The sequence below is a fragment of the Agrobacterium vitis genome (genome assembly GCF_013337045.2).
Classification (GTDB): Bacteria; Pseudomonadota; Alphaproteobacteria; order Rhizobiales; family Rhizobiaceae; genus Allorhizobium; species Allorhizobium vitis_B.
Genome location: NZ_CP118259.1, coordinates 3,055,001 through 3,112,671 on the forward strand (window position 1 = coordinate 3,055,001; position 57,671 = coordinate 3,112,671).

At 58.3% G+C, this 57,671-nt stretch carries 49 protein-coding genes, 1 tRNA gene and 3 pseudogenes (2 of these 53 running past the window's edge); 25 read left to right on the top strand and 28 right to left on the bottom strand.

The window, feature by feature from the left end; translation table 11 throughout:
* Positions 1-1,878 carry the 3' portion of a M23 family metallopeptidase gene (locus G6L01_RS14510; RefSeq protein ID WP_070164408.1) on the top strand. The gene continues 69 nt to the left of window position 1, outside the view, so 1,878 of the gene's 1,947 nt are visible here — the last part of the coding sequence; the start codon falls outside the window, past its left edge; the stop codon is at positions 1,876-1,878.
* A 69-nt stretch (positions 1,879-1,947) separates the two neighbouring features.
* On the opposite strand, the gene clpB is transcribed toward G6L01_RS14510, so the two are convergent.
* From clpB to G6L01_RS14540, 6 genes are all read right to left on the bottom strand, one after another.
* Positions 1,948-4,554, bottom strand: coding sequence for an ATP-dependent chaperone ClpB (clpB, locus tag G6L01_RS14515; RefSeq protein WP_070164407.1), 2,607 nt, complete (start codon positions 4,552-4,554; stop codon positions 1,948-1,950).
* 330 nt (positions 4,555-4,884) lie between these two features.
* The gene (locus G6L01_RS14520; RefSeq protein WP_070164406.1) at positions 4,885-5,763 is read right to left on the bottom strand and encodes a DUF4167 domain-containing protein; all 879 of its coding nucleotides are present in this window, start codon (positions 5,761-5,763) and stop codon (positions 4,885-4,887) included.
* 426 nt (positions 5,764-6,189) lie between these two features.
* On the bottom strand, positions 6,190-7,071 hold the full coding sequence (prmC, locus tag G6L01_RS14525; protein WP_070164405.1) for a peptide chain release factor N(5)-glutamine methyltransferase: 882 nt from the start codon (positions 7,069-7,071) through the stop codon (positions 6,190-6,192).
* Positions 7,068-8,147 (bottom strand): peptide chain release factor 1, encoded by a 1,080-nt coding sequence (prfA, locus tag G6L01_RS14530; protein ID WP_071206137.1) that lies wholly within the window; start codon positions 8,145-8,147, stop codon positions 7,068-7,070. Before prfA ends, prmC begins: the two co-directional genes overlap by 4 nt.
* Positions 8,148-8,174: 27 nt before the next feature.
* Positions 8,175-10,439 carry a phosphoenolpyruvate--protein phosphotransferase gene (gene ptsP, locus G6L01_RS14535; protein ID WP_071206136.1) on the bottom strand — a complete coding sequence of 755 codons (2,265 nt, stop codon included), beginning with the start codon at positions 10,437-10,439 and terminating at the stop codon, positions 8,175-8,177.
* Positions 10,440-10,524: 85 nt separating this feature from the next.
* Positions 10,525-11,799, bottom strand: coding sequence for an aspartate kinase (locus G6L01_RS14540; protein WP_070153119.1), 1,275 nt, complete (start codon positions 11,797-11,799; stop codon positions 10,525-10,527).
* A 506-nt stretch (positions 11,800-12,305) separates the two neighbouring features.
* Between G6L01_RS14540 and mprF the strand changes: the two genes are divergently transcribed.
* Together mprF and G6L01_RS14550 are read left to right on the top strand one after the other, a co-directional pair.
* The gene (gene mprF, locus G6L01_RS14545; protein WP_070164402.1) at positions 12,306-14,918 is read left to right on the top strand and encodes a bifunctional lysylphosphatidylglycerol flippase/synthetase MprF; all 2,613 of its coding nucleotides are present in this window, start codon (positions 12,306-12,308) and stop codon (positions 14,916-14,918) included.
* A complete protein-coding gene (locus G6L01_RS14550; protein ID WP_070164401.1) occupies positions 14,915-16,342 on the top strand; it encodes a virulence factor family protein in 1,428 nt (475 codons plus the stop codon). The genes mprF and G6L01_RS14550 overlap by 4 nt, the downstream gene beginning before the upstream one ends.
* A 226-nt stretch (positions 16,343-16,568) precedes the next feature.
* On the opposite strand, the gene G6L01_RS14555 is transcribed toward G6L01_RS14550, so the two are convergent.
* Entirely contained in the window at positions 16,569-17,438 is an 870-nt protein-coding gene (locus tag G6L01_RS14555) for an SH3 domain-containing protein (RefSeq protein ID WP_070164400.1), read from the bottom strand.
* A 384-nt stretch (positions 17,439-17,822) separates the two neighbouring features.
* On the opposite strand from G6L01_RS14555, the gene ubiG reads away from it, so the two are divergent.
* Positions 17,823-18,581 (top strand): bifunctional 2-polyprenyl-6-hydroxyphenol methylase/3-demethylubiquinol 3-O-methyltransferase UbiG, encoded by a 759-nt coding sequence (ubiG, locus tag G6L01_RS14560; protein WP_041697121.1) that lies wholly within the window; start codon positions 17,823-17,825, stop codon positions 18,579-18,581.
* A gap of 21 nt (positions 18,582-18,602) precedes the next feature.
* Here ubiG and G6L01_RS14565 read toward each other — a convergent pair whose 3' ends face one another.
* From G6L01_RS14565 to G6L01_RS14585, 5 genes are read right to left on the bottom strand one after another with little or no spacing between them, the layout of a single operon-like run.
* The gene (locus G6L01_RS14565) at positions 18,603-19,184 is read right to left on the bottom strand and encodes a DUF3291 domain-containing protein (RefSeq protein ID WP_070164399.1); all 582 of its coding nucleotides are present in this window, start codon (positions 19,182-19,184) and stop codon (positions 18,603-18,605) included.
* Between the two features lie 2 nt (positions 19,185-19,186).
* Complete coding sequence (locus G6L01_RS14570; RefSeq protein WP_070164398.1) at positions 19,187-19,615, bottom strand: DUF1178 family protein; 429 nt, start codon at positions 19,613-19,615, stop codon at positions 19,187-19,189.
* Positions 19,612-20,469, bottom strand: a complete 858-nt coding sequence (locus G6L01_RS14575; protein WP_070164397.1) for a carbon-nitrogen hydrolase family protein — start codon at positions 20,467-20,469, stop codon at positions 19,612-19,614. The genes G6L01_RS14570 and G6L01_RS14575 overlap by 4 nt, the downstream gene beginning before the upstream one ends.
* A 9-nt stretch (positions 20,470-20,478) precedes the next feature.
* A complete protein-coding gene (gene grxC / locus G6L01_RS14580; protein ID WP_070164396.1) occupies positions 20,479-20,733 on the bottom strand; it encodes a glutaredoxin 3 in 255 nt (84 codons plus the stop codon).
* Positions 20,734-20,784: 51 nt separating this feature from the next.
* Entirely contained in the window at positions 20,785-21,546 is a 762-nt protein-coding gene (locus tag G6L01_RS14585; protein WP_070164395.1) for a ComF family protein, read from the bottom strand.
* Between the two features lie 311 nt (positions 21,547-21,857).
* On the opposite strand from G6L01_RS14585, the gene G6L01_RS14590 reads away from it, so the two are divergent.
* Complete coding sequence (locus G6L01_RS14590) at positions 21,858-22,727, top strand: methyltransferase domain-containing protein (RefSeq protein ID WP_070164394.1); 870 nt, start codon at positions 21,858-21,860, stop codon at positions 22,725-22,727.
* Between the two features lie 56 nt (positions 22,728-22,783).
* Here G6L01_RS14590 and G6L01_RS14595 read toward each other — a convergent pair whose 3' ends face one another.
* The 6 genes from G6L01_RS14595 to G6L01_RS14620 all read right to left on the bottom strand — a co-directional run bounded on the left by G6L01_RS14595 (position 22,784) and on the right by G6L01_RS14620 (position 27,360).
* Positions 22,784-22,972 (bottom strand): Flp family type IVb pilin, encoded by a 189-nt coding sequence (locus G6L01_RS14595; protein WP_070164393.1) that lies wholly within the window; start codon positions 22,970-22,972, stop codon positions 22,784-22,786.
* Positions 22,973-23,102: 130 nt separating this feature from the next.
* Positions 23,103-23,423: a hypothetical protein gene (locus G6L01_RS14600; RefSeq protein WP_070164437.1), complete on the bottom strand. Its 321-nt coding sequence runs from the start codon at positions 23,421-23,423 to the stop codon at positions 23,103-23,105.
* Between the two features lie 510 nt (positions 23,424-23,933).
* Positions 23,934-24,356: an 8-oxo-dGTP diphosphatase MutT gene (mutT, locus tag G6L01_RS14605; protein ID WP_070164392.1), complete on the bottom strand. Its 423-nt coding sequence runs from the start codon at positions 24,354-24,356 to the stop codon at positions 23,934-23,936.
* Complete coding sequence (locus G6L01_RS14610; RefSeq protein ID WP_070164391.1) at positions 24,353-25,156, bottom strand: GNAT family N-acetyltransferase; 804 nt, start codon at positions 25,154-25,156, stop codon at positions 24,353-24,355. The genes mutT and G6L01_RS14610 overlap by 4 nt, the downstream gene beginning before the upstream one ends.
* Positions 25,156-26,397: a bifunctional glutamate N-acetyltransferase/amino-acid acetyltransferase ArgJ gene (argJ, locus tag G6L01_RS14615; RefSeq protein ID WP_174089276.1), complete on the bottom strand. Its 1,242-nt coding sequence runs from the start codon at positions 26,395-26,397 to the stop codon at positions 25,156-25,158. Before argJ ends, G6L01_RS14610 begins: the two co-directional genes overlap by 1 nt.
* 87 nt (positions 26,398-26,484) lie before the next feature.
* On the bottom strand, positions 26,485-27,360 hold the full coding sequence (locus G6L01_RS14620) for a peptidylprolyl isomerase (protein ID WP_070164389.1): 876 nt from the start codon (positions 27,358-27,360) through the stop codon (positions 26,485-26,487).
* 262 nt (positions 27,361-27,622) lie between these two features.
* On the opposite strand from G6L01_RS14620, the gene secA reads away from it, so the two are divergent.
* The 3 genes from secA to G6L01_RS14635 all read left to right on the top strand — a co-directional run bounded on the left by secA (position 27,623) and on the right by G6L01_RS14635 (position 33,193).
* The gene (gene secA / locus G6L01_RS14625; protein ID WP_070164436.1) at positions 27,623-30,322 is read left to right on the top strand and encodes a preprotein translocase subunit SecA; all 2,700 of its coding nucleotides are present in this window, start codon (positions 27,623-27,625) and stop codon (positions 30,320-30,322) included.
* 154 nt (positions 30,323-30,476) lie between these two features.
* The gene (locus tag G6L01_RS14630) at positions 30,477-31,889 is read left to right on the top strand and encodes a lipopolysaccharide biosynthesis protein (protein WP_070164388.1); all 1,413 of its coding nucleotides are present in this window, start codon (positions 30,477-30,479) and stop codon (positions 31,887-31,889) included.
* A 20-nt stretch (positions 31,890-31,909) separates the two neighbouring features.
* Positions 31,910-33,193 (top strand): GNAT family N-acetyltransferase, encoded by a 1,284-nt coding sequence (locus tag G6L01_RS14635; RefSeq protein WP_070164387.1) that lies wholly within the window; start codon positions 31,910-31,912, stop codon positions 33,191-33,193.
* Positions 33,194-33,206: 13 nt separating this feature from the next.
* On the opposite strand, the gene G6L01_RS14640 is transcribed toward G6L01_RS14635, so the two are convergent.
* On the bottom strand, positions 33,207-34,862 hold the full coding sequence (locus G6L01_RS14640; protein ID WP_070164386.1) for an AMP-binding protein: 1,656 nt from the start codon (positions 34,860-34,862) through the stop codon (positions 33,207-33,209).
* 588 nt (positions 34,863-35,450) lie between these two features.
* Between G6L01_RS14640 and G6L01_RS14645 the strand changes: the two genes are divergently transcribed.
* From G6L01_RS14645 to G6L01_RS28120, 3 genes and pseudogenes are all read left to right on the top strand, one after another.
* The gene (locus G6L01_RS14645; RefSeq protein WP_081344021.1) at positions 35,451-35,669 is read left to right on the top strand and encodes a hypothetical protein; all 219 of its coding nucleotides are present in this window, start codon (positions 35,451-35,453) and stop codon (positions 35,667-35,669) included.
* A gap of 253 nt (positions 35,670-35,922) precedes the next feature.
* Positions 35,923-36,831 (top strand): sensor domain-containing diguanylate cyclase, encoded by a 909-nt coding sequence (locus G6L01_RS14650; protein ID WP_081344020.1) that lies wholly within the window; start codon positions 35,923-35,925, stop codon positions 36,829-36,831.
* 301 nt (positions 36,832-37,132) lie between these two features.
* Positions 37,133-37,321 (top strand): annotated as a pseudogene (locus G6L01_RS28120) (hypothetical protein); the annotation flags it as partial.
* A 255-nt stretch (positions 37,322-37,576) separates the two neighbouring features.
* Here the strand turns inward: G6L01_RS28120 and G6L01_RS14660 are convergent.
* The gene (locus tag G6L01_RS14660; RefSeq protein WP_174096411.1) at positions 37,577-38,455 is read right to left on the bottom strand and encodes a class I SAM-dependent methyltransferase; all 879 of its coding nucleotides are present in this window, start codon (positions 38,453-38,455) and stop codon (positions 37,577-37,579) included.
* A gap of 364 nt (positions 38,456-38,819) precedes the next feature.
* Here G6L01_RS14660 and G6L01_RS14665 point away from each other — a divergent pair.
* Positions 38,820-38,969, top strand: a pseudogene (locus G6L01_RS14665) (glycoside hydrolase family 19 protein); the annotation flags it as partial.
* Between the two features lie 38 nt (positions 38,970-39,007).
* A pseudogene (locus G6L01_RS14670) lies at positions 39,008-39,133 on the top strand (IS481 family transposase); the annotation flags it as partial.
* Between the two features lie 172 nt (positions 39,134-39,305).
* Here the strand turns inward: G6L01_RS14670 and G6L01_RS14675 are convergent.
* Both G6L01_RS14675 and G6L01_RS14680 read right to left on the bottom strand, forming a co-directional pair.
* Entirely contained in the window at positions 39,306-40,673 is a 1,368-nt protein-coding gene (locus tag G6L01_RS14675) for an enoyl ACP reductase FabMG family protein (protein WP_070164382.1), read from the bottom strand.
* A gap of 558 nt (positions 40,674-41,231) precedes the next feature.
* Positions 41,232-41,316, bottom strand: a tRNA-Leu gene (locus G6L01_RS14680).
* 238 nt (positions 41,317-41,554) lie between these two features.
* On the opposite strand from G6L01_RS14680, the gene G6L01_RS14685 reads away from it, so the two are divergent.
* Positions 41,555-42,145, top strand: a complete 591-nt coding sequence (locus G6L01_RS14685) for a YqaA family protein (protein ID WP_070164381.1) — start codon at positions 41,555-41,557, stop codon at positions 42,143-42,145.
* Positions 42,146-42,168: 23 nt separating this feature from the next.
* A complete protein-coding gene (locus G6L01_RS14690) occupies positions 42,169-42,681 on the top strand; it encodes a disulfide bond formation protein B (RefSeq protein ID WP_070164380.1) in 513 nt (170 codons plus the stop codon).
* Here G6L01_RS14690 and G6L01_RS14695 read toward each other — a convergent pair.
* The gene (locus tag G6L01_RS14695) at positions 42,678-43,235 is read right to left on the bottom strand and encodes an HNH endonuclease (RefSeq protein ID WP_015917300.1); all 558 of its coding nucleotides are present in this window, start codon (positions 43,233-43,235) and stop codon (positions 42,678-42,680) included. The genes G6L01_RS14690 and G6L01_RS14695 overlap by 4 nt on opposite strands.
* Before the next feature lie 98 nt (positions 43,236-43,333).
* Complete coding sequence (locus tag G6L01_RS14700) at positions 43,334-43,987, bottom strand: DNA-3-methyladenine glycosylase family protein (RefSeq protein ID WP_081344019.1); 654 nt, start codon at positions 43,985-43,987, stop codon at positions 43,334-43,336.
* A 38-nt stretch (positions 43,988-44,025) separates the two neighbouring features.
* Between G6L01_RS14700 and gluQRS the strand changes: the two genes are divergently transcribed.
* Positions 44,026-44,928 carry a tRNA glutamyl-Q(34) synthetase GluQRS gene (gene gluQRS / locus G6L01_RS14705; RefSeq protein ID WP_070164379.1) on the top strand — a complete coding sequence of 301 codons (903 nt, stop codon included), beginning with the start codon at positions 44,026-44,028 and terminating at the stop codon, positions 44,926-44,928.
* Here gluQRS and G6L01_RS14710 read toward each other — a convergent pair.
* Positions 44,887-45,783: a YihY/virulence factor BrkB family protein gene (locus tag G6L01_RS14710; protein ID WP_070164378.1), complete on the bottom strand. Its 897-nt coding sequence runs from the start codon at positions 45,781-45,783 to the stop codon at positions 44,887-44,889. The two genes, gluQRS and G6L01_RS14710, sit on opposite strands and share 42 nt — an antisense overlap.
* 109 nt (positions 45,784-45,892) lie before the next feature.
* On the opposite strand from G6L01_RS14710, the gene G6L01_RS14715 reads away from it, so the two are divergent.
* From G6L01_RS14715 to G6L01_RS14735, 5 genes are all read left to right on the top strand, one after another.
* Positions 45,893-46,726 (top strand): SDR family oxidoreductase, encoded by an 834-nt coding sequence (locus tag G6L01_RS14715; protein ID WP_070164377.1) that lies wholly within the window; start codon positions 45,893-45,895, stop codon positions 46,724-46,726.
* A 36-nt stretch (positions 46,727-46,762) separates the two neighbouring features.
* Positions 46,763-46,960 (top strand): twin transmembrane helix small protein, encoded by a 198-nt coding sequence (locus G6L01_RS14720; protein WP_070164376.1) that lies wholly within the window; start codon positions 46,763-46,765, stop codon positions 46,958-46,960.
* 131 nt (positions 46,961-47,091) lie between these two features.
* Positions 47,092-47,670, top strand: coding sequence for a cob(I)yrinic acid a,c-diamide adenosyltransferase (locus G6L01_RS14725; RefSeq protein WP_070164375.1), 579 nt, complete (start codon positions 47,092-47,094; stop codon positions 47,668-47,670).
* A gap of 401 nt (positions 47,671-48,071) precedes the next feature.
* On the top strand, positions 48,072-48,821 hold the full coding sequence (locus tag G6L01_RS14730; RefSeq protein ID WP_070164374.1) for an electron transfer flavoprotein subunit beta/FixA family protein: 750 nt from the start codon (positions 48,072-48,074) through the stop codon (positions 48,819-48,821).
* Positions 48,822-48,845: 24 nt separating this feature from the next.
* A complete protein-coding gene (locus tag G6L01_RS14735) occupies positions 48,846-49,775 on the top strand; it encodes an electron transfer flavoprotein subunit alpha/FixB family protein (RefSeq protein WP_070164373.1) in 930 nt (309 codons plus the stop codon).
* Positions 49,776-49,867: 92 nt separating this feature from the next.
* Here the strand turns inward: G6L01_RS14735 and G6L01_RS14740 are convergent, their stop codons facing one another.
* Positions 49,868-52,315 carry a methyl-accepting chemotaxis protein gene (locus tag G6L01_RS14740; RefSeq protein ID WP_070164372.1) on the bottom strand — a complete coding sequence of 816 codons (2,448 nt, stop codon included), beginning with the start codon at positions 52,313-52,315 and terminating at the stop codon, positions 49,868-49,870.
* Between the two features lie 461 nt (positions 52,316-52,776).
* On the opposite strand from G6L01_RS14740, the gene G6L01_RS14745 reads away from it, so the two are divergent.
* Positions 52,777-53,649 (top strand): 3-hydroxybutyryl-CoA dehydrogenase, encoded by an 873-nt coding sequence (locus G6L01_RS14745; protein WP_070164371.1) that lies wholly within the window; start codon positions 52,777-52,779, stop codon positions 53,647-53,649.
* 11 nt (positions 53,650-53,660) lie between these two features.
* On the opposite strand, the gene G6L01_RS14750 is transcribed toward G6L01_RS14745, so the two are convergent.
* Together G6L01_RS14750 and tlpA are read right to left on the bottom strand one after the other, a co-directional pair.
* Positions 53,661-54,281 (bottom strand): glutathione S-transferase family protein, encoded by a 621-nt coding sequence (locus tag G6L01_RS14750; RefSeq protein WP_070164370.1) that lies wholly within the window; start codon positions 54,279-54,281, stop codon positions 53,661-53,663.
* Between the two features lie 30 nt (positions 54,282-54,311).
* Positions 54,312-54,974 (bottom strand): thiol:disulfide interchange protein TlpA, encoded by a 663-nt coding sequence (gene tlpA / locus G6L01_RS14755; protein WP_070164369.1) that lies wholly within the window; start codon positions 54,972-54,974, stop codon positions 54,312-54,314.
* A gap of 24 nt (positions 54,975-54,998) precedes the next feature.
* Between tlpA and argH the strand changes: the two genes are divergently transcribed.
* From argH to lysA, 3 genes are all read left to right on the top strand, one after another.
* A complete protein-coding gene (gene argH, locus G6L01_RS14760; protein ID WP_070164368.1) occupies positions 54,999-56,402 on the top strand; it encodes an argininosuccinate lyase in 1,404 nt (467 codons plus the stop codon).
* Positions 56,403-56,496: 94 nt separating this feature from the next.
* Positions 56,497-56,688 carry an LPS translocon maturation chaperone LptM gene (gene lptM / locus G6L01_RS14765; protein ID WP_081344018.1) on the top strand — a complete coding sequence of 64 codons (192 nt, stop codon included), beginning with the start codon at positions 56,497-56,499 and terminating at the stop codon, positions 56,686-56,688.
* Positions 56,689-56,698: 10 nt separating this feature from the next.
* Positions 56,699-57,671 carry the 5' portion of a diaminopimelate decarboxylase gene (gene lysA, locus G6L01_RS14770; protein WP_070164366.1) on the top strand. 299 nt of this gene lie beyond the right edge of the window, so the window shows 973 of its 1,272 coding nt (coding positions 1-973); the start codon lies at positions 56,699-56,701; the stop codon falls past the right edge of the window.

Consider the following 57,671-nt stretch of genomic DNA (forward strand, 5'->3'; position numbering starts at 1 on the left):
GCGCCTGATCGTCGGGAAATTTCACTACGCTGGCTGACAGGCACATTTCTCACCGGCATCACCTCGTCAGTCCTGATGGGCGTGGCACTTTTTGCGGCACTGGATGGTCGCCAGCAATTGGCGATACCGGCTGAGGCCTTTGCGCTCGCTGATCTCAAGCAACACAACGATAGTGCCGATGGCGTGCGCCGCGGCGGTCGGTTGATCAATACCGTCATCTCGGCCAAGACGGCGAGCCGGTCTGTACTGGATGTGTCAACCGTGATCCGCAACGGCGACAAGGATGTAGTGCGCCGCCAACCCTTCACTCATTTGAAAATGCTGGTGTCGACCAGTCTTTCCACTCAGGAAAACTATCCGCCTTTTGATCCCTTGAGTATTTTTGCCGGTGACGAACAGACGGTAACCCCGCGCACCGGGACGATCTACGGTTCGAATGTCGATTCCGAGATAAGTCTGAAGACAATTGCCTTTCCGGTAAACGGCACACCTTTCAAGGCGGCGCCTGGCATGACTTCGGATGAGGTTGAGGAAAATGTGCGATCCAACGGATCCGTATTGACGGAAGGAACGCAACAGGTTTCCGGGCTCTATTACATAGACCCAGAGCGCTTTGCCGATCCGGATGCCGATCTCGACATAAATCCCGGCCTTTCGGCCCGGGTCGTTGAGCAAAATCTAAGCGTCTCGACACCGGACCCTGTCACGCCGGATACCGACGAATATGCCGACGATATTATTCCGGTTCGCCGCGAGCAGACCATCATTGCGGCCTTGACCGGTGCGGGCTACCCCGAAGCCAAAGCCAGGGCGATTTCCGACAGCCTCAGTGAAAAATTGGGAAGCCCGTCGTTGCAATCCGGCGATGTTCTGCGCCTTGGCATTATTCAGCGCGGGGAACAGGCCCGTGTGGTCCGGTTCAGCGCTTACCGCGGCGGCAAGCACCTTGTGACGATGGCGGTTGATGACCAGAGCCATCTCGTTGAAGGGTCTGAGCCGCCCATGCTGGATGCCATTGCAACGGCTTTTGACGAGAACAGCCCTCCGGTCATGGCAAACCGTGACCTGCCCAGTATTTATGATGGGATTTACCGTTCCTCCCTTTCCTATGGGCTCAGCAAGGAGCTGACAGGGCAAATGGTTCGGCTGCTGGCCAGCAGCGTGGATTTGCAGGCGCCGCTGAGGCCGACCGACGGGTTGGAGGTTTTCTATTCTGCTGCGGATGAAAGCGGCAAGGCAGCGGCAGATTCAGAACTGCTTTTCTTGCGGGCGCGTTTTGGCGACACGACAACATCACTCTACCGCTTTCAGGACCCATCGGACAATTCCGTCGATTATTTTGATGAAAACGGCAAGACCAATCGCCAGTTCCTGCTGCGCAATCCGGTTCCGAACGGTGTGTTCCGCTCGGGCTTCGGCATGCGCCGACATCCCATCCTTGGTTATTCGCGCATGCATACCGGCGTCGATTGGGGTGCCCCATCCGGTTCGCCGATTATCGCTGCTGGCAGCGGAACGGTTGAAAAAGCCGGCTGGGATTCCGGCGGCTATGGCAATCAGACGATCATTCGCCATCCGAACGGCTATGAAAGCTCCTATAACCACCAAAGCGCCATCGCCAAGGGCGTCGTTGCCGGGGCAAAGATCCGCCAGGGTCAGGTGATCGGCTGGGTGGGGACGACCGGTGAGTCCACCGGCCCGCATCTGCACTACGAAATCATCGTCAATGGCACCAAGGTCGATCCAATGAAGGTCCGCCTGCCAGACGGCAAGTCGCTGAACGGCGGCACATTGGCAAAATTCGAGCAGGAGCGGCAGCGCATCGACGATCTCTTGAGCAGTGCCGAGAAAAATCGGCAACTTGCTGCCAACAATTGATATTCCGTAGAAATGGCGGCCCTAAAGCCGCCATCACTAAGGTTCGAATAATTTTGCTACTGGACGGTCTTAGGCGGCGACCTGATCCATCGGCTTGACCGGCTCGATCAGCAGCCGGTCCGAACCGGCGGTGATTTTCACCTCACTACCGTCAAGCACTTCGCCTGACAGGATCTGCTCGGCGAGCGGGTCCTGCAAGTATTTCTGGATCACCCGCTTCAATGGCCTTGCCCCATAAACCGGGTCGTAGCCCTTATTGGCCATCCAATCACGCGCATCTCCACCAAGATCGACGGTGATCTTGCGTTCAGCCAACAGAGTCAGAAGCCGCTGCATCTGGATCTCAACGATCGCGCCCATTTCACTGCGCCGCAGGCGATGGAACAGGATGATCTCATCGACTCGGTTGAGAAATTCGGGACGGAAAGAGGCCCGGACGACGCCCATCACCTGATCGCGAACACTATCGACATCCTCGTTCTCACCAAGGGCTGTCAGGTATTCGGCCCCGAGATTGGATGTCATGATGATGATCGTGTTCTTGAAATCCACCGTGCGGCCTTGGCCATCGGTCAGGCGACCGTCATCCAGAACCTGCAAGAGCACGTTGAAGACATCGGGATGCGCCTTTTCGATCTCATCGAACAGCACGACCTGATAGGGCTTACGCCGCACCGATTCCGTCAGAGCGCCACCTTCCTCATAGCCGACATAGCCCGGAGGCGCGCCAATCAGCCGAGATACCGAGTGTTTCTCCATATATTCCGACATGTCGAGGCGAACCATCGCCGTTTCATCATCGAACAGGAACCGAGCCAGGGACTTGGTCAGTTCTGTTTTGCCGACGCCAGTCGGGCCGAGGAAGATAAAGGAGCCAATCGGCCGATTGGGGTCTTGAAGTCCGGCCCGCGAGCGGCGCACGGCCCGCGATACGGCCTGCACCGCATCGCCCTGCCCGACCACCGATTTCGCCAGTTCGTCTTCCATTCTGAGCAGCTTTTCCCGTTCGCCCTGCAACATCCGGTCCACCGGGATGCCGGTCCAACGCGAAACGATATGAGCGATATTGTCAGGTGTCACCACTTCCTGCACCATGCTGGCCGCGCCAGAGGCATCCTTTGCCTCGGCATCGGTCAACTGCTTTTCGAGGCCTGGAATAACACCATAGGCCAGCTCGCCAGCGCGCTGGAATTCGCCCTTGCGCTGGGCGATGGCCAGGTCGTTGCGTGCTTCATCCAGCTGACGCTTGAGATCGGCGGCAAGACCGAGCTTCTGTTTTTCCGACTGCCAGCGGGCCGTCAGCGCATCGGCCTCTTCTTCCAGCGAGGCCAATTCGCTTTCCAGCCGCTTCAAACGGTCGGCGGACGCGATATCGGTTTCCTTCTTCAGGGCTTCCCGCTCGATCTTCAACTGAATGATACGGCGGTCCAACTCATCCAGCTCTTCCGGCTTGGAATCCACCTGCATGCGCAGGCGCGAAGCAGCTTCGTCCATCAGGTCGATGGCTTTGTCCGGCAGGAAACGGTCGGTGATGTAACGGTTCGACAAGGTCGCAGCGGCGACGATGGCCGAATCGGCAATCCGCACCTTGTGATGCTGCTCATATTTTTCCTTGAGGCCGCGCAGGATGGAAATCGTGTCTTCCACCGTCGGCTCATCCACCATCACCGGTTGGAAACGCCGTGCAAGCGCTGGGTCTTTTTCCACGTGCTTGCGATATTCGTCCAACGTCGTTGCGCCAACGCAATGCAATTCGCCACGCGCCAGTGCGGGTTTCAGCAAGTTGGACGCATCCATGGCGCCATCGCTCTTGCCCGCGCCGACCAGCGTGTGCATTTCGTCGATAAACAGGATGATCTCGCCGTTATCGGCCTGAACTTCGTTCAAAACCGCCTTCAAGCGTTCCTCAAATTCGCCGCGATATTTGGCCCCGGCAATCAGCGAGCCCATATCCAGCGCCATCAATTTCTTGTCTTTCAGACTTTCCGGCACATCGCCATTGACGATCCGAATAGCCAGGCCTTCGGCAATCGCCGTCTTGCCAACGCCGGGCTCACCGATCAGAACCGGATTGTTCTTGGTGCGGCGTGACAGGACTTGCATCGTGCGGCGAATTTCGTCATCGCGACCGATCACCGGATCAAGCCGACCTTCTCGCGCCTCTGCTGTCAGGTCACGGGCATATTTCTTCAACGCGTCGAAGCCCTGTTCGGCATTGGCGGTGTCAGCGGTGCGTCCCTTGCGGACATCATTGATCACCTGGTTCAACGCCGCAGCCGTAACCCCGCCCTTTTTCAGGCTGGCGGATGTGGATGCCGAGGTTTCGACCGAGAGCGCAAGCAACAGCCGCTCGACGGTAACGAAACTGTCGCCCGCCTTCTTGGCTGCGTCTTCTGCGGTGGAAAACACCCGGGCCAGGGGCTGGGCAAGATAGACCTGACCATTGCCACCAGACACTTTCGGCAGCTTGGCAAGTGCCGCATCATTGGCGATCCTGACTTCCTTTGGATCGCCGCCGGCGCGGCTGATCAGCGAGGAGGCCATGCCCTGCTCATCATCCAGAAGCACTTTCAACACATGTTCAGGGGTAAATTGCTGGTGGCCTTCCGACAGCGCATGCGTCTGGGCAGACTGCAAAAAGCCGCGCACCCGTTCGGAATATTTTTCAACGTTCATTTTCGCTCTCCAGTCTCCAGGCCGCCCGTCAAGGCACGGCATGGTTTTTGAGGATCAGGCCCCCATTCGGCAGGCCCGGTGATTGAATCCAATCCATTAAAGGGATTCTGTTCAATTCGTCAAAGCTGATATGGGGAGGCGATTTTGCCCTTTAAAGAGCAGCTTGCGACAAAAAATCAGCCGCTCTTGATGAAGCGCAAACGACCGAAAACAAGCCACCCAAAAATAAAAAAGCCCCCGCTCCAGAAAAGGAGAAGGGGCTAATTTTGGTCACCGGTCATTCCAGAGTCAGTCTGGCCGGAGTCTGTCTGGTTCAATCACCGATGGATATTATTCCGAAACGATATCGGCAAGAGCCGGAGCATCGCCATTATTGGCCTTGTCACGACCCTTGGCCGGTGGCTTGCCTTCGGTACTGGCTTCACCATTCGCTTCGGCCGCAATCTCTTCAGCGGTGCGGCGCGGACGGCGCGGACGAGCAGCGGGCGTGCGGCGGCGGGTTTGGGGCCGATCCGACTTCGCGCTGGCCTGCTGTGCGCTTTCCTCAGCGGCAAATTCAGCTTCGACCGGGGTCTGCTCGATCACCGGCTGCGGTCCGCTTCCGGCAATGTCCAGCTCAGGCTGCGGCTGGGCAATCGGCTGTGGTCGGCGGTCCTGATGAGTACGCTCGCGGCGATCCGGGCGCTCAGTGCGATCCGGACGCTCGGCCCGTTCTGGACGGTCCTGGCGTTCGGTGCGCTCTGGACGGTCCTGTCTTTCGGCGCGCTCCGGTTGAACCCGTTCCTGCTGGATGCGGGGTTGCTGAACCGGTATTTCAGGCTGCGGCTGGTAGCCACGGTCCAGACCGTTATCGCCCTCGTCGCCATCCATATCGGAACCGTCGCGGTCATTATAATCGCGGTCGTCGCGATGGACCCGCTCCTGCATCTGCGCCTGGGCGGCGGCAATGATGCGGTTATAATGCTCGGCATGCTGCAAATAGTTCTCGGCCATGACCCGGTCGCCTGAACTATGCGAATCGCGCGCCAGCGCCATATATTTTTCAGCGATATGCTGCGCCGTACCGCGGATCTTCACGTCAGGACCCGAACTGTCATAGGTGCGGGTCAGCGGGTTGGAGCCCTTGCGGTTGAAATTGTTGCCGTTGTTATTATTGCTGCCGCCACTGCTACGCCCCCGACTGCGCTTGTTTTGCTGTCCTGGCCTCATCGATTACTCACCTGATTTCTGTCTTGCTGATATGAGGGCGACGCGGCCCGTTCGCTCAATCGAACCGGGGCTCCACGCGCTGCGGGGCATACTGCGCCAATGCAACATACGGCCGCTGGTGACTATCACAGCTCCTTGCATTCTATAAAATGCGTGAGGGTCGACTGTAACACGTTAACATTCTGCATAATTTTCGCCCTTAACCCGACCTCGGCTTAAGGAATCAAGCAGTAAATTATTTGATCCACGCACCAGGATCATTCGCGCCGCTACCGTCTCCTTAAGGAGACATGTTTGCGGTCGACCCAGAGCCAAACGAATCCTTGTTCATTCCCCGCTGCCCGGTGCGTGTCTGCAACCTATCCCGCTTCCTTTCGAAAACCAAGCCCTTTCTTTGCATTGCAGAAAGTTCCTTGGTGAATACCACTATAGTTGCGGTCCGGTCTGAGCAAACAACAGAATCCGATCATTATCGCCGTGATCCTTTGCGCTTTCCACAAGAACGAAGCTATTGTTTGCGAAAAGTTGCGTCACCGCCATCGCTTGATCATAACCGATTTCCACCCCAACCAGACCACCCGGCTTCAGAAAATCGGCGGCACCAGCGGCAATTGCCCGGTAAGCATCCAGTCCATCGGCGCCACCGTCAAGTGCTACGGCAGGATCGTAAAGCCGAACGTCAGGGGCCAGATCTTTAATCACATCGCTGACAATATAGGGCGGATTCGACAGAATGATGTCAAAACGGCCTGACAAAGCCTCGTACCAATGGCTTTGCAGCGTCTCGAACCGGTCTGCAAGGTTATTGGCTGCGGCGTTCTGCCGCGCCGTTACCAGCGCTTCGGCGGAAATATCAGTCGCCAATGCCGTAGCTGCCGGACATTCCTGCAAAAGCGCCAATGCAATCGCACCGGTGCCCGCCCCCATATCCAACAGGCGGACGCTGCCATTCTTCGCCACCATGGCATGAAGATGCGGCAAAACACGCTCGATCAGGATTTCCGTATCGGGTCGCGGTTCCAATGTTGCTGGCGACAGGGCCAGTTCCAGACCGTAAAAGGCCCGGCGGCCCAAAATCCGGTGGACAGGCTCAAACATCAGCCGCCGCGCGATTGCGGCCTCGATCAGGCTCGTCTCATCGGCGCTCAATACCCGGCTGTCCTGCACGATAAGATCGGTCGCCGTCAGTCCAAGAAGACCGGCAATCAAGGTCCGCGCATCGCTTGGCGCATCGGCGATAGCCGCTTGCGCAAACCGGAGACGGGCGGCAGTGATCGCCTGCTTTAGCGTCACCGGTGCGCCTGTCATGCCTGTTCGCCGAGCTGTGCCAATTGTCCAGCCTGATAATCGGCGATCAGGGCATCGACCACTTCATCGATTTCACCGATCATCATCCGGTCGAGCTTATAGAGGGTCAGGTTGATCCGGTGGTCGGTCACCCGGCCCTGCGGAAAATTATAGGTCCGTATACGCTCGGAGCGATCACCGGAACCGACCTGGCTCTTGCGATCCGCCGACCGTTCGCTGTCGGCCCGCTGGCGCTCCATGTCGAACAGGCGCGAACGCAGCACCTGCATGGCCTTCGCCCGGTTCTGGTGCTGGGATTTTTCCGAGCTGGTCACCACCAGGCCGGTCGGCAGATGGGTAATGCGCACAGCAGAGTCCGTAGTGTTGACGTGCTGGCCACCTGCCCCGGAAGAACGCATCGTGTCGATGCGAATGTCTTCCGCCCGCACCTCGATATCGATCTCTTCCGCCTCGGGCAAAACCGCAACGGTCGCAGCCGAGGTATGGATACGTCCTTGCGTTTCCGTATCAGGAACGCGCTGAACGCGATGAACACCGGATTCGAATTTCAGCTTGGAAAACACCCCGCGTCCGGTCACAGTGGCGATGATTTCCTTAAAGCCGCCGGCATCACCTTCGCTGGAAGACAGGACCTCGACTTTCCAGCCCTTGCCCGCCGCAAAGCGCTCATACATTCGAAACAGGTCACCGGCAAACAGCGCGGCTTCGGACCCACCCGTACCGGCACGGATTTCCAGGATCGCACTTTTCTCGTCGGCGGCATCCTTGGGCAGAAGCTGGATCTGGATTTCCTTTTCCAGTCCTTCGAGCCGCGCCTCGACATCCGGCAGTTCCATTTCCGCCAGATCGCGCATCTCGCGGTCGGTGGCCTTGTCGGCCAGCAGCGCCTTCAGATCAGCAACTTCCTTTTCCGCCAGTCCCAGTTCCCGGATGGCTTTGACGACCGGCTGCAATTCCGAATATTCCGAGGCAAGCTTGACATAGACATCGGCAGCAGGCCCGGCGGACATGCGCGCCTCGATTTCGCCAAACCGGCGCTCAAGCTCGCGCATTTTATCGACAGGAAGCTTCGCCACCCTTTACCTCTTGTTTTTCTTCAGAAATCAGACCGGAACGCCGTTCTGTTCGGCAAACCGTGTCAGGAAAGCCCGGATCGGCTCGCTTGGCCTGTTGTCGTCCAGCAACGCATTCAGCTCGGCGGAAAGCCTGCCGATATCCAATTGCAACAGCATGGCCTTGATCGGACCGATGGCCGTCGGCGACATCGACACCGAGCGGAAGCCGATAGCAAACAGCGCCATGGATGACAACGGCTTTCCCGCCATCTCGCCGCACAGCGTCACCGGCGTATCATGCCGGTCGGCAGCGCGGACAATATCGCGCAGGATGCGCAGGAAAGGGCGACCGAGATTATCAAACCGGTCGGACACTCGGGCATTGCCCCGGTCCACCGCCATAGAAAACTGGAACAGGTCATTGGAGCCAACCGAGACGAAATCCACTTCCTGCATCAACTCGTCAAGTTGCCACATCAGGGCTGGAACCTCCAGCATCACACCAAACTGCAGCCGCTTTGGCAGGCCATGGCCGAATTTGGAAATATGCTGCACTTCCTTTTGCAGCAATTCGCGCGCGGCGCGGATTTCCGACACTTCCGTGACCATCGGCAGCATCATCTTCAGTTCACCACCAGCAGCGGCCTTCAGCAGCGCCCGCATCTGGGTGCGCAACAGGCCGGGCCGGTCCAGCGACAGCCGGATGGCGCGCCAGCCGAGAGCCGGGTTTTCTTCTTCATGGCTGCGGAAATAGGGCAGCACCTTGTCACCGCCAATATCGAGTGTGCGGAACGTCACCGGACTGCCCTTGGCCTGCTTCAGCACATTGCGATAAAGCGCTTCCTGCTCATCGGCCTTGGGCATGGTCGAGGCGATCATGAACTGCAGTTCGGTGCGAAACAGGCCAATGCCCTCGGCCCCCGATTCGGCCAATTGCGGCAGATCGACCATCAATCCGGCATTCATCTGCAATTTGATTCGCTGACCGTCCTTGCTGAGTGGCTCGACATCGCGCAGCGCCCTGAACTGTTCCTGACGGCGGGCGCGCAGCTTGACCTTTTCCTCATAGGCCGTTTGCAGATCGACCATCGGGCGCACATGCACCTTGCCGTCATCGCCGTCGATAATAACGGCATCACCGTTTTCAGCCAGCGCCACGGCACCGGCTGCCTGTCCGACCACGGCAATGCCCATGGCGCGGGCGACGATCACCACATGGCTGGTGACGGCGCCGTCTTCGAGCACCAGACCGCGAATGTTCTGGCGCGGATAATCAAGCAGCTCCGCCGCGCCCATGGCACGAGCGAAAATCACCGCATCGACAGGGAAGCTTTCAGCACTGCTGCCGGAAAATCCGGTCAGCTGCCGCAGCAACCGGTTGGCCAGATCGTCAAAATCATGCATGCGCTCGCGCATATAGGGATCGGTCAGGCGCATCATCCGCGCCTTGGTATCGCTCTGGACCTTTTCGACGGCGGCTTCCGCCGTCAGGCCGTTGCGGATCGCCTCTTCCATACGCCGCACCCAGCCCTGGTCATGGGCAAACATCCGGTAGGTTTCCAGCACCTCACGATGCTCGCCTTCCATCGCCACTTCGCGGCGCGACAGCATGTCATCAATGGAGATGCGCAGGGAGCCAAGCGATTCGGCCATCCGCTTCAGCTCGGTATCCGTATCCTCGTTCAACAGATTGGTGACCACGATGCGTGGCTCGTGCAGCACGACATGGCCAAGGCCGATGCCCTCGCTATAGCTGTCGCCATCAATGGTCACGGCCCGGGTCAGGTCCAGTTCAAGGCCAGGCCGGGTAATCTTCTTCAAATCGCCAGTGGCAATCATTTCAGCCAGCACCATGGCCGTGGTTTCAAGCGCTTCAAGCTCGTCTTCCCGATAATTCCGTTGCGCCTTGTTCTGGACGACAAGAACGCCAAGACTGCGGCCAGCCCGCAAAATCGGCACGCCGAGGAAGGAATGATAAATTTCCTCACCGGTTTCAGGCAGATAGCGGAAAGCGGGATGCGCCTGCGCATCGGAAAGATTGAGCGGTTGGGCGGATGCCGCGATGGTGCCGACCAGACCTTGCCCCATTTTCAACTGGGCCAGATGCACCGCGTCGGGATTGAGACCTTCGGTCGCATAGAGCTCCAGCACGCCATCGGAGCGCAGCACATAAACAGAGCAGACTTCGGCAACCATATTGCTCGCGATCTGGCGAGTGATACGGTCAAGACGCTCCTGAGGCTCAAGGGGCTCCGCCATCAATTCGCGAAGCCGCTTGAGGAGGACGCGCGGACCTGCGGAAAGGTCTCTCATCGCGTGCATGCTCCCGATAATGACAATCCAGGCGCGAAATGCGCCCGGAGGTAGTGATCAAGGGTGGCAAATTCCCACCCGTTGATCAAGCCTTATCGAGACCGTAGCAGGAATGCAAAGTGCGAACAGCCAATTCGGCGTAAGGACCGTCGATCAGGATGGAAATCTTGATCTCGGAGGTGGTGATCGCCTTGATATTGATGCCTTTATCGGCAAGTGCACGGAAAGCGGTCGCCGCCACGCCTGCGTGGCTGCGCATGCCGATGCCGATCACCGAGACCTTGACCAGGCCCTTTTCGCTCTGCACCACGTCGAAGCCGATTTTTTCCTGGTTGTCGGAGAGCACTTGCAGCGCTTTGTCCACATCACCAGACGGGACGGTAAAGGTCATATCGGTCTTGGAACCGTCCTCGGAAATATTCTGGACGATCATATCGACATTGATATGCGATTCGGACAGCGGTCCAAAAATCGCCGCCGAAACACCGGGACGGTCGGCTAGCCGACGCAGGGATATCTGGGCTTCGTCCTTGGCATAGGCAATGCCGGTCACAACTTCCTGTTCCACGATCTCTTCCTCATCGCAAATCAACGTTCCGGGCGGGTTCAGCACGTCACCCATGCCCGGAGCATCGGGATCTTCAAAGCTCGAGCGCACAAAGGTGCGCACCTTGTGTACCATGGCCAGCTCGACGGAGCGCACCTGGAGCACCTTGGCGCCAAGCGAAGCCATTTCCAGCATTTCCTCAAACGCCACCTTTTTCAGGCGGCGCGCCTTGGGTTCGATGCGCGGATCGGTGGTATAGACACCGTCGACATCGGTATAGATATCGCAACGGTCGGCCTTGACGGCTGCCGCGATTGCCACCGCCGAGGTATCGGATCCGCCGCGGCCAAGTGTGGCGATGCGATTGTCCGGGCCGATGCCCTGGAAACCTGCCACCACGGCGACCTGGCCCTCGCCCATGCGGCGGATGATATCGGAACCGTCGATGTCCTGGATGCGGGCCGCGCCATGGGCATTGTCGGTCTTGATGGCAATCTGCCAGCCCTGCCAGGAGCGGGCATTGATACCGAGCGATTGCAGGGCGATGGCCAGCAGACCGGATGTGACCTGTTCACCGGAGGCCACGATAGCGTCATATTCACGCGCATCATAGAAAGGCGAAGCAGCACCGGCGACCTTTGGCATGGTCTGGACCCAGTCCACCAATTCGTTGGTCTTGCCGGACATGGCCGAAACCACCACGGCAACTTCGTGGCCGGCATCCACTTCACGTTTCACATGCCGCGCCACGTTGTGAATGCGTTCAAGATTGGCGACGGATGTACCGCCGAATTTCATCACAATGCGCGCCATGGCCCGACCGTCTCGACCTCAAACCTGTGCCGGACATATCCGGCTGAAACCAATCTCTGCATTTCACAATGCGGCTGGCGGGCTTTTAGACAATTCGGGGCCAAGGTGCAACGGCAAGTTCACCGCAATGAGGCGGCATCGGTGCCGCTCTCTATGCAAACGCTTTTGTCATGAATTTGGGATACCCCATTCAGCGATAATTCAGTAGAGAACGGCAGCATGTCCGATACCAATAATACCAAGGCTAGAAGATGCTAACGCATCCTCGCCTTAAGCGAGTTTCGAATATCTCAAATGCGTCAAAGGCTTGAGATATTCGAAAAAGGAATACCAACTGCCATTTTTAATGGCAGTTGGTATAAGATTTACCGCATATTTCCTTAAACCTGTCAGGGTTTCAGGGGAAATTCATGCGGCGGATGCCAACTGGGCATAGGCGCTACATATAAAGTGCTGCCGCGAACCGGTCGCGGCAGTCAAAAGCAGTCAATGAAAGGGACGATCGCATGGCAGCCGAAATACAATCCGAGAACCAGGAAAGCGCGGAGTCGCCGACCAGGTCCGGATGGCGCGCAGCCCTTGCCGATTATGGCAGGGCGATTGCCGCCGTGTTCACGCTGGTCATTTTCGCCGCCGTGGCGCTGGCGATCTACCGGCTGACGGAAGAAGTCAGCTATGACGACGTCGTCTCGGCCATGGCCACTACCGGCTATGATCAGATCCTCTTGGCGGTGGTGTTTACCGCGCTCAGCTTCCTGTCGCTGTGTCTCTACGACTGGAACGCCATGGAATTCATCGGTCGCAAGCGCCCGATGGCGGAAGTGGCGCTGACCGCCTTCAGTGCCTATGCGGTTGGCAATGCGGCGGGCTTCGGCATGCTGTCAGGTGGCGCGATCCGCTACCGGGCCTATTCGCGGGCAGGCCTTGCCCCGGATGAAATCGGTCGTGTCATCGCCTTCGTCACCCTGTCCTTCAGCCTGGGACTTGCCGCTGTCACCGCGCTATCGCTTATTCCGATGTCGTCGGAAATCGCGCCGCTGCTGAATATCAACCCGCTCTGGCTGCGCGGCCTGGCGATTGCTATCGTCCTCGGCTTTGCCGTGCTGATCGTCATCGGCCAGCGCCGCAGCCTGACCTTTGCTGGCGTGACGCTGCGGATGGCCGATACCCCGACCCTGTCGCGGCAGTTTCTGGTCACCGTGGCTGATCTGGCCTTTTCCGCCTCGGTCGTCTATGCGCTTTTGCCGGAACAGGCCGCCATTTCCTGGCCGGCCTTTTTTGCGATCTATTCCATTGCCATCGGGATCGGCGTGCTCAGCCACGTTCCTGCCGGTATCGGCGTGTTTGAAACCGTCATCATCGCCGCCCTTGGCCCGACCACCAATATCGACGCGGTGCTTGCCTCGCTGGTGGTCTACCGCCTGATCTATTATGTTTTGCCGCTGATTCTCGCCATCGTATTGGTGACGATCACCGAGCTGCGCCATTATTCCAAAACCCCGGCGCTGGCTGGGGTCGGGCGCACGGCGGCCCGAATATCACCGGCACTTCTCGGCGCGCTGACCTTCATTCTCGGAGTCATGCTGATTTTCTCCAGCGTTACGCCGACGCCGGAAAGCAATCTGGAATTCCTGCAAAACATCGTGCCGCTGCCCGTGGTGGAAGGCGCGCATTTCTTCACCAGCTTGCTTGGGCTGTTTCTGGTCATCGCGGCGCGCGGCCTTGCCCAGCGGCTGGACGGCGCGTGGTGGGCGGCCATGGTCGGAGCCTCAACCGCCCTGGTCCTGTCGCTGCTGAAAGCCTTTGCGGTGCTGGAAGCCTCGGCGCTGGCCATCCTGGTGATCGGCCTGTTCGCCAGCAAGCGGCTGTTCATTCGCCCCGCCTCGCTGTTTCGCCAGGTGCTGACCTCGTCCTGGCTGACCGCCATCGCCCTGATCTGCATTTTTGCCTGCTTCATCCTGTTCTTCGTCTATCGCGATGTCGATTACACCCGTTCGCTCTGGTGGGAATTCGAGTTTTCGGAAGAAGCACCGCGTTCCCTGCGCGCCATGCTGGGCCTGACGATCTTCTCATCGGCGCTGGCGGTCTTCAGCCTGTTGCGCCCCGCAGCGCCTGCCGTGACGCCGTCAAGCCCGGAAGATATCGACAAGGCTGTCACCATTCTCAGCAAGTCGGATGTGGCCGATAGCAATCTGGTGCGCACCGGCGACAAGGCCGTGATGTTTTCACCGGATGGCCTCGCTTTCCTGATGTATGGCAAGCAGGGCCGATCGTGGATCGCCTTTCTCGATCCGGTCGGGCCGAAAAAGTCCCGCGACGAACTGGTTTGGCAATTTGTCGAATCGGCTCGTCTGGCTGGCTGCCGGGCCGTCTTCTACCAGGCCTCGCCCGTGCTGCTCCCAGCGATTGCCGATGCCGGCATGCAGGCCTTCAAACTGGGAGAACTGGCGGTCGTCGATCTCTCTCGCTTCGACCTGAAGGGCGGGAAATGGGCAAATCTGCGCCAGAGCGCAGCCAAGGCCGAACGTGACGGGCTGAGTTATGACATCATCGCCCTCGCAGACGTACCTGGAATTCTCGAGGATCTGCGCGCTGTATCGGATGGCTGGCTTGCCCAGCACCGCGCCAAGGAAAAGGGCTTTTCCCTCGGTGCATTCACCGATGACTATATCCTGAGCCAGCCGGTGATCGTACTGCGTTTCGAAGGCCGGATCGTGGCTTTTGCCAATATTCTGGTGACGGAAACCAAGGCCGAGTCCTCCATCGACCTGATGCGCTTTTCGCCGGAGGCGCCGAAGGGATCGATGGACTATCTGTTCGTCAGCCTGCTGACCCATCTGCGCAGCGAAGGTTACGGACATTTCAACCTTGGTATGGCGCCCCTATCGGGCCTGTCGAGACGCGATGTGGCCCCGGTCTGGGATCGCATTGCCAACACATTCTATGAGCATGGTGAGCGCTTCTATAATTTCAAGGGGCTTCGGGCTTTCAAGACAAAGTTTCATCCCGAATGGCAACCCCGCTATCTCGCCGTGTCAGGCGGCCTCAGTCCGGTCATCGCGCTCCTGGACGCAACTCTCCTGATCGGTGGCGGTCTGAAAGGCGTGGTAAAGAAATGAAATCGTCAACTTCTCGTCTCACCAAGGGCGGTCTGGCCCGCAATTGTCTGGCCGCCGCCGTTCTGGCATGGGCATCGTCCACGGCTGTTTTCGTGCAACCAGCCCTGGCCGAGGACCCAAAATACGAAACAGGCACGATACCTGATCCGGTTATCGCCATGCCGGACGACAAGCCGAAATCCATCGTTTTCCTGTTGTCCGACAAGGACGGCTGGAGCGACAAGATGAAGGCCGAGGCTGAAAGATTGCGCAGCAATGGCTCGATAGTCGTCGGCATCGATACGCCGCGCTATCTGCAATCCCTGCAAGCCGATCTGAAGTCCTCCGATGAGGACGATTGTATCTATACCGTGTCCGACATCGAGGATCTGTCCCATCAGATCCAGCGGCATGTCGGCGGTGCCGATTACCTGCCGCCACTGGTGGCTGGCATCGGTGAAGGCGGTACGCTGGCGCTGGCGATCCTGGCCCAGACACCCAACGCGACCATCGGCGAAACGCTGGCTGTCGATCCCGGCGACGTCATTCCCCTGCCCGAGCAGTTCTGTACTCCGGCGGTGAAGACCGAAAAGAATGGCGGCATCGTCTATGGATTGACCGACGGCGCGCTTCCCGATCCGGCAAGCGTCCGGTTTTCGCCCTCTGCCGATCCTGCCGGGCGTGCCCATGTGGCCGATCTCCTGAAGGACCATTCCGACATCGACGTCGCCGACAGCCAAAAGCCTGCCGCCCAGACCCTGTCGGATGGCATTGACGTGATGATTGCAGCCACCGCCAAGGAAGCCGAACCGCTCGGCTTGCCGCTGACATTGATGGAGGTGGACAAGCCCGCCTTCGATACGATGGCGATCATCTATTCCGGCGATGGCGGCTGGCGAGATATCGACAGCGAAATAGCCTCTTATTTCCAGAGTGAAGGCCTGCCCGTCGTCGGCGTCGATTCGCTGCGCTATTTCTGGTCGGAGCGCAAACCGCAGGAAACAGCGGACGATCTCGCCCGCATCATCACCGCCTTTACCAAACGCTGGAAAGTCAAGCATGTGATGCTGGTCGGCTTCTCCTTCGGCGCGGACATTAGCCCACCGGTCTATAATCTCCTGCCAGACAATATCCGCCAGAAAATCAACCAGGTATCGCTACTGTCCATGTCGCAGGCATCTGATTTCGAGATTTCCGTAACCGGTTGGCTGGGTGCGAAAAGCAGCGGCGCTGGCGGCGACCCGACCAAGGAAGTCGCCAAAATGCCGGCAGGCCTTGTGCAATGCCTGTATGGTGCCGACGACGAGGAAGACGATGGTTGCCACAAGCTCGACCCCAAGAAGGTCGATGTCGTCAAGCTGGAGGGCGGTCACCATTTCGATGGCGACTATGAAGCGCTTGCCAAACTGCTTCTGGATCGGCTGAAAACCCGCAAGCTGGATTGATAGATCGGGATTTCGCTCACACCCTGCTCGATCTTTGCGCAGCAGGTACAAGCTTTAAATTACAGCGTCGTGCGTTTTATAAAACGCACGACGCTGTAACACTTTAAATCTGCTGCATAATTTTCTCCTTAAATCGATTCCGATTTAAGGAATTATGCAGTAAACGCATGAAAAAGGGCCGCATAAAGCGGCCCTTTTCAATGTCTGTATCCCGTGTCCGTGCCAATTACCTTGGCGGGCAATTCGGCGTGTTGGGCGCGCAGGCTGCACCCGGTGGTGGCGGCGGAGGCGGAGGCGGGGCAGCCTGACCCGGCGGTGGCGGAGGAGGCGGTGGCGGACGGTTTCCATCCGGAGCGTTGCGGTCTGGCCGATCAGGACGCTGGCCTTGTGGCGGCTGCATCTGGTCACGACGCTGATCGCCTGGACGCATATCACCGGGGCGCATATTATCTGGACCCCTGTTGTCAGGACGCCGGTCGTCTGGTCGCCTGTCATCTGGCCGACGATCATCCGGGCGAGGCCTCTGCCGGTCATCGCGCATCATCCGGTCACGGTCGCCGTCCATTCTCGGATCTTGCATCCTCGGATCAGGTCCACGGCGGCGATCCATGTCCGGTGCGCCGGGAGGCGGGGGACCATCGCCACCCATGAAACGCGGCGGCGGACCATCGCGGCGCCAGACCGGCGGCGGTGGCGGAGCACGGCGCCAGCGATCCCGCTCGCGATAGAAATCGCGGCCGCGATAATAGCGGTCCCAATAATTATCGACCTGGAAGGTCACGGTCGGAATGCCGAGCGGCTGGTAATAATCCGGATCAACATAGACACGGCGGTTGGAATATTGGGTCTGCAAATAGCTGCCGGAAATCCAGCCGCGATAGCCCGCATAACCGACATCGCACCAATTGGCCGAAGACAGGCAGCCAAAGATCCGCACGGAATTGCCGGCTGGAACGACCAGAACAGGGGGATATTGTGTGCTGGGCCCGGCCCGCAGGTTAACATTCGCCGTCGCAAATGCCTGCGCCGCCTCAGCGGCAGCCGGCAAGGCAACTGCCATCAGCCCTACAAAGGCCGACAGGTAAAGTGGTTTCATCGATCTGATCTCCTTGGCCGTCCCTGACCTTGGCTTATACTGCCAATTGGAATGAGGTTCATGCGGCATGGAAACGCCATCAGGAGCAATTTGTTCCCCCCAGCGCCCCACCCGCATTTGACCCGCTTATGTCAAGCAATGTCCTCCGGCTTTTTTGAGGCGGCATGTGTTAAAGCGACCGGCATGTTCTGGAGCGACAAGGTGTCGCTCACTCTTGACTTTAAGCCTGGATCGTCCGACCTCACACATGAGACGGCGAAGTGGCTGCGCCTCAAGGATGGCGCGACCGCGTAAAACGCGATAGTGAACCTTGAGATATCTGCCCGGATCAACAAGGCCCCGGATTAACAAAGCTATGGAATGCAGCCCAGTCAGGAGAACCCGATGAGCGAGACCGCCAAGAGCACCATCGATCAGGCCGAGGTCGACCGCTTTTCTGCCATGGCTGCCGAATGGTGGGACCCGACCGGCAAATTCAAGCCGCTGCACAAGATCAATCCGGTGCGTCTTGCCTATATCCGCGACAAGGCCTGCGAGAACTATCAGCGCGATCCACGCTCCAATCAGCCGCTATCGGGCCTGCGGGTTCTCGATATCGGCTGTGGCGGCGGCTTGCTGTCGGAACCCATTGCCCGCATGGGCGCCGATGTGCTGGGCGCTGATGCCTCCGCCAAGAATATCGGCATTGCCCAGACCCATGCCGCCCAGACCGGCGTAAGCGTGGATTACCGGGCCGTCACCGCCGAGGCCCTGGCCGCTGCTGGCGAAAGCTTCGATATCGTCCTGAATATGGAAGTTGTCGAGCATGTGGCCGATGTCGAGTATTTCATCTCCACCTGCGCCTCCATGGTGCGCCCCGGCGGAATCATGCTGATTTCCACCATCAACCGCACCCTGAAGGCTGCGGCTCTCGCCATCGGCGCCTGCGAATACGTTCTGCGCTGGCTGCCGCGGGGCACCCATCAATATGAAAAACTGGTGCGCCCGGAAGAGTTGGAAAAGCCAATCCTCGGCGCAGGCATGAATGTGTCCGAGACTGTCGGCGTATTCTTCAACCCGTTCCAGAATCAGTGGAATCTGTCTACCGACACCGATGTCAATTACATGATGCTGACCCGCAGGCCGACGTCCACCCCAGAGTGAACCATCTCAGACCGGCCCATCTCATACCGGCATTGAGACGAGACGTTCCAGCAAGTCCTGCTGACGAGAGCAATTGTCGCTGGCAAGCTGCTTTATCCGCGCTCGATCAAGGTGATAGGGCGTACCATCCTCAGCGAAAGCCTGCTTGAACGTGAAACCGAAGGGCGTCGGGCCGTGATCGGCGAGATGCTCGAGCCTTACCACCCCCTCCGACCATTGCGGCCTGCTGCCTGCAGGCACCCACCACAGCACCAAAGATGGCCAGGTCTGCTTCACATTCCAGTGGCGAGCGTGTTTCAGGGCGTCGGCATGGACCCCATTATAGGTGAAGGCCATCAGCGTCTCCGGGTCTTGCCAGAGCGAAAGAGACGATGGACCGGAGGTAAAGCCGCTACCGTCCATAAAACGCGGAAACACCTGCACGCCCCAGCTTTCCGGCCCCGGTTCGCCCTCATAACCCGAACGACCGATAAAGCCCGTGGAGCGCGTAGCGGCTTCAAAATTGAGGGGCTCGCGGTCAACAAAGCCCTGAATGACCGGGTCTCCAGATGGCGCGACATGCAGGCCGAAATTATAGAGCGCGAGATGATGGGTGGATGACATGCTCAATTCACATCGTCAGGCAGAACCGGCAGAGGCGCGATTTCGATCCCTTCCTCGATCAGGGCGCGCGCCTCGTCTGGGCTGGCATTGCCGATAATCCCCCGAGCATCAGCCTCGCCGTAATGGATCTTACGGGCCTCTTCGGGAAACCGCTCGCCGACATCTTCGCTATTGGCCCTGACGGTCGCAACCGCCTCCTTCAACTTCACGAAGGCTTCACGCTGGGCAGCGTCATAGGCCACCTTCTGGCGCTCTTCCTTGCTGCGCGCCGTCGAGACCATCGGCGCCATCAGGCTTTTGGAAATTGAGGCGGAAGCACAGACCGGGCAGGTCAAAAAGCCGCTGGCTTTCTGGCGGTCGAAATCATCGCTTTGCGCAAACCAGCCCTCAAATTCATGGGCCTGATCGCAGATGAGGGAATAGCGGATCAAACCGTCTGCCCTCCCTTGGCCAGCGTTGGGACCATGTCGAGATTGAAATCACGGCCATTCTTAAGATTTGGTATCTTCATCCGCGCCGCCTTGACGGCATCGAGATCGATCTCGGCCATCACCACGGCCTCGCCCGCAGCCGGGCCTTCCGCCAGAATTTTCCCCCAGGGATCGATGATCAGCGAATGCCCATAGGTTTCGCGCCCATCCTCATGGGTACCGCCCTGGGCGGCGGCAATGACGAACGCACCATTCTCGATGGCCCGCGCCCTGAGCAGGATATGCCAATGCGCCTCGCCGGTCTGCCGGGTGAAAGCCGCCGGCACCGTCAGAATGTCGGCACCCGCCATGGCTTCCGTGCGAAACAGTGAGGGAAACCGCACATCGTAGCAAATCGCAAAGCCGAGTTTGGCGAAGGGCAAATCAGCCACGCAAGCGTTCTTGCCGGGCGTATAAGCGGCACTTTCCCGCCAGCTTTCACCATTGTCCAGATCCACGTCGAACATATGAATCTTGTCATAGGTGCAGATCCGCCGACCATTTGGCCCGAACAACAGACCGCGATTGGCAATCATCCCATCGGCACGGGCAATCGCCGTCGAGCCGACATGGACATGGATCTTCAGTTCCGCAGCCAGTTGGGCCGCCGTCACGGCAATCAAGTCATTGTCGTCATCGCGCAACATCGCCCGCAAAGCATCCCGGTTACGCTGCAAGGCCCCGGTCATTTCCGGGGTCTGGACATAGATCGCCCCTGCTGCTGCTGCCTCGCGCACCAAACGCGCCATGGTAGCGGCGTTCTTCTCAAGATCGGTGCCTGAGCACATTTGCAGGGCTGCAACCGCAATGGTCATGATCTATCCTCAGGCCGCCAGCATCGGATCAAGCTTTCCGGCCCGTTCCATCGCATGCAGATCATCGCAACCGCCGACATGGGTGGCGTCGATGAAGATTTGCGGAAAGGTGTTACGACCGGATTTGTCGACCATTTCCTGGCGCAGTGCCGCATTGCCTGTGGTATCGACCTCGGTGAAAGCAACACCCTTGGTGGTCAGAAGCGCCTTGGCGCGAGCGCAATATTCACAGTATTTCCGCGTGTAGATGATCACGGACGCCATGCTCGTCTCCGGTTCATTGTTGATGAAATAATGTCTGTCAGTATTGTAATCTCATATAGGTGTTACAAGCGCCATTGCAAAGGTCAAGACCGTGACTTCCACTGCCCCCGCCCGCTTCAGCGCACGGGTGGCGGCACTGACTGTGGCCCCCGTCGTGTAGACATCATCAACCAGCACCAGATGACGGCCAAACACCTGATCGCGGCGGTTTTCCGCCACTTTGAAAGCCCCGCGAACATTGTCTGCCCGAGCCTTTTCCGTCAGCCCGACCTGCTTTTGCGTCCGTTTCACCCTCGTCAAAACTCCCGGCAGGAATGGCTTGTTCGAAAGCCCGGCCAAGGCACGACCCAGTTCCGCCGATTGGTTATATTGCCGTGAAAATAACCGCCAGCGATGCAGCGGCACCGGCAGGATCGCATCAGCACGGAGCAGTTCCTGACCGCCGGCCCGTATCATCCAATGGGCCATCATCGGTGCCAGATCGGTTCTGTCGCCATATTTCAGCCGGTGGACCAGATCACGCGCCGCACCATCATGCACCGCCGCCGCCCGCAGCCGGTCAAAAACCGGCGGATTGGCAATCGCTTCGGCGCAAACCATGCCCTGGCCTGGATCAAACCCGAAAGGCAGACCGAGAATTTCGCAATAGGGCCGCTCGATGAACCGCACCGAACACCAGCAATCGGAACACAGGCTGCCAGCCTTGGCAACCGGCAGACCGCAAGTGGCGCAGCCGGGGGGATAGACCAGATCGCGCAGCGACCGGCCAAGCGTTTGCGTCCCCCGAACACCCCGATGCGCCAGGGCCACCATTCCGTGCCTGGCTTGCCGGATATAGTCCACCCCGCCTCCATTCGCCCGCATCATACCAATATACCCTACCCGATCCCGCCCAAGGCCCATGAATGCACCATAAAAGTGAGGGTGCGGTATACTGCACTTAACGCCCAAGAGGATTCAAGCCACTTGGAACCTTTAAGGGGACAGACCGGTGCACAATCCCTCTGGGGTAAACGCGGGAGTGTTCGAGCCCAATTACGCGATTTCCTGCGCAAATCGATTCCGATTGGCGCAATTATGCAGTAGGCACTTGGTTTCTCGAAAAACAACACCGGGAGGTTTCCGTGGAGCCGCTATTCGATCCTGATCTCGTCGTCCGCAACCGCGAGCGTGCTTTCGGCGCAGGTGATACCGGAGCTGGTTTCCTGCTGGATATCGTCGCGCAAGAACTGACCGAGCGGCTGGCTGTGGTCGAGCGCCAGTTTGAAACCGCGGTGGAACTGCACGGCATGGATGGCAGGGTCGGGAGGGCCTGTCTGGAAACAGGACGGATCGGCCAATTGCAGCGGGTGGAAACCAGCAGCCGCTTTGCCCGGCAGGGGGAAACGCTGATCCCCGGTCCTATCGAGCATCTTCCTCTTGGCGAGCAAAGCGCCAATCTTCTGCTGTCGCCGCTTGCCCTGCATCTGGCCAATGACATGCCGGGCCTGCTGATCCAGATGCGCCGGTCACTCCAGCCTGACGGTCTCTTGCTGGCAGCCTTGCCCGGGGCCGGAACGCTTGGCGAATTGCGCGATGTGCTGTTGACGACCGAGATCGAAATCAGCGGCGGAGCAAGCCCCCGCGTCATGCCCTTTGCCGATGTGCGCGATATGGGCGCATTGTTGCAGCGGGCGGGCTTTGCCCTTCCGGTCGTCGATGTCGAGACCTATACGGTGCGATATGATGGAATTCTGGCGCTGATGCGCGATCTCAAAGCCATGGGCATGGCCAATCCGCTGGCCGCCCGCAGCCGCAAACCGCTGACCCGGCAGTTTTTCCTGCGCGCCGCCGAACTGTATGCCGAACGCTATAGCGATGCCGATGGCCGCATTCGCGCCAGTTTCTCGATCATCTACATGTCAGGCTGGGCCCCGCATGAAAGCCAGCCAAAACCGCTCAAGCCTGGATCTGCGAAAATTCGCCTCGCCGACGCACTGGGCGGCAACCCGTAGCGGCAAGCCGTAAAGGATCATTCAAGTGTTTTTCGCAAGCCTGAAAGCGCCGCCGATCAGGCTTGCGGCATGGCAGCAATGATGGAATCAAACAGCCTGTCCAGCGCGTCGTAATAAACGCCAAGCGCCAGATAAAGCGTCACCGCGATCACCCCCGCGATCAGGCTATACTCGATTGCAGTCGCACCAGATGTTTGGCGAAAAATCGCCGACGAGCCGGAAAACCGGCGCAAAAGCCCCATCATACCCCTAGCCTAAAACCATGCGCCCCCGCATGGGTGATCGAAGCGAACGTTTTGTCATACAAAAACGCTCTGTCTGTTTGTTTTCAAATATTTCGCGGATTAACCACCTAGCCCATACCATCACGGGTTATCAGCAGGCATCCCCATTGCCGGGATTGACGATACAGACGGAACCGGGCGTCTCCTGCAAGACGCTGCGCCGGATCGTATAGCGCTTTCCAGCGTCGCGCTCGCCGGGAATGGAGCCGGTGCTCATCCGATCGACATCAGCGGGTCGCGCGGCCAATTGGCCGGACGTGGTCTTGTCTGCGAGCATCGGCGTCAGCACCAGCGATACCGCTACAGCCGTGACGGCAAACAACAAGGCAAGATTGACAACGCCAACTCTGCCGGACCTGGAAGTAGCACGTCGCGACTGCCGTCCGCCCTTTCCGAAATCCTTCTGCGTCATCGCAAACCTCACAAAATCCAAAGGGCTACTTTCCGGACCATGGCCCGCCGGACGATTGCCCCACAATCGGCCAGAAAGATCAGGAGGTTTTGCATCACTGACAATGCAAAACCCCTATTGCAAACCCAAAGACCCGATTCGATTCTTGATATCGCGCCCAAGAGGGTCTCGACATCAACACACCGCAGCAGGCGACATCCTGCACGATAGAACCGTAAAGTCCTGAGATCACTGCGTTATTTTTTATCGAACGATACCGCGCCCCATGCGATCATGCCGTCCGACGCCCAACGCACATAAGACGATGCACGAAGCGCCTGTGCATGATGGGGGAATAATGCCGGTTTGAGGATTAACTTTCTATTAATCGCCGATAAAAACCGGTGAGCAATGGCCCATCTCGCGGGCTTATCCCGGCATTTCACACGGGCCCACAGGACAAACCTGCTGCATAATTCCTGAAATCGGAATCGGATTCCCCTTGTCCATGATACGCTGTAAAGACAACGCCTATAGCAAATCCAGCAGGAATGGGATCAAAGGTTCATCGGCTGGCGGCATCGGATAGGACCGCAGATCTCGGGGTTTGACCCATTTGATCGCCTGGCCTTCCCGCCCCTGCGGCATGCCCTCATAGCGACGGCAGACATAGAGCGGCATCAGCAGGTGGAATGTTTCATAGGTGTGGCTGGCAAAGGTCAGCGGCGCCAGACAGGGAATTTTCGTGGCGATGCCAAGCTCTTCCTCCAGCTCGCGAACCAGGGTTTCTTCTGGTGTTTCGCCGGGTTCCACCTTGCCGCCAGGAAATTCCCAGAGCCCGGCCAGCGATTTTCCTTCCGGCCTTTGCGCCAGCAGAATGCGTCCGTCGCTGTCCAGCAGAGCGCAGGCGGCAACCAGCAGAATAGGCCGAGGCCCTGGTACTGGCACTGTCATTCTTCGCCCTCTGCCTTGGCGGCGGTTTCGTGACGCCAGTAGCAATAGCGATAGGCTTCCATGAAGCCGAGCTTTTGATAGAGCGAGAGAGCCGGACCGTTATCGGCCTGCACCTGAAGCCAGGCGCTTTTCGCTCCCCTTATCCGCGCCCAGCGCAGGGCCGCATAGGTCAGTTCCAGACCGGTGCCCTTGCCGCGATGGGCTTCACCCACGGCAAGCTGCAACAGTCCGGCAAGATCATTGTCTTGCACACAGATAGCGGCCGCTACCGGGCCATTGTCAGGCACTTCGATCAGGAACAGGCCAAGCGGCGGCTTGATATTGCTGATCAATTCGGCAAGCGCCGGCTTCGACGCGGCATCCTCATTGCGCAGCGCCAGACTGGCATCGACGAAACGACCGATATCCTGAGTCGGCAGGTGGTCCATCACATCGAGATCGCAAAGCTCCGCCAAGTCGAGCGCCATGACCAGGCTTTCGTCGAAACGGGTCCAACCATCCTCACGCAGCACATCGATCACTTGCGGCGGCGCCAAGGGCGTTTCGCGAAACACCATGGGCCGGCCATAGGATTCGAATTTGCGCTCCGCCTTTTCCAGCCGCAGACGGATATCGCGGATATCGGAGCGGTCCAGCGCCACCACGCAATTGACCCGCTTCGACGGATGTCCGCCCGTCAGCCTAACCTGCCAGCTGCCGTCATATTGAACCGAGGCTGCGGGCCAGGCGCGAAAGCTGACGGCTTCCAGCCTGCGAACCTGCGGCAGGTTCGGCGCGTGTGGTGACTGATCCACCGCCATCAGCTCCGGTAATCCCCGTTGATGGCCACATATTCCTTGGTGAGATCGCAGGTCCAGACCCTGGCTGTCCCCTTCCCAAGCCCAAGCTCGACCGTGACCGGAATGTCTTGGCCCTGCATCACTGCTGTGGCTGCCGCTTCAGAATAATCCGGATCGCGCTCACCGTTAACAGCAACGCGCACGTCGCCGAACCAAATGGCCAGACGATCACGGTCAGCAAGTTCGCCCGCCTTGCCGACAGCCATGACCACCCGGCCCCAATTGGCGTCTTCGCCGGCAACCGCCGTCTTCACCAAGGGCGAATTGGCAATCGAAAGGGCAATGACCTTGGCAGCAGCATCGGTTTCGGCACCCTTGACGGTGACTTCCACCATCTTGCGCGCACCTTCGCCATCACGCACCACCTGGAGGGCCAGATCCTTCAAGAGATCGTTCAGCGCTGCCCGGAACCCGTCGAGACGCGCGTCGTCGGCAGTCTCAACACGCGACTGGCCGTCACTGGCCGCAGCCCCGGTCGCAAACAGCATCAACGTATCGGAGGTCGAAGTATCACTATCGACCGTCACGGAATTAAAGCTTGGACCGACACCCGCCGACAGCAATGCCTGCAAGGCGACGGGCGCGATATCGGCATCGGTGACCACGAAGGACAGCATGGTCGCCATATCAGGCGCGATCATGCCCGCACCCTTGGCAATGCCGTTGATGGTCACAGTCACGCCGCCGATCTCAGTGCTGCGGGTCGCGACTTTCGGATAGGTATCCGTGGTCATGATCGCCTTGGCGGCTTCCAGCCAGAAATCGCCCTTGGCGTCGCGGGCCATATCATCAAGCACACCAGCAAATTTCGTCGCATCCAAAGGCTCGCCGATCACGCCGGTCGAGGCCAGATAAATTTCATGTTCATCGCATTTGAGCGCCGATGCCGCCGATTTGGCCGTCAGCTCAGTTGCGGCCCGGCCCTTGGTGCCGGTAAAGGCATTGGCATTACCGGAATTGACCACCACGCCACGCGCCACGCCATGGGCCAGGTTTTTCCGGCAGAAATCCACCGGTGCGGACGGGCATTTGGACCGGGTAAACACGCCCGCAACGCTAGCAGGCTGGTCGAACACCATTAGCAGCACATCGGTGCGGTTCTTGTATTTGATGCCCGCTGCAGCTGTTGCCATGGAGACGCCGCGAAGCGCGGGCATGTCGGCAAAAGATTTCGGCGCAAGAGGAGAAACACTGGCTGACATAGCTGGAAACGGCCCCGGAAAAGACGAACGACAAAAGGACACCGCCGCATCGCGGCCTATGCGCGATGCGGCGGAATGAGCAATTGCTTATGGCTTCGGCGCGGCAGCAGCGTCCGGATCGGCCTGCTGCTTGCTGATGTCCTCATAGCCCTTCTTCAGAGCCGGATCGACGATCTCGACCTTTTCAGAGGTCTTGGCCTTTTCCAGCAGGGCCAGATATTTGTCACGCATCACCAGCTGGCGAACCTGCTGCTGCACATCTTCGAATTTCGGCGGAGCCGCGTCGCGGATCTCTTCGACCTTGATGACGTGGAAGCCGAACTGGCTCTTGACCGGGGTCTTGGTATAAGTGCCGGGCTTGAGCGCAAAGGCAGCTTCTTCAAATTCAGGCACCATGCGGCCCTTGGAGAAGAAACCGAGGTCACCGCCGTCCGATCCGCTGGAATCGGTCGATTTTTCCTTGGCCAGTTCGGCAAAATCCTTGCCGCCATCCAACTGCTTGATCACATCCTTGGCTTCATCCTCGGTCTTCACCAGAATGTGACGGGCGTGAATTTCCTGCTCCTTCGGCAGAGCGGCAATTTCCTTCTCATAGCGCGCCTTGACTTCCTCATCGGTCGTCACGTCTACGACATGCTTCTTGAAATAGGCATTGTGCAATTCCCGGTCGGCAATGAACGCCATGCGCTGCTTGTAGGCCGGATCGTCCTGCATTTTTTCGCCGATAGCGCTGCCAGCCAACAGCTTGACATCGATGGCACCGGACAAAGCCGCGACCTTTTTCTGGTCATCCGGCATCTGGGCAAACTGGGGATCGAGATTGGCAATGGCAAGATCCAGCTCGGACTGGTGGATTTCCAGCGAGCCAACCTTGGCGACGACAGCATCGTCGGCATGGGCGTAGGAAGACAGCGCCACAAGGGCGGCGCAGGCCGCCAGGACGAGTTTGTGAGAACGCAGCATATAATAACCCTTCGGTAAAGAGGCCGATTGCGACTGTCAATCGGGTCGAAAACACCCTAAACCACGCGATTGTGGCACTTGTGGTGCATGCTGTCCCGTTGACATAATTCGACCCCCCTCTTATCTGTCACGCAACTCCGCGTCCAGAGCAGTTTCCGGAGGCGGTACGCCAATCTCCACTGTCATGTGGCCGTGAGCGACCGGGAGCAGACCCGGGGCTTCGGTTTCAACCTCGTGACGGAATTCAGAAAGGACCATGGACATGGTCAGTCTTGGTGGGATCGCCCGCAAAATTTTCGGCTCCTCGAATGAACGCCGCATCCGGGGGAACAAGCCTCGCGTGGCCGCCATCAACGCGCTGGAGGACAGCATAAAGGCATTGAGTGATGCCGAGCTGGCCGCAAAGACCGAGGAATTCAAGGGTGAGCTTGCCAAGGGCAAGACACTCGACGACATTCTCGTCCCGGCCTTTGCCGTGGCGCGCGAAGCATCGCGCCGGGCGCTCGGCATGCGGCCTTTCGATGTGCAGCTGATCGGCGGCATGATCCTGCATGAAAATGCCATTGCCGAAATGAAGACCGGCGAAGGTAAGACGCTGGTGGCAACGCTCGCCGTCTATCTCAACGCACTGTCCGGCAAGGGCGTGCATGTGGTGACGGTCAATGATTATCTTGCCAGCCGCGACGCCGCCATCATGGCCAAGCTCTACAGCTTCCTCGGCCTGACCACCGGTGTCATCGTGCATGGCATGAACGACGACGAGCGCCGTGAGGCCTATGCCTGCGACATCACCTACGCCACCAATAACGAGCTTGGCTTCGACTACCTGCGCGACAACATGAAATATGAGCGCGGCCAGATGGTGCAGCGCGGCCATAATTACGCGATCGTCGACGAAGTGGACTCGATCCTGGTCGATGAAGCGCGCACGCCGCTGATCATTTCCGGGCCGCTCGACGACCGCTCTGATCTCTACACCACCATCGATGCCTTTATTCCGATGCTGAGCGCCGAAGACTACGAGATCGATGAAAAGCAGAAATCGGCCAATTTTTCCGAAGTCGGCACCGAAAAGCTGGAAAATCTGCTGAAAGACGCTGGCCTGCTGAAGGGTGTCTCTCTCTACGACGTCGAAAATGTCGCCATCGTCCATCATATCAACAATGCGCTGAAGGCCCACAAGCTGTTCCAGCGCGACAAGGACTATATCGTCCGCAATGACGAAATCGTCATTATCGACGAGTTCACAGGCCGGATGATGCCAGGCCGTCGTTATTCGGAAGGCCAGCACCAGGCGCTGGAAGCCAAGGAAAAGGTGACGATCCAGCCGGAAAACCAGACCCTAGCTTCGATTACCTTCCAGAATTATTTCCGGATGTATTCCAAGCTTGCCGGGATGACCGGTACAGCCAATACCGAGGCCGAGGAATTCCAGGACATCTATGGCCTCAGCGTCATCGAAGTGCCGACCAACCTGCCAATCCTGCGTATTGACGAGGACGACGAGGTCTATCGGACGTTTGAAGAAAAGTTCAAGGCGATCATTGAGGAAATCAAGGCCTCCGCGTCGCGCAATCAGCCCGTCCTGGTCGGGACAACGTCGATTGAAAAGTCCGAACTGCTGGCCACCATGCTGCGCCAGAGCGGATTTACCGATTTCAGCGTGCTGAATGCCCGTTATCACGAGCAGGAAGCCTATATCGTCTCCCAGGCTGGTGTGCCGGGCGCAGTCACCATCGCCACCAACATGGCCGGTCGCGGCACCGACATCCAGCTTGGCGGCAATATCGACATGCGGCTGGAGCGCGATCTGGAAGGCATGGAGCCCGGCCCAGAGCGTGACGCCAAGGAACAGGCGATCCGCGAGGAAGTCAAAGCCCTGAAGGAAAAGGCGCTGGCCGCAGGCGGCCTCTATGTGATCGCCACCGAGCGCCATGAAAGCCGGCGCATCGATAACCAGCTGCGTGGCCGTTCCGGCCGTCAGGGCGACCCGGGCCGTTCGAAATTCTACCTGTCGCTTCAGGACGACCTGATGCGGATCTTCGGCTCCGACCGCATGGACAGCATGCTGCAGAAACTGGGTCTGAAGGAGGGCGAGGCCATCGTCCACCCCTGGATCAACAAGGCGTTGGAACGGGCCCAGAAGAAGGTCGAGGCCCGCAACTTCGACATCCGCAAGAACCTGTTGAAGTATGACGACGTGCTGAACGACCAGCGCAAAGTCATCTTCGAACAGCGCGTCGAGCTGATGGATGCCGAGGACCTGACCGAAACCATCGATGATATGCGCCACGAGCTGATCGATACGATCGTGCGCACCCATATTCCGGAAAAGGCCTATGCCGAACAATGGGATGTCGCCGGCCTGAAGGCGGCGATAACAGGCATGCTCAACCTCGATCTTCCCATCGAGGACTGGGCGCAGGAAGAGGGCATTGCCGAAGACGATATCGTTGAACGGGTCAAGAAAGCCGCTGACGAGGTGATGGCTGAGAAGACCGAGCGCTTCGGCCCGGAAATCATGGCTTATATCGAACGGTCGGTGCTGTTGCAGACCATCGATAACCTGTGGCGCGAGCATATCGTCAACCTCGACCACCTGCGTTCGGTGGTGGGTTTCCGTGGCTATGCCCAGCGCGATCCCTTGCAGGAATACAAGGCGGAAGCGTTCGAACTGTTCCAGGCGCTGCTCGCCAACATGCGCGAGGGCGTCACCGCCCAGATGATGCGGGTTGAAATCGTCCGTGAAGCGCCCCCGGAGCCGACCCTGCCGATCATGCATGGTCACCACGAGGATCCGCAGACCGGCCAGGACGAATTTGCCGCCGCCGATGGCATCACCGCCCCTGAGAACCGCAATCCCGCCGATCCCTCGACCTGGGGCAAGGTCGGACGCAATGAAATGTGTCCTTGCGGCTCCGGCAAGCGTTTCAAGCACTGCCACGGCGCCCTGTTGGCGTAAGACAGTGCTGACGTAAGACAATCAAAATCGGCCAGCCGGATGTGTTGGCCGATTTCTCCCAGGCATAGGCTATTCAAACCCCCACGGGCAGGCTTTTGTTAACCGTAAGCTGCCAAGACTGAATGCCCTGTCGCTTCGTGCCTGAGAGTTTTGCGTGTTTATCATCGCGGTTATCCAGAGGGTGGAACATCTCCTGCCAGCCCGGCTGCACGGCCCGCTGCACAGGATCATCGCCGCCTTGTCCGCTCACGACGATGTGGCCCGCGCGCAACGCATGGCACTGATTGCCTTTGCCATCCGCATCGTCAGCGCTGCGATTGCCTTTTTCTCGCAAATCGTCCAGGCCCGGCTGATGGGCGATTTCGAATATGGTATTTTCGTCTTTGTCTGGGTCTTGGTCGTGCTGTTCGGCAATCTGTCCTGCCTGGGCTTTCATTCGACCGTCATCCGCTTTCTGCCGCAATATCACGCTCGAGATGAAATTCCTGAAATCCGTGGCATCACCGTGACCATCCGGATCTTCGCTCTCGGCCTCGCCAGCTGTCTGACTGTAACCGGTCTTATCCTGTTGAATCTTTTCGGAGATCGGATTGCCGGCTATTACCTGACACCGCTGTTTCTCGGCCTGTTTGCGCTGCCGATGATTGCGCTGGGCGATGTGCTTGACGGGACGGCGCGAGCCAATAGCTGGCCTGTTGCCGCCCTCAGCCCCACCTATATCGTAAGGCCAGTGCTGATCCTGGCCTTCATGCTGCTGGCCGTCATGCTGGGTGCGCCACGCACCGCAACCACCGCCATGCAGGCGGCCCTTGCCGCCACCTATGTCACGACCCTCAGCCAGTTCGCCACCATTCACTGGCGCCTGCGGCGAAAATATCTGCGGGGGCCTCGCCGGATCGATTTCATGGTCTGGTTTCGCGTTGCCATCCCGATTTTCCTGATCGAGGGCTTCCTGTTCCTGCTGACCAATTCCGACGTCATGGTGGTCGGGCTTTACCTGCCCCCCGACCAGGTCGGGATCTATTTTGCCGCGGCAAAAACCATGGCACTGGTGCAATTCGTCTATTTCGCGGTCAAGGCCGCCGCCGGACCACGCTTTTCAGCATTGATGAACGAAGATGATATCAGGCCGCTGGCCCTGTTTGCAGGCAGAATGGCCCGCTGGTGCTTCTGGCCGTCGCTGGTCATCGGTCTTCTGGTTCTGGTGGCAGGCGAAGTCTTGCTCGGTCTGTTCGGCCCGAATTTCACGGCAGGCTATCCGTTGATGGCCATTCTGTTTGCCGGTGCACTCACCAAAGCGCTGATTGGCCCCGGTGAGATGCTCCTGACCATGGCGGGGCGACAAAAATTGTGTGTGCTACTATATGTGATTGCTTTAGCATCTAATATCGGGCTGAATGTGACTCTCATTCCGCTTTATGGCCTCACGGGCGCGGCAACGGCTGCCGCCTCGGCAATGTTGGTGGAAGCGATCTTGTTACACATTGCCGTGCGCTACGCGCTTGGCATTGTTTTATTTGCCTTTGCCGACCCATTGTCTCGCATGAAGCAAGACAGGCCCGCATGAAGCGAACCAGGTTGTAGGATATGAACACATTACCGGTAACCGACGAGACCAGCCGGGACACGAACACCGAGCGCCCGGTTCTGCATACCGTGTCTGCGCCGGTCAACCGTCCCTCTGCCGATGGCCAGATTGCCGTGGGACGCCCTGGCCGAGATCTCTGGCTCTATCCGCGCCAGACCAGCTACGACCTTGAACAGGAAATGGACTACCTGACCAACCGAGCGCTGGAGCAGAATGTCTTCTTCTCCGCCCGTTTTCTTGCCCCCGCCATCCCCCGTCTGGACGAGCGCGAAGTGCGCATGGCGCTGATCCGCGACGAGCGGCAGGGTCGCAGCCGTATCCGCTTGCTGATGCCGTTCTCCGTGGAAAAACCGGGATTTGCAGTCGGTCCATCCATTGTTCGCGTCTGGTCCAACCCTTTCGGCCCGCTTGGCACGCCTCTGGTCGATGCTGAGGATGCGGTCGAAACGCTCGACAACCTTTTCGAGGGACTGAGCGATCCCAAAGCCAAATTGCCCTCCGTTCTGGTCCTGCCGGATCTGCGAATGGATGGGCCGGTCACAAAACTGCTAAGAGCCGTGGCGATCAGCCGTGACCTGCCGCTGACGGTGACCAATCCCTACCAGCGCCCAATGCTCGAGAGCCTGGAGGATGGAGAAACCTATCTGCGCCAGACCATCGGCAAATCCCATTGGCGCGAAATGCGCCGGCAGATGCGCCTGCTGGGTCAGCAGGGCGAATTGACCTATTCTGTCGCCCGCCAGCCGCAGGATCTGCATGTCCGCATGGAGGAATTCCTGGCACTCGAAGCCAGCGGCTGGAAAGGCCGCAAGCGCAGCGCCCTGGTCATGGACCGGCTGCGAGCCGCCTTTGCCCGCGAGGCGATGACCAATCTGGCAGAGCGCGATTCGGTCCGCATCCATACGCTCGATCTCGATGGAAAGGCCATCGCGTCCATGATTGTCTTCATTATGGGTGCCGAAGCCTATACGTGGAAGACTGCCTATGATGAGCGTTACGCGCGCTATTCGCCTGGCAAGCTTCTGGTGGCTCGATTGACGGAATGGCATCTGGACGATGCCAATATTCTGCGCACCGATTCCTGCGCCGTACCTGATCACCCGGTGATGAGCAGGCTCTGGCGGGAGCGGGAAGAGATGGGAACCATGGTCATCGGCCTCAAACGCAATGCTGACCGCGACGTGCGCCAAGTGGCGGCGCAATTGCATCTCTATCGCAACACCCGCAATATTGCCCGCATCCTGCGGGACAAAGTGCTGGGCAGACGTCAAAAAGACAGCTGATCATTGCGAGATATCAGCCGGTCATCACGCCCGGCTGTGCCTGTTGCGGTTCATCGCGCTCACGCAGCAGGCGGCGGATCACCTTGCCACTGGTGGTCAGCGGCATATCGGCGATAAACTCCACTTCACGCGGATATTCGTGCATGGACAGCCGCTGCTTCACCCAATCGGCAATGTCACGGGCCAGGGCCGGTCCAGGCTGAAAACCCGGTGCGAGCACCACATAAGCCTTGACGATTTCGGTTCGTATCGGATCGGGCTTGCCCACTGCCGCCGCCAGGCGCACAGCCGGATGACCAACCAGACAATCCTCGATTTCCGCCGGGCCGATACGGTAGCCGGATGACGTAATCACATCGTCGTCACGACCGAAAAACTCCACATAGCCTTCGCTATCCTGGCGCCCGAGATCACCGGTCAGCATCCAGTCACCGATGAATTTCTCACGGGTCGCCTGCGGATCGTTCCAATATTCCAGGAACATCACCGGATCGGGCCGGGCAATCGCCACCTGTCCGACCTTGCCGACTGGCAGTTCCCTGCCCTTGTCATCGATAATTGCCACGCGATGGCCTGGCACCGACTTACCAATGGCGCCCGCCTTGCTGACGCCCAGCCGGGCTGCCGATGACAGCACGAAATTGCATTCGGTCTGCCCATAGAATTCATTGGGGGTGATACCGAGCGCCGTCTTGACCCATTGATAGGTTTCCCGTCCCAGCGATTCCCCTGCCGAACCGATGGAACGCAGCACAAGATCATAATGCTGGCGTGGATTGTCCACCGTTTTGAGCAGCCGCAAGGCGGTGGGCGGAATGAAGGCATTGCGCACCTTCATCTCCGCCATGATGCGAAAGGCCATGGCGGGATCGAATTTCTGGGCAGGCGACGACACGACCGGCACACCCAGCATCAGGGCTGGCATCAGCACATTCAAAAGCCCGCCAGCCCAAGCCCAGTCCGAAGGCGTCCAGATCCTGTCCCCCGGCTGCGGTAGACCGTCATGGGCAAGCTGGAAGCCTGGAATGTGACCGGCAAGTACGCGATGCCCATGCAGAGCGCCCTTCGGCGCCCCTGTCGTGCCGGAGGTGAAGATCATCAGCGCCGGATCATCAGGTCCGGTCTGCAGCCCCTCAAAAGACGCCGAACCGCTCTGCCATAGAGTTTCAAAGGACAGGACGCCGGGAGAAGGCCTGCCAATGGAAATAACCTCCCGAAGGTCCGGCAGGCTGGCCCGGATGGGCTCCAGACGCGACAGACCGAAATCATTGGTGATGACCGCACAGGCGCCCGCCGTCTTCAACCGGTATTCCAATGCATCCGCACCAAACAGCAAAGCCAGCGGCAGAGCGATCGCGCCAAGCTTGTAAATCGCCACGTGGGCGATGACTGTCTCGAACCCCTGCGGCAGCAGCAAAGCCACCCGTTCCCCAGAGCCAATGCCGAGCTGGCTCAGGGCATCCGCGAAGGCGTTGGATCGTGCAGCAAGCGCCCCATAGGTTAAGGTCTGATGCGCATCGTCAGGTGAAAAATGCTCAAGACAGACCCGGTCCGGTTCGCGGGCCGCCCACTCGTCACAAACCGCCCGTCCCATGTTGAACTGAGCTGGTATGGACCAGGAAAACGCATGACAGAGAGCCTCATAGGAAGCGCTGGCAGGTAGAAACATCGATCTTGTCCTGAATGAGGTCCCCATCGCATTCCCCTGCACTGGCCAAACATTCAGAGAGTTTGTCGCAGATCCAGGATCAGCGTTTTTGTCAAAAAGATAAAAACGTCACTTGGAAAACCTATCATTCCTTTCGCAGTCGCACAATCCATCTCGCAAGCGCACACAACAGAGCGGTGCACCGACTATGGTCCCCTCGGGTTTGCTTTAGCGCGTTATATCCGTTGCATAATTTTCACCTTAAACTCCAATCAATATAAGGCGAACATTATGCAGTAGCCCCGGGAAATACTGCGGTCTCAGGCGCAGCGGAGAGAGGGCGTCAGGCCTTGATATCGTGAAATCTTTTGGATGGACGACATCGGCAATCGTCCCACCGTCGATTTTTAAGGTCGCAAAACCAGTTCGCTTTTGCTGGAACAATCCTGAGCCGAAAGGGTTGAAAGGCGGTAACGTGTGCGTGAAAGCGCCATGCCAAACCATGAAAACGTCGCGGACATGCCGCCTTTGCGACGAAGATCTGCGGCATTTTCCTGGTTAAAAGGCTCACGCACTTCAAAATGTGCGGAGCATAAAAGGAGGATACACATGCTGAAGAAAATCGTACCGGTCGTTGCTCTTCTCGGGCTTCTGGCCTCCTGCGGAGATGACAGCAGCTCCAAGAGCGGAAGCTCGACATCAACCCCCGGCACCAGTTCCTCGACCGGAGGCACCGGCGGAACAGGCAGCACCACAACGGCACCTGCTACCCCTGGAAGCGGCACGGGCAACAGTTCAGGGACAGGCACCAGCACGGGTACCCCATAAGCCTCCCGATTTTGCCTTGAGACAAGGTGGATATTGCCCGTTCGATGAGCGGGCAATGTCTTTATCCTGATGAACGGTCATCTTGCGACACTATAAAATTGTTTTGAAAACAAAAAAATTTGACGATTATTCACGGGCGACTTGCCTGGCCTAAATTCCCAAAAACCCCAAAAATATCTAGATTTTGCTTTTTTAAGCCACGATCATCCCTATCTATCCTGCCGGTTGTACACGGGGATTGAAGTTTTTAGGGATGCTTAAGAAAAATTGGATGTTGGGATGGCCGCATATGGCGGCCCAGGCGATACGTTCGTCGCTGATAACAAAGATTTTTGTAATCTGCTTTATCTCCATTCACGTGCCGCTTCTGGCGGTGGTCGCACATGTCCTTGGTGGCGGTGCGCTGAGTGAAGCAAGCATTCTGCTTGTCCTGCTGATATCGACCCTGGCCGGAACAGCTGGCTGCCTGCTGTCCCTCTGGCGGATCATTCACCCGCTACGCCAGCTCAACCAGTCCATAACCCGATACCGGCAGGAGGGTTCACCTGTTGCCATCGCGGTCAAGACGAAAGATGAAATCGGCACTGTCGCCCAGGCGGTTTCCTCCCTGGTAACAGAATTGGACAATTCTCTCAAAACCTTGACCGTTCAAGCCAATACAGATCCCCTGACTGGATTGGCAAACCGCCGGTTCATTCTGGCAAAAGGGACGGAGGCCCTTGAAGAAACCTGTCGCAGCGGCGACCCTATGTGTCTTCTTCTCTTCGATCTGGATCATTTCAAGGGCATCAATGACGCATTCGGTCATGAAACCGGCGATAGAGCATTGATTGCAGCAGCGCAGACAATCCGCAACAATCTGCGGCCAAACGATCTGGCAGGCCGGATCGGCGGCGAGGAGTTCTGCGTTCTTCTGCCGGGCACCAATCTGGTCCAAGCCCAGGCGATTGCCGAACGGCTACGCACCTGTCTGGAAAAAATCTGCCTCGAACCACTGGCGCCCGGCAGGATTACCGCCAGCTTTGGCCTTGCCCAATCCGCCGATCATTTTTCAAGTTTCCAGAAATTCATGGCCGCAACCGATATGGCGCTCTACCGCGCCAAACAACATGGCCGCAACCGCATCCACTGCGAACCTCAAAACGCCCTCAGCTATTTGTGAGGAAAAGCCAGCCACCAGACCGCAGCATTTTTGTCACCGGGCCAGCATTGGCTTAGGGAGCCCGTGACTGCCATGTTGAACTCCGTCGTGAATGACTGGATATAGTCCGAACAGCGAAAGGCCATAAGTTCGCCTGGCAATCAGGCCTCCGCTAAGGCAGCCAGCACCTTGCCCTTTTAGGAGGGAAGTCTATTGTCGACACGGTAATGACGTAAACAAGATATTTTCACGCGTTGACCGAGTGGGCGTTCAACGCGGCAGGTGTTGAAATTTGATGACGCGATAAGTGGAGGGGCTTTCCATGGACGACGTTCTGTCATCCACCGATTTCATTCAAGCGAGCCGTGTACTGAAGGTCTCGTCGCCCTTGGGCGAAGACCAGTTGTTGCCGGAAAGCATGATGGTGGACGAAGGTGTCAATCATCTGTTCGAAATCACCTTGTCGGTGCGCGCCAAGCGCGAGGCGGTGAAGCCCGAAGAGTTGATCGGCAACCAGAAATCCTCTCTTCTCAATTACCAGCTATTTGTCTCAAGGGCGTTGATGACGGACAAAGCAGACGATGAAGAGGCTCTCTCATGTCGAGGGGGTGCCAAGCGGCCCAATCGGCATCAAGCAGAAGATGAAAGAAGCCACTCATATTGAGGGTACATCGTACAAGTTCAGGCAAATCTATTGCACAATGAATACAATCTCGACCAGTGACGAGCGGATGATGACTATCAATCAACCAGCCGCTCATGAGGACTAGGCTTTCGAGTTCCGATAGACGCCTAGCATGAAATCACTTGGTATTGCGCCATTCGCTTGAAGCTGGTTTTCCAGTTCGATCAGCATCCTGACAACGGTATTGGAATCTTCCGATCCGTCGTTAATCTTTTCGCCATTGAGCAGGTCAAATATCGGATGGAGCAACGCCCCGCCGAATGGTCGAAGAAGCTCTTTGTCAAAATAGAATTCCAGAAATGGAAGGATCAGGGACGATCTAACGGATTCTGACGGGTCAACAGAGAAAACCAATTCTATGCTATGGTTTGTCCATCGCGCATCAGGGTTCCGCTTATATGGCGCTGATATCGACTTGATGACGTTGTTGAGCAGATCGACACGTTTCTGATCGTAGATGTTGTAGCATGGGCCGCAATATTCGTTGATGATGAGATAGCCGTTCGGAACGAGAGATTTCCGAACGGCGCCAAGCATCCCTTCAAGGTCTGTTACGTGGTGCAGAGACCCGATAAAAATCACTGCATCATAGTCCCCGCCCGGGTTCTGGATGAAGTCGTTGAAGTCTCGCACGAAGAAATTAGCGTTCAACCCTTCGGCCTCGGCTGCATCGGCAGCCTGCTTGATGCCAGCGGGCGAGAGATCAAATGCATCGACGGATGCAGCCCAATGGTTGCGTGCAATAATCAATTCATGAGCGCCGTCTCCGCATCCAATGGAGAGTATTTTCTTTGGCTTTTCAGGAAGGTATTCGTTGAATACCCACCAGAGCCAGAACTTGTCATCGCCTGTAATCCTGCGGTTTAACTCAGATCCGACGATTGCGCTGGAGAACCATGACGACCTCACCCCGGTCTCATAGCGGTCATCCCAATGTGTAGAAACTAGCCCCGAATTCATGCCCACCCCCATTTATTCTCAAAATCGCTATCACCCTCATTGCGTGTAGGCAAGTGTGGTTTTTGGATTTTTCACGGCGGCCTTCTGGAATCTAATCTAAAAAAAGGAAACGATCATGGATCTCGCGAGAATCTTCGCGGCGGTGCGCACGTCGGTGTTTGGCGGTGCGCTCTCGCAAAATCAGGTGAATGGCATCACGCCATTCTCGATGCCTGGCAGGCCAGCACAATGACCGATCTGCGCTGGCTGGGTCTATATGCGGGCCACCGCATTCCATGAGACTGCGCAGACGATGCGTGAAACGCGTGCGGCGACGGACGAGCAAGCTATCGCCATTCTTGACCGAACCTGGGGAAAGGGCGTGATGTCCTGGGTAAAGTCGGCCTATTGGCGGATCGGGGCCGATGGCAAGAGCTGGCTGGGGCGTGGCTATGTCCAGCTTACACACAAGGTCAACTACACCAAGCTGGGCGACGCCATCGGCATGGATCTGGCGGCCAATCAAGCATTGGCTATGCGCGAAGATGTGGCGCTTAAGGTGCTGTTTGTAGGTATGGGCGAACGCTCAAGACACTCAAAGGCCTCACGCAATACGAATTTATCTGTAAACGATGGACTTTGGAGCCGGATCGATTCCTCATCGATCCTATCCATAAAATGCCGGGACCAAACAGCTAGTCTAACGGCAGCTTCCAGAAAATTCAAAAAGGAGACCGAACGACCGACATGAGGGCACGAAGCTGCCGCACACCGATTGTCGAACCAACGTCGGCTTAGGGGGCGGTTCCTGTCGCAAGATTCGTCGCTTCATGGCCAAACACTCCGCTTCCAAGCTCAGCTTAAGAAGCCGTCACACCATCTCAAGGGGCGAAGGTTCCATTCCCGGCGCGGGAGACTCCGAATTCGAGTGGGAAGCGTTCAGTCGGCGAGCGACGATATCGTGGTTGAGCCATAGGACGGGACCGGAGGGGTCTGAAGATTCACCAAAAATGAGCTGCCCGGTTGCCTTCACAACGAGACCGCTCAGGAGGTCGCTGATCATCACCTTGTTATTGCGATGCATCTGGGTGATCCCGTTGGACGTGCTGATGGTCAAATCGGCCTGTGCCTGACTGTTTGCCATGGGCCATGCCGAAAAGTCATAGAACGGACGCATGACTTCGCTGGCCTGCATGTCGGCGATCTTCTGGAACACATCCTTCATGGTTAAGCCGTCTGCCAGAAGTTGCTGGCAGGCCTGCCACTGTTCATCTGCCCATTTGCCACCGTCTTCTTTCTTCAAGGCAAGCAGCAGTGGTATCAGGGGCAGCTCGATACCCGTGAATACATCGGAGGAATTGGTCCGGATTTCGGGACAATTATAGACAGTTGCCTTGATTCCTTTCGCCCAGGCTTGCTCTGCAATGCCTTCGAGCCGCATCTTCGCATAGCCTTGGGTATAGTTGGTGTAGGTCTGCCAACGATAGCTTCCGTCAATGAGGACTGACGATCCGTGGTAACCATAGGCCGTATATCGGACTTGACCACCCGAAGCTTCCACGCGCTCGCGGATCGCCGCGCTGAAATCAATGAGATGGCGAAAGGTGTTTGCGGAAACCTCGTCAAAATTCTGCAGGATGAGTTTTCCCATGTCACTGTCGAGCAAGGTCTGCGACGACATGTGGCGACTTCCGGTCCCCTTGTAGATTCGATTGGCGATGACCAAGAATACCTTCGCCTTCGGGATGCCTCCAGCCATTGTGTGGGCAAAGAACACATTGCGGCCAGCGGCGATCATTCCGTCGAGAACGGTCATGACTTTCGAAAGCGACTCCGTAAAACGCGCAGTGGCGATGTCGCGGCATTGCGCGATATAGTCCCAGTCGAGCTTGTCGTGTTCCCAGCTCTCAAGCGTCATTTTTGCCAGGAGATCGGTGGGAGTTAAGCCGTCTTCGGGCGCATCGAGATCGAACCCCCCCATAAGAGGTATGTTGATGATCCTGCCGCCCAGCTGGGCCTCGGCCGAAGACAGTTCCTCGGCGTCGAGCGGCCGCAGCGCGTTGTTCTCGTCGCGCCGCCCAACAGTGATCCCCACAATCTCCATTCCTGCCCGCCTGGCTTCATCGAGCAATCCAGTAGCGTATCCGCGACCGAACAGTTCGCCGAAGAGTACGAAAACATCGCCCTTACGAAAGACCGTGTTCTCGGAAAGACGATTTAGTGAAACCGGAGTGTCCATGCTGTCAGCTCTTTGATTCGTGTGTCGTCGAGCAGTGGCTCATACGGGCTTTCACAAACACATGCCCGCATTGGCACCGAATGGGAACTCATTTTCGGTGACCGTTCATTTCAAAACGTGAACTCGGTCTCTTCTGTTGCGACCATGCGGCGAAATGCCGAGGCCGTTAGAGATCGGCGCGGCGATACCGGAACGAGTTCACTGGAAGTGCTCGTCCGCGGATGTTTGCGGAGCTATTGCGCTGTCTGAGGCTCAATGTTGGCGCGTTCTATCCTTGTCGAAGTCAACTATCGGCCGCATTCCGGACGTGACTGCTCGAACAGCAGACCGACAGCCCCCACGAACGAATGCAGGTGGCGTGAACGACCGGCATGGGAGGCGCAAAGCGCAAGTGATTTCCGCTAGAGTTCGGTCGCAATCATGGCCGCTTAGCGACAACACTGGCCATCATGATTATCTGGAGAATTAACTGTTTGATCCCACGCATTCCAGCGTCGGCAAAAGGTGGGACAAAAACACCTGAAACTCTGAATGATTTCAATATACCAATGATATTGATGGTGCCCCTTGCCGGAATCGAACCAGCACTCCTCTCGGAACCTGATTTTGAGTCAGGCGCGTCTACCAATTCCGCCAAAGGGGCACTTAGAGTAGAAGGACGAACTACACGGAATAAGGGGGGGCGGTCAACCGGGTTTTTTACAAATTTGCGGTTTCACGCAAAAGTCAGGCATCCGGGCGATATCGCTGTTTTCGCCGCATTTACAGCCCATGGGCTTTGCGCATAAAGACTTGACGGAACGGCAGATATTCAGTCTTTCGTCATCTTGAATGCTGCGCCGCAATGGCAAAGACCCTCTGCATAGGACCAAGGAGCGATCATGCTGCGACGCCTTTACGACTGGACAATGTCGCTTGCCGCCCGCAAATCCGCGGAAGCCTGGCTTGGAGCAATCTCCTTTGTAGAAAGCTCAATCTTTCTTGTTCCTGCCGACGTGCTGTTCCTGCCCATGGCGCTGGCCAAGCCGGAAAAGGTCTGGCGCTATGCCACCATTGCCACCGTAACCTCGGTTCTCGGCGGCATAGCCGGTTGGTTTCTCGGCTATTATGCTTATGAAAGCATTGCCCGGCCAATCCTGGAATTCTACGGCAAGGCCGATGCCTTCGATCAGTTGCGCCTGTCGGTCGATTACGAGACGGTGGTGCTGCTGCTGATCACCTCCGGCCTGGCCCATCTGCCACCGATCAAGGTGGTTACGATCCTGTCTGGCGTCGCGCATGTGAATATCTGGTTGTTCATCATGACCGCCATCGTCGCGCGTGGAGGCCGATTTTTCTTGTTGGCCTGGCTGCTGCGTCGCTATGGCGAACCGATCCGCCACTTCATTGAAAAACGCCTCGGCCTGATCGCTGCCATCGGCGCTGTCGTACTGATTGCCCTGTTCGTCGCCTATCGCCTCCTTGTGCATTGAACAACGAGGTCCGGAGAACCATCATGACCACGCTTTCTTCCACCCGGCCCGGTCTTGCCGCGGCCCTCCTGTTGACCCTTGGCATGGCCGGGGTCGTCGGCTCGGCTTTGGCCTTTGAATATCTCGGCGGCTATATTCCCTGCGAGCTTTGCCTGTTGCAGCGCAAGCCCTATTACATCGGCGCCGCAATCGGAGTGGTGACGGTCATCGCAGCCACCATCAACCTACCCGCTAAAGTCACGAAAAGCCTGATACTGCTTCTCGGCCTGATCATGATCGTCAGCGCCGGTCTTGGCGTCTACCATGCCGGCGTCGAATGGCATTTCTGGGAAGGGCCGAGCGCCTGCTCAGCCACCAGCGGCGCAGGCTTCAACGGCAGCGGCGATATCCTCTCGCAGCTCAACAGCTTCAAGGGGCCATCCTGCACAGAAGCAGCCTTGCGGATTTTCGGTGTGTCCTTGGCCGGCTGGAATGTCCTGACCAGCCTCGTTTTGGCCGCCATAGCCTTCTGGGGCGCACGGCGCATGAAGGCTTAAGGCTGAAGCTCGGAATCCCAATAGAGATAATCCACCCAGCTTTCATGCAGGTAATTGGGTGGAAACGACCGGCCATTGTTGTGCAGGTCCTGCACGCTTGGCTGGTAGGGCTTCTGGGCCGGGAACATATTGGCCTGTTTCGGCAATTTCGACCCCTTGCGCAGATTACAAGGCGAACACGCCGCCACGACATTCTGCCAGGTTGTTTCCCCACCATGGGCGCGGGGAATGACATGGTCGAAGGTCAGGTCGTCAGGCGAGCCGCAATATTGGCACTGAAACTTGTCGCGCAGAAACACGTTGAAGCGTGTGAAGGCGGGATTGCGTGTCGGCTGCACATAGGTTTTCAGGCTGACCACGCTGGGAAGCCGCATGGAAAAGCTGGGTGAACAGACCGAATGATCGTATTCGGCGATGATATTCACACGGTCAAGGAAAACCGCCTTGATCGCGTCCTGCCAGGACCACAACGACAAGGGATAATAACTCAGTGGCCTATAATCAGCGTTGAGCACAAGCGCTGGCAAGGACTGGGGCGAAACTGCAATCGTCAAGGCGTTCTCCTGATCGATTCGGCATCTGCTCCCTCTATATTAGGCTTGCTGTTACAGGATTGTGAAGCCCAATAAATAAGCAGTGAACTGATTCTCCATCAGACCGGCACCGGCGCTGCTTCGCGTCGTAAACGCGCCGCATAAAAGGCCCAGAACAACCGTGCCGCAATGGCGCGGTATGGCCGCCAGGTCAGTGCGATTCGGGTGGTTTCGCGGATGTCCGGGCGCGCGGCAAGGCAAAGGCCGTCCCCCACCGCCGCCCGCAGCGCCACATCACCCGCCGGAAACACATCTGCGTGACCGCCACAAAACATCAAATAAACTTCCGATGTCCACAGCCCAATGCCACGCAGCCGGGTCAGCTCGGCAATGCCCGCCTCTACTGGCTGATCGAGGATTGCCAGCAGGTCAATGTCACCGGCGTGGACTGCAGACGCCAGACCGCTCAGGCAGGCATGTTTGGCGCGCGAAAGACCCAGCGAAAGCGCTGTGTCGCCCAGCGCCAGATAGGCGGCGGGGTCGGCTGTACCCATCGCCCCACAAAGCCGCCGCCAAATCGCATCGGCACTGGCGCGCGACACCATCTGCGAGACGATGATGAAGGCCAGCCCTTCGAAACCCGGCTCTGTCAACCGGAGCGGCAAAGGCCCGGCTTCGCGGGCAATGGCATGCAGCCGGGGATCGATACCAAGCAAGGCCTCAAGGCCGGTGGCAAGATCCGCCTGGCTGCGAATACGCATCGTCTCGCCCATCTCTTTTCCTCACCTGCCAAATCATGCCAAAACACACCATGTCCAATTTCCAGTTTCCCTTAGTCGTTCCGCAAAAACCAGTCTTTCGTTTTGCGCCGAGCCCAAATGGCTATCTTCATCTCGGCCATGCCCTTTCGGCACTGATCAATGCGGATATGGCTGAGGCGACCGGTGGTCGGCTGCTGTTACGGATCGAGGATATCGACATCGACCGCTGCACGCCCGCATTCGAGGCGGCGATCTACGAGGATCTTACCTGGCTTGGCGTGACATGGGAACATCAGGTGCGCCGCCAGTCCGAGCATATCGACGCCTATCGTTCAGCCTTGGCAAAGCTTCAGGCTATGGATCTGGTCTATCCGGCTTTTCTCAGCCGCGCCGAGATCAAGCGGCAGGCGCAGACAGCAGAGGCGCAAGGCAAGGTCTGGCCGCGCGATCCCGATGGCGCCTGGCATTATCCTGCAGACGAACGGCAGATGGACCGGCAACTGGCGCAGCAACGGATCGACAGAGGCGAGCGCCACAGTCTGCGTCTGGATACAGGCAAAGCCCTCTCCATGCTTGGCGGCACCCTACATTGGGAGGAAAGACAAGGCGACACGGTGCAGCAGATCGACGCCAACCCGACGATCTGGGGCGATGTCATTCTCTGGCGCTGGGATGCACCGTCCAGCTACCATCTGTCGGTGGTGGTCGATGACGCGCTCCAGGGCGTGACCCATGTGGTGCGCGGCGAGGATCTCTACCAGGCTACCGCCGTCCACCGCCTGTTGCAGAGCCTGCTTGGCCTGCCCGCACCGGCCTATACGCACCATCGACTGATGATGGGCGAGGATGGGCGCAAACTGTCGAAAAGCCTGCAATCGGCAGGGCTCCGGCATTTGCGCGCAGATGGGCTATCACCCCTCGACATCCGTAGGCTGGTGGGGATTGCGGTCTGACATTCGCCGTGATCGCGTGCGCGGCCTGGAAAACTTCATCAGCGCCGCGTTAAATTCCGCCCCAATCAGGAACAGCACACCCAGCATGTAGAGAAATATGATCACCACCATAACCGAGGCCAGACCGGCATAGGTGGCGGCATAATTGGCAAAGGTGGCGAGATAGGCGGCAAAGGCCAGCGCCCCCAGCAGCCAGAGCAGCAATGTCAGACAAATGCCGGGCAGAACGTCGATCAGACGCCGCCGGTCCGCCGGTAGCCAGAGATGCGAAATCGTCAGGCCGATGGTCAGCAGGATCAGGGTGCCAAGCACGCTCCAGTTCGAGACCAGCGCCAGGAAATCCTTCAAAAGCGGAAATTGCCGCTCGGCAAAGCGTAGCGCGATCGGCACGGCGATCAGCAGCACGCTGATCACAGCAAAGGCGGCAACCCCCATGATGACGAAGCCGAGGCTGATAAGCCGGGTAATATACCAGGGCCGGGTTTCCGTGACCCGGTAGGCACGGTTCAGCGCGGTGCGCAGCGCTTCCACCCCGTTGGAAGCGAAATAGGCCGCCGCCAGCACCGAAATGGTCAGTAGCCCGCCGCGCGGAATGGTCAGCACCTGCACCACTTGCTCGGAAATCGGCTTGGCGATTTCTTCCGGCCAGGTATCGAAAATGAAATGGATTGCGGTCGGCGCAAAAGTATTGGCCCCGAGAAGACCGGCAAGCGCGGTGCCGAAAATCAGGAAGGGAAACACGGCCAGCAGGATCGACAGCGCCACATGGCTCGCCATCGCCCAACCATCGTCCTCGGTAAAATGCCAGACCGCATCGAAGGCCACCTTATAAAGCCTGCCCAGATAGGACCGCATTCCGTCTCCCGTTCATTCTTCACTGACTGCTTCTCAAGCGGCCTGCCACAATTGCCTATATCTGTCGAATATGGGAGACCCTATCGCATTTGTAAGAGGAAAACCTCATATGGTCGCAGAGAAAAGCATTATCGTTACCGGCTGCTCCTCCGGCATTGGAGCCTACTGCGCCCGCGCCCTGAAGCAGGATGGCTGGCGGGTGTTTGCCACCGTGCGCAAGGTGGAAGATCTTAAATCCCTTGAGGATGACGGCCTTGAAGCGCTGCTGATGGATTACCGCGACACGGCAAGCATCGCGGCCCTCACGGAGACCGTGTTATCGCGCACCGGCGGGCGGCTGGACGCCCTGTTCAACAATGGCGCCTATGGCCAGGCAGGTGCGGTCGAAGATCTGCCAACGGAGGCGCTTCGTGAACAGTTCGAGACCAATGTGTTCGGCTGGCACGACCTGACACGGCGGATCGTGCCGGTGATGCGCGTACAAGGATCGGGCCGGATCGTGCAATGCTCGTCTATTCTCGGCCTCATTCCCTATCGCTGGCGTGGTGCCTATACGGCCTCCAAATATGCCCTGGAGGGCCTGTCGCTCACCCTGCGGATGGAACTGGACGGCAGCGGCGTCATGGTCAGCCTGATCGAGCCGGGTCCGATAGAGAGCCGCTTCACCGCCAATTGCCTTGAGGCCATCAAACGCAATATCGACGTGGAAAATTCTGTCCATGCTGCAGATTACCAGCGGCAATTGGCGCGCCTCGACGGCACCGGCCCGAAAAACCGCCACAAGCTTGGACCGGATGCCGTGTATAAAGTGCTGCAACACGCCTTGACCGCGAAGCGTCCACGGCCACATTATCTGGTCACGAAGCCGGCGAAACAGGGCGTCGCACTCAAACGGCTGATGCCGTCCGATCTCTTCTATCGGCTGATGCGGGCGCTGGATTGATCGGTAGACATTCATCATGAAGGTTAGCGGCGCATCATGTCCTCATTCACCACCATTCTGGCCATTATCGTCATGGGGCTTGTCGCGCTGGTTCTGGTGCGCGGGCTGTTCAACATGATGAAGGGCGGCGATGCCAACCGCTCCAACAAGCTGATGCAATTGCGTGTGCTGCTTCAGGCCATTGCCGTCGTGCTGATCATGCTGACATTGTGGATCACCGGCGGCGGTCGCTAGAGGCTGTCAGGCTCCACTTTTCCTAGCAGTCTATTCAATAATCGCCGCTGGCCAGCAGTAATTCTTGAGCGGGCTCTAAGGCAAACTCTAATCGTGCGGGTACCACCCGCTGTCTCAAGACGAATGGTTCCATGGTAAAACTCAATAAAATCTACACCCGCACCGGCGATGACGGCACCACAGCGCTGGTCTGCGGCCCGCGCCGCTTCAAGCACGACCTGCGTGTTGATGCCTATGGCACGATCGATGAGGCCAACAGCGCCATCGGCGTTGCCCGCCTGCATACGGCAGGCGATGAGGTGCTGGATGCCATGCTGTTTCGCATCCAGAACGACCTTTTCGATCTTGGTGCTGATCTGGCCACGCCCGATACCGGCGAAAAACTGGAATGGGAGCCCCTGCGCGTCGTCCAGAGCCAGGTGGACAGGATCGAGCAGGAAATCGATGCACTGAACGCCCATCTCGAACCGCTGAAATCCTTTGTCTTGCCCGCAGGCTCACCAGCCTCCGCCAATCTGCATCTGGCCCGCACCATCGCAAGACGCGCCGAGCGGATCATGGTCGATCTGATGCAAATCCCCGGCGAGGCCGTTTCTGCACCGGCGCTAAAATATGTCAACCGACTGTCGGATTTCCTGTTCGTCGCCGCCCGCTATGCCAATGAGATCGGCAAGGCCGATGTCCTCTGGGTGCCGGGGAAAAACAGATAGCCAGACCATCGCCCAAAAAAACGGTTTTGGTTGAAGGAAAGGCAATATTTGACGTGAACGTAAAAGTTAGGTAATTCTGGCATCGGAGCATCAGTCTGCGGGAGGAGCATCGCAAGAATGAATGGCACCGTTGTCATGGAGGAAAAAATGCGTATCCATGTCGCCAATTGACAATCTCCGACGTGCAAAATGCCGCAGTCTGGCGTTTGCCTGGAAACGGAACACCGATATTTCTGACTGGCAGACAAACGGGGCTATCGCATTGAAGAGAGAGTGGAAACGCGGCTGCATTATTCCCTAAATCACCGCTGATCTACGGAATGATGCAGGAAACAAGCAGTGGCGGCACCGCATGTCATCATGCGCAAGACCCACAAGAACGTGAAGCAAGGAAGGACCCCATGAAGATTCTCGTGCCCGTCAAGCGCGTCGTCGATTATAACGTCAAGATCCGCGTCAAGCCGGATGGCTCCGGCGTGGAGCTTGCCAATGTGAAGATGTCGATGAACCCGTTCGACGAAATTTCCGTTGAGGAAGCGCTGCGCCTGAAAGAAGCAGGCAAGGCAGAGGAAGTGGTCGTGGTCTCCATCGGCCCGGCCAAGGCCGAGGAAACCCTGCGTACGGCCCTTGCCATGGGCGCGGACCGGGCCATCCTGGTGGAAACCGAGGATGCCGTCGAGCCGCTGGCCGTCGCCAAGATTCTGAAAGGCATCGTCGAAGCCGAGGCCCCCGGCCTGGTTATCGTCGGCAAGCAGGCGATTGATGATGACAGCAACCAGACGGGGCAGATGCTCGCAGCCCTCTTGGGCTGGGCGCAGGCCACCTTTGCCTCCAAGCTGGAGATCGGCGAGGGTTCGGCCAATGTCACCCGCGAAGTCGATGGCGGTTTGCAGACCATTGCCGTCAAACTGCCTGCCGTGGTCACCACTGACCTGCGCCTGAACGAGCCGCGCTATGCCTCGCTGCCGAATATCATGAAGGCCAAGAAGAAGCCGCTCGACAAGAAGACACCCGCCGATTTCAACGTCGATACCACACCGCGCCTCAAGGTGCTGAAGACCGAGGAGCCGGGTGGCCGCAAGGCAGGCATCAAGGTCAAGTCGGTGGCCGAACTGGTCGAAAAGCTTAAAAACGAAGCCGGCGTGCTTTGATTTCGGATTGGGAGATATAGTAAAATGGCCATTCTTCTTCTGGCAGATCACGACAACGCAACCATTTCCGAACAGACCGCCAAGACCCTGACGGCAGCAGCCAAAATTGGCGGCGATATCCATGTTCTCGTCGCTGGCGCAGGCGCTAAACCCGCCGCAGACGCCGCCGCCAAACTGTCCGGCGTCTCGAAAGTGCTGCTGGCCGACAGCGCCGAGCTTGGCAACCAGCTGGCCGAACCGCTGGCAGCCTTGATCGTGTCGCTTGCCCCCTCCTACGATACGATCATCACCGCCGCCACTTCAGTCGGCAAAAATGTCGCGCCGCGCGTTGCGGCCCTGCTTGATGTCGCCCAGATCTCGGAAATCGTCGAAGTGATCTCTGCCGACACCTTCAAGCGGCCGATCTATGCGGGCAATGCCATCCAGACGGTTCAGTCGAGCGATGCCAAGAAGGTCATCACCGTGCGCACCGCCTCCTTCGCCGCCGCTGCTGCCGATGGCTCGGCTGCGGTCGAGGCTGTGGCAGCGGTTGCCGATCCTGGCCTGTCCAGCTTTGTCTCGGATGCGCTGTCGTCGTCGGAGCGCCCGGAGCTGACATCCGCCAAGATCATCATCTCCGGCGGTCGCGCGCTCGGCTCCTCGGAGAAATTCAAGGAGGTTATTCTGCCGCTGGCCGACAAGCTGGGTGCCGCTGTCGGCGCCTCGCGTGCCGCCGTCGATGCTGGCTATGCGCCGAACGACTGGCAAGTTGGGCAGACCGGCAAGGTCGTCGCACCGCAGCTCTACATCGCCTGCGGCATTTCCGGTGCTATCCAGCATCTCGCCGGTATGAAGGACAGCAAGGTGATCGTCGCCATCAACAAGGATGAGGAAGCCCCGATCTTCCAGGTCGCAGACTACGGCCTCGTCGCAGACTTGTTCGACGCCCTGCCGGAATTTGAAAAGGCGCTTTGATCGCGCCTTGATCAACGAAATCTAAACAAGGAAAAGGCCGCATCTCCGCGGCCTTTTTGCTTTTCAGGGATTATTTGGACAGTGGAGAGTGATCAGAACTCTTCCCAATTGTTGCCACCGCTCGGGGCAGGTGAGCCACCGCCGGTCTTCAACCCGGCTGCCAGCTTGCCCATCAAGGCGCGGGCAGGCGAAGCGGCGGGACGGCTGCTGGCCGGATCGGCTGGCCTGACGGCCTGACGGGTATTGGGGGCAGACGGTTGCTGCGAAGCAGCAGGACGATAGGAAGAGGCTGCCGGGTTGGGAACGATCTCACCGTCCATGACCCTGAACTGCGACACCAGATTGGACAGCGCTTCAGCATCGCTGGTCAGGCGCGACATATCAGAATTGGTCCGGTCTGCCATCTGCGAATTCTGCTGGGTCGTTTCCTCCATCTGGCGGATGGCCGTGGAAATTTCCCGCACGCTCTCCGATTGTTCGCCGACAGCCGTGGCGATAAACGAGATTTCCTCGTTGATATGCACGACCTGCCCGGCAATATCGCCCAGCGCGTCGCCGGTATTGCGCACGAGCCCAACACCGCTTTTCACCGCCTCGCCGGACTTGCTGATCAGTTCCTTGATTTCCTTGGCGGCACCAGCGGAACGCTGCGCCAATTCACGCACTTCCTGGGCGACGACCGCAAAGCCCTTGCCCGCTTCGCCCGCACGGGCCGCTTCCACGCCAGCGTTCAAGGCCAGAAGATTGGTCTGGAAGGCGATCTCATCAATGACATTGATGATCTGCGAAATGGCCTGCGATGCCTCTTCGATCCGCCCCATGGCGTCGATCGCAGACCCGACAATCGCTCCTGAGCGTTCGGTCGAGGTCTTGGCATCCGCCACCATGCGTCTCGCATTTTCGGCCCGCTCCGTCGATGTGCGGATGGCTTCCATGATCTGGTTGATCACGGCGGATGTCTGCTCGATGGCCGCGGCCTGCTGCTCGGAGCGGCGCGACAGGTCATGTGTTGCCGCGACCATTCCGGTCGCGGTGCCGTTGATCGAGCCGGTGCTGCCGGACAGTTGGCGCACTGTCGATGCCAACCGCCGGATCGAATCGTTGAAATCGGTGCGAAGCCGGTCAAGGCCTTCCATGAACGGCGTCTCGATGGTGGTCGTCAAGTCGCCAGCGGCAAGCCGTTGCAGACCGGCACCGAGAATATCGACGGCCTGCTGTAGCCGCGCGGTTTCCTCATTGCGGGCGGCTTCGCGGGCCAGGCGCTCTGCCTCCGACGTCTGCCGATCCTGTTCGGCGGCAGATTGCAACCGTCCCTTCTCGATGGCCGCATCGCGGAAGATCGCCACGGACCGCACCATATCGCCGATTTCATCGGCCCGGTTCTCACCAACCAGCGTCACGCCGGTATCGCCATCGGCCAGCCGTTTCATGCTATCGACCAATTGGTTGATCGGCCCGGTCAGCGAACGGGAAAACAGAACCGCGCCAGTGATCGCCAGGACCAGCAGACCAGCGGCAATCAACAGGATGGTATTGCGCAAATGCGCGACATTGGCCAGCGCCTCATTCTCACTCATCAGCGCGACGACAGCCCAGTTATGACCGGCAAAGGACAGGGGAATGGCCGCCGCATAGCTCACCATATTGCGATAGCCATCGATCTGACCGCTGGCCTTGGCACCCTTCAAGACATCGGCCAGCATCGGTGCGGCAACCTTGGTGACAAGAGAATCTTTTTCACCTGTTAGCGCGGAATCATTGACCATCATGCTATTGGAATCGAGGAGAATGGTCTCACCCGTATCGCCAAGCCCTGTCCGGTTGGAAAACATCCCGGTCAGCCGTTCCGAGGGAATGGCAACGACCAGCACGCCCATCTTGATGTCACCCATGAACAACGGGGTCGAAAGGAAAGCCACCGTCTGACGGGACGGACCATACGCGGTGAAATCCGACAGCGCGTAGAACTGCCGGTCATCGCTCTTGGCGACCTGGGCATAGGCCTGGGCCAAAGGACCATCTTTCAGTGCTGGATCGCCGACATTGCCAGCATATTCATCATTTTTCTGCACCGAATAGACGATATTGCCCTTCGGATCGATCAGGAAGACATCCGCATAGCCATATTGCTGCAAAGCCATGCGCAGCAGCGGATGGAATTTGGCATGGTTACTGTCATAGGTATCGATACGGGCCGACTCCAACTGCAATCGCTGCCCGGCCGGATTCGGATTTTGAGTAATGTAGCGATCCACCAGCGCTTCGCGCGGCTTTTCGCCCAGATAGCGCCAGTCCGCCTTGAACTTGTAAAGGGCCTCCCCCGTCGTGGCGACGCTGGAAAAAGCCCGCAGATTGGTGACCAGATTTTCGAAATAAAGCCTGGCCTCGTTGCGTCGACCGTCGGCCGTCGCCTCCAGCTTCTGCATCACTTCTTTTTTGACCAGGGTGGAGCTTTGAATCAGCGTGGCCCAACTGGCTGCTCCGATCGACAGAATCGTGATCAAACAGACAAATAATGGCAACTTACGCGCAATGCGCATGCGATTTCCCCTCCTGGTGCATCGATCCAAACGAAGGCTCCAGCCGACGTTGAAAAACTCGATACCTAAACAAAATGTGAGCGTACGACAGCATGAACAAAGTGAATGCGTCAGAGCGCTCTAGTCATCCTTATGGCGTTACCTGAAAAAGCCCCGCCACCCTTTTGCCACCTTAATCGTCGCGGCTTAAAATAACCCTAAAGCGCTGGGGAGAGGCCTGGCCGCTCAGCCAACCAGAGAGGGATAATCCCGGGGCTGAGGCCAAGTGGCGGCAGGAATAAAGCAACGGGCTGCGATCAGGGCTGGAAAACGGCGATACATGGCTTTATCACTGTCGGCCAGGACACGCCGGACAAGCCATAGGCACACTCCGTGTGAGCCACGGCTTGCAAGGCTTAAGGCCCGGCAGCGACATGGGAAGCGGGTGCTGGTAAAGCCCCGAGGCAGGGATGGGAGACGTGATGATCAAGAATGTTGGAATTGTCGGCGCGGGACAGATGGGCTGCGGCATTGCCTATGTATCGGCGCTCTCCGGCTACGATGTCACGCTTTATGACCTGAGCAAGGAGCGGATCGAAGCCGGGCTTGCCACCATCAACGGTAACATGGCGCGCCAGGTTGCCAATGGCAAAATGGAGGATAGCGAGCGCAAAACGGCGCTGGCCCGCATTTCCGGCGTCACCGACGTGCAGGATCTGGCCCAGGTGGATCTGGTGATTGAGGCCGCCACCGAGGATGAAAGCGTCAAGCGCAAGATTTTCGGCCAGATCTGCCCGGTGCTGAAGCCGGAAGCGCTTCTCGCCACCAATACGTCTTCGCTTTCCATTACCCGGCTTGCGGCATCCACGGATCGCCCGGAACGCTTCATGGGTATCCATTTCATGAACCCGGTGCCGGTGATGAAGCTGGTGGAGCTGGTACGCGGCATTGCCACCGGTGAAAAGACCTTCGAGACCGCCAAGGATTTTGTGCGGTCGCTCGACAAGACCATTACCGTCGCCGAGGATTTTCCCGCCTTCATCGTCAACCGCATCCTGCTGCCGATGATCAACGAGGCGATCTATACGCTCTATGAAGGTGTCGGCTCGGTCGAAGCCATCGATACGGCGATGAAGCTCGGCGCCAATCATCCGATGGGGCCCTTGCAGCTCGCCGATTTCATCGGTCTCGATACCTGCCTGTCGATCATGCAGGTTCTGCATGATGGCCTGGCCGACAGCAAATATCGCCCCTGCCCGCTGCTGGTCAAATATGTCGAGGCCGGATGGCTTGGCCGCAAATCCGGCCGGGGCTTCTATGATTACCGCGGCGAAATCCCGGTTCCGACACGGTAATCCAAGGGCATTCAGCTCAGCGGCTTCATCACCGTTTTCTGATAAGCGGGGCGGCTTTTCAGCCGCTCATACCATGCAGCCAGATGTGGATGGTCAGGTCGGGCAATCGGCATTTCAAACCAGGCATAGATAAAGCATCCGAGCGGAACATCGCCGACACCGAACGTCTCGCCGGACAGATAATCCTGTTTGGCCAGCACCGTATCGACGATGGAAAAGTGCCCGGCCACAACCTTGGCCGCCGCTTCGATTTTCGCCATATCGCGGTCTGCCGCCGGTGTTCTGACCATGCCCCAAAACACATCCCGAAAGGGTGTGGCAATGGTCGATGTCACCCAGTCCATCCACTTTTCCGCTTGCGCGCGGGCGACCGGATCAACCGGATTGAACGCAGCATCACCATACCGAGCCGCGAGATATCGGAGAATAGTGTTGGATTCCCACAGCACCACATCGCCGTCTTCCAGCACAGGCACCAGCCCGTTGGGGTTCATGGCGCGAAATGCGGGATCGTTGACGACGCCAAAAGCACCGCCTGCGTCTATCCTCTGATAAACAAGATCCAGCTCTTCCGCGACCCATAGGATCTTCTTGACGTTGGTCGAATTTGCCCGACCCCAGATTTTCAACATGTCGTCCCCCTTTCCATCTTTACCAGCTTTTCAAAGAGACATTATTTTATCGATCAGGGTTTTGGCATCCTCACTGTCCCATACGGCAGGGCCGTTCATGGAGCCGAGCAGGCAACCCTTGCCATCAAGGACCAGCGTCACCGGTAGGCCGAAAGCCAGCCCCTGCTTTTTCAGTGCATTGAAGACGCCCATGGAACTGTCACGGTAAAAGCCAAGATGATCGATACCGTTGTCGCTGAGAAAGGCTTTCGGCTTTTCGTCGCTGCCGCTGTCGATATTGATCGCCACAACTTCGAATGCATCACCGCCCTTGGCCTGTTGCAGGCGATTGAGGGCGGGCATTTCCTCCCGGCAGGGCAGGCACCAGGTCGCCCAGAGATTGACCAGCAGCGGCTTGCCTTTGAAATCCTGGAGGCTCTTGTCGGCGCCGCTGGCATCCTTGAAGGTGAGACCGGTAATCGGGCGCGGCGGATTGGCAGCCACCACGGCTGCAACCTGGCCCTTGATCAGCGGGTCAAGCGTCTTGATCGCCTGTGCCGCCGTCTCACACCCTTGGGCGGCAGCGATTTCAGAGCCATTGCCAGACCCCGTCTCCTTCACGTATACCGCAACCGCGCCGGCCAACACACCGGCAATCGCCGCAAACGCAATCAGCTTGGCGGAAGGAAGTCCCAGCGGTCTTTTTTTCGTCATCGACGTCTCCAGGATCTATTGAGCATGGCCGAGGACACCAAAGACACGACATCCTCCAACCAGATGTGGGGCGGCCGTTTTGCCTCCGGCCCTGCGGCCATCATGGAGGAGATAAACGCCTCGATCGGTTTCGACAAGAAGCTCTATGCCCAGGATATCCGCGGCTCGATTGCTCACGCCACCATGCTGGCGCATCAAGGCATTATTTCCGGTGAAGACAAAGACAAGATCGTCACCGGGCTGAACACGATTTTGTCAGAGATTGAAGCGGGACAATTCACCTTCTCCCGCAAGCTTGAAGACATTCACATGAATATCGAGGCGCGGCTGGCCGACCTGATCGGCCCTGCCGCCGGCCGCCTGCATACCGCCCGCTCGCGCAATGACCAGGTGGCGCTGGATTTCCGCCTCTGGGTCAAGGAAGAGTTGCAAAAAGCCGAAAGCCTGCTGACCGACCTGATCGCCGCCTTTCTCGACCGCGCCGAAGAACATGCCGACACCGTCATGCCCGGCTTTACCCATTTGCAGACCGCCCAACCGGTCACCTTCGGCCATCATTGCATGGCCTATGTGGAAATGTTCGGTCGTGACCGCCAGCGCGTGCGCCACGCTATCGAGCATCTGGATGAAAGCCCAATCGGCGCTGCGGCTCTTGCCGGCACCGGCTATGCCATCGACCGCCACATGACCGCCAAGGCGCTCGGTTTTCGCGAACCGACCCGCAACTCCATCGATACCGTGTCGGACCGCGATTTCGCGCTGGAATTCCTGTCGATTGCCGCCATTTCGGCGGTTCATCTGTCGCGGCTCGCGGAAGAAATCGTCATCTGGTCAACGCCGCAATTCGGCTTTATCCGGCTGTCGGATGCCTTTTCGACCGGCTCCTCGATCATGCCGCAGAAGAAGAACCCGGATGCCGCTGAACTGGTGCGAGCCAAGACGGGCCGGATCAACGGTTCACTGATTGCGCTTTTGACGATTATGAAGGGCCTGCCGCTCGCCTATTCCAAGGACATGCAGGAAGACAAGGAACAGGTCTTCGACGCCGCCGAAAGCCTGGAACTGGCGCTGGCCGCCATGACCGGGATGATCCGCGACATGACTGTGCGGGCCGACCGGATGAAGGCCGCAGCCGGCTCCGGCTTTTCCACGGCCACCGATCTGGCCGACTGGCTGGTGCGCGAGGCAGGGCTTCCCTTCCGCGATGCCCATCATGTTACGGGCCGGGTTGTCGCCCTGGCGGAGGAAAAAGGCTGCGATCTCTCCGATCTGCCGCTTGAGGACTTGCAAGCCATTCATGCCGCCATCACCGCCGATATCTATTCAGTATTGACGGTGGAAGCGTCGGTAGCCAGCCGCAAAAGCTATGGCGGCACGGCACCGGACGAGGTGCGCAAGCAGATCAAATGGTGGCGTAGCCGCAACTGATCGTCAAACCCGATCGATCCATCACAAAAATCGGGATGCATAGAGCCCGGTTTTTGGCTAGACATAGGCCCACCACCACGTTGGACAGGATATTATGGCTGTTTCCTATCGAAGACTGATGATTTCTGCCGCCCTGCTCGGTGCCGCCAGCGTTCTGGTCACCGGCTGTGGCCGCAAGGGCGATCTGGATAAGCCGAGCACGCCGGTTGCCCAGCAGAACAAGGCGGACGCGCCAACCCAGACCAAGGCACCGGAGAAGAAATTCTTCCTCGATCCACTTCTGTGACAGGCGCACCGTGAACCATTTCCAGTATCGCGATGGCGTTCTCCATGCCGAGGATGTGTCCGTTGCAGAGATCGCCAAGGCGATCGGCACCCCCTTCTATTGCTACTCCACCGCAACGCTGGAGCGCCATTACCGGGTGTTTTCCGAGGCTTTCAACGGCGTCGATTCCATGGTCTGTTACGCAGTCAAGGCCAATTCCAACCAGGCGGTGTTGAAAACCCTTGGGCAATTGGGGGCGGGCGTCGATGTGGTCTCCGAAGGCGAATTGCGCCGGGCGCTGGCAGCGGGCATTTCCCCCAGCCGCATCCTGTTTTCCGGCGTCGGCAAGACCCCGTCGGAAATGGATCTGGGGCTGGAGGTCGGCATTTACTGCTTCAATGTCGAATCCGAACCCGAACTGGACATCCTCAATCAAAGGGCGCTGAAAGCCGGCAAGACGGCGCATGTCTCCTTCCGCATCAACCCGGATGTCGATGCTGGCACCCATGCGAAGATTTCCACCGGACGGAAGGAAAACAAATTCGGCATTTCCTATGAGCGGGCTCGCGCCGTCTATGCCCGCGCCGCCAGCCTGGAAGGTATCAAGGTCACCGGTATCGACATGCATATCGGCAGTCAGATCACTGATCTCCAGCCGTTTGCCGAGGCCTTCAAGCTGCTGCGCGACCTGGTGACCACGCTGCGGGCCGAAGGCCATACCATCGACCACGTCGATGTCGGCGGCGGGCTTGGCATTCCCTACAAAGACGACAACAATCCGCCGCCCGACCCGGCGGCCTATGCGGCGATCGTCAAGCAACAATTGGCCTCGCTGGACTGCCGGATTGTCGCCGAGCCAGGCCGGCTGATCGTCGGCAATGCCGGTATTCTCGTGACCGAAGTGATCTATGTGAAGGACGGCGGCAACAAGACCTTCGTCATCGTCGACGCGGCCATGAACGACCTGATCCGCCCGACGCTCTATGATGCCCATCACGAGCTTC

Coding starts and splice junctions, on each gene's coding strand:
- clpB (WP_070164407.1), bottom strand. CDS start 4,554: ATGAACGTTGAAAAATATTCCGAACGGGTGCGCGGCTTTTTGCAGTCT.
- G6L01_RS14520 (WP_070164406.1), bottom strand. CDS start 5,763: ATGAGGCCAGGACAGCAAAACAAGCGCAGTCGGGGGCGTAGCAGTGGC.
- prmC (WP_070164405.1), bottom strand. CDS start 7,071: ATGACAGGCGCACCGGTGACGCTAAAGCAGGCGATCACTGCCGCCCGT.
- ptsP (WP_071206136.1), bottom strand. CDS start 10,439: ATGAGAGACCTTTCCGCAGGTCCGCGCGTCCTCCTCAAGCGGCTTCGC.
- G6L01_RS14540 (WP_070153119.1), bottom strand. CDS start 11,799: ATGGCGCGCATTGTGATGAAATTCGGCGGTACATCCGTCGCCAATCTT.
- mprF (WP_070164402.1), top strand. CDS start 12,306: ATGGCAGCCGAAATACAATCCGAGAACCAGGAAAGCGCGGAGTCGCCG.
- G6L01_RS14550 (WP_070164401.1), top strand. CDS start 14,915: ATGAAATCGTCAACTTCTCGTCTCACCAAGGGCGGTCTGGCCCGCAAT.
- G6L01_RS14555 (WP_070164400.1), bottom strand. CDS start 17,438: ATGAAACCACTTTACCTGTCGGCCTTTGTAGGGCTGATGGCAGTTGCC.
- ubiG (WP_041697121.1), top strand. CDS start 17,823: ATGAGCGAGACCGCCAAGAGCACCATCGATCAGGCCGAGGTCGACCGC.
- G6L01_RS14565 (WP_070164399.1), bottom strand. CDS start 19,184: ATGTCATCCACCCATCATCTCGCGCTCTATAATTTCGGCCTGCATGTC.
- G6L01_RS14575 (WP_070164397.1), bottom strand. CDS start 20,469: ATGACCATTGCGGTTGCAGCCCTGCAAATGTGCTCAGGCACCGATCTT.
- grxC (WP_070164396.1), bottom strand. CDS start 20,733: ATGGCGTCCGTGATCATCTACACGCGGAAATACTGTGAATATTGCGCT.
- G6L01_RS14585 (WP_070164395.1), bottom strand. CDS start 21,546: ATGGTGGCCCTGGCGCATCGGGGTGTTCGGGGGACGCAAACGCTTGGC.
- G6L01_RS14595 (WP_070164393.1), bottom strand. CDS start 22,972: ATGATGGGGCTTTTGCGCCGGTTTTCCGGCTCGTCGGCGATTTTTCGC.
- G6L01_RS14600 (WP_070164437.1), bottom strand. CDS start 23,423: ATGACGCAGAAGGATTTCGGAAAGGGCGGACGGCAGTCGCGACGTGCT.
- mutT (WP_070164392.1), bottom strand. CDS start 24,356: ATGACAGTGCCAGTACCAGGGCCTCGGCCTATTCTGCTGGTTGCCGCC.
- G6L01_RS14610 (WP_070164391.1), bottom strand. CDS start 25,156: ATGGCGGTGGATCAGTCACCACACGCGCCGAACCTGCCGCAGGTTCGC.
- argJ (WP_174089276.1), bottom strand. CDS start 26,397: ATGTCAGCCAGTGTTTCTCCTCTTGCGCCGAAATCTTTTGCCGACATG.
- G6L01_RS14620 (WP_070164389.1), bottom strand. CDS start 27,360: ATGCTGCGTTCTCACAAACTCGTCCTGGCGGCCTGCGCCGCCCTTGTG.
- secA (WP_070164436.1), top strand. CDS start 27,623: ATGGTCAGTCTTGGTGGGATCGCCCGCAAAATTTTCGGCTCCTCGAAT.
- G6L01_RS14635 (WP_070164387.1), top strand. CDS start 31,910: ATGAACACATTACCGGTAACCGACGAGACCAGCCGGGACACGAACACC.
- G6L01_RS14640 (WP_070164386.1), bottom strand. CDS start 34,862: ATGTTTCTACCTGCCAGCGCTTCCTATGAGGCTCTCTGTCATGCGTTT.
- G6L01_RS14645 (WP_081344021.1), top strand. CDS start 35,451: ATGCTGAAGAAAATCGTACCGGTCGTTGCTCTTCTCGGGCTTCTGGCC.
- G6L01_RS14650 (WP_081344020.1), top strand. CDS start 35,923: ATGCTTAAGAAAAATTGGATGTTGGGATGGCCGCATATGGCGGCCCAG.
- G6L01_RS14660 (WP_174096411.1), bottom strand. CDS start 38,455: ATGAATTCGGGGCTAGTTTCTACACATTGGGATGACCGCTATGAGACC.
- G6L01_RS14675 (WP_070164382.1), bottom strand. CDS start 40,673: ATGGACACTCCGGTTTCACTAAATCGTCTTTCCGAGAACACGGTCTTT.
- G6L01_RS14685 (WP_070164381.1), top strand. CDS start 41,555: ATGCTGCGACGCCTTTACGACTGGACAATGTCGCTTGCCGCCCGCAAA.
- G6L01_RS14690 (WP_070164380.1), top strand. CDS start 42,169: ATGACCACGCTTTCTTCCACCCGGCCCGGTCTTGCCGCGGCCCTCCTG.
- G6L01_RS14700 (WP_081344019.1), bottom strand. CDS start 43,987: ATGGGCGAGACGATGCGTATTCGCAGCCAGGCGGATCTTGCCACCGGC.
- gluQRS (WP_070164379.1), top strand. CDS start 44,026: ATGTCCAATTTCCAGTTTCCCTTAGTCGTTCCGCAAAAACCAGTCTTT.
- G6L01_RS14710 (WP_070164378.1), bottom strand. CDS start 45,783: ATGCGGTCCTATCTGGGCAGGCTTTATAAGGTGGCCTTCGATGCGGTC.
- G6L01_RS14715 (WP_070164377.1), top strand. CDS start 45,893: ATGGTCGCAGAGAAAAGCATTATCGTTACCGGCTGCTCCTCCGGCATT.
- G6L01_RS14720 (WP_070164376.1), top strand. CDS start 46,763: ATGTCCTCATTCACCACCATTCTGGCCATTATCGTCATGGGGCTTGTC.
- G6L01_RS14725 (WP_070164375.1), top strand. CDS start 47,092: ATGGTAAAACTCAATAAAATCTACACCCGCACCGGCGATGACGGCACC.
- G6L01_RS14730 (WP_070164374.1), top strand. CDS start 48,072: ATGAAGATTCTCGTGCCCGTCAAGCGCGTCGTCGATTATAACGTCAAG.
- G6L01_RS14735 (WP_070164373.1), top strand. CDS start 48,846: ATGGCCATTCTTCTTCTGGCAGATCACGACAACGCAACCATTTCCGAA.
- G6L01_RS14740 (WP_070164372.1), bottom strand. CDS start 52,315: ATGCGCATTGCGCGTAAGTTGCCATTATTTGTCTGTTTGATCACGATT.
- G6L01_RS14745 (WP_070164371.1), top strand. CDS start 52,777: ATGATCAAGAATGTTGGAATTGTCGGCGCGGGACAGATGGGCTGCGGC.
- G6L01_RS14750 (WP_070164370.1), bottom strand. CDS start 54,281: ATGTTGAAAATCTGGGGTCGGGCAAATTCGACCAACGTCAAGAAGATC.
- tlpA (WP_070164369.1), bottom strand. CDS start 54,974: ATGACGAAAAAAAGACCGCTGGGACTTCCTTCCGCCAAGCTGATTGCG.
- argH (WP_070164368.1), top strand. CDS start 54,999: ATGGCCGAGGACACCAAAGACACGACATCCTCCAACCAGATGTGGGGC.
- lptM (WP_081344018.1), top strand. CDS start 56,497: ATGGCTGTTTCCTATCGAAGACTGATGATTTCTGCCGCCCTGCTCGGT.